Origin of the sequence: Winogradskyella sp. (assembly GCF_003712105.1) — a bacterium.
In the GTDB taxonomy this organism is placed as follows: domain Bacteria; phylum Bacteroidota; class Bacteroidia; order Flavobacteriales; family Flavobacteriaceae; genus Winogradskyella.
In genome coordinates, this window is record NZ_RHLG01000002.1 from 57672 (window position 1) to 115342 (window position 57671).

The window sequence follows — 57671 nt, forward strand, 5'->3', positions numbered from 1 at the left end:
ATTGAGTTTTCAATATATATAGCGAGTATATCTTCCTCCAAAAAGTTTTGGATAAATCTGTGAATTTGAATATTAATATATAAGTAAAAAAATCAATTAACTATTTAAATTGTGTGACTTCTCTACAATGAAGTTTTAATTTGTAATTATAATTATCTATTTATGTTATAAATATTAATAATTGTAGGGGTATTTTGGATGTGTTTTTTAAATCGTAGAGGGAAATTTGCCAAAAAACACCAATTTTTGAGGTTTTCATCTTTTAGAAGCAACAATTACTAAAACTAGATTATCAACTATTTATAAAATTTTATAATCTATAAATTAACATTTTGAAGGATGTTTTAACTGTATATTTGCAAAAAAACCCCAATGCGTATTTTAGTTTATTTATTAATTTCATTTTTTACGTTTTCAAGCTATTCTCAAGTTTTGGTTATTAATGAGATTGATGCAAACGACCCAAGTGTAGATGATGAAGAATTTATTGAGATTAAATCTCAGACAGCTAATTTTTCTACAGATGGGTACATTCTTGTTTTTTTTAATGGAAATGATACTTCTGTTGGTAATAATTTAAGTTACCTGACTCTGGATTTAGATGGTTTAGTTACAGACAGTAATGGTTTGTTAGTTTTAGGAAATAGAAATGTATCACCATTTCCTCAGATACTTTTAAATGATGGATTATTTCAGAATGGTCCTGATGGTGTGGCCATATACCAAACATCACCAAGCAATTTTCCAGGAGATACACCAGCAACTACTAGTTTTAATTTAATAGATGCGTTGGTGTATGATACAGGAAGTAATAGTGCAGTTGATCAAGATCTATTGGATGCACTTGGAGAAACCACACAGTATTTTGAAGGCTCAAATACAACCCGTTCTATACAAAGGCAAAGTGACGGTACTTATGTGTCGGCCACACCAACTCCAAGACAATTAAACGATGGTTCAGGTATAGTTTTTAATCCAATAGAAATTTCGACTACCGCTACCGAGTTTAATGAAGGTGAAGCATTTACAATTACATTTACTGCTCAGCAAAATGTTACTTCTGATGTGACTTTTAATATCTCGCTATCAAGCGGAACTTTTACAGTGGGTGATTTTACAGGATCTACAAATGTTACTATACCAAATGGTCAAAGTACTGCGAGTACAATTATTACATTAACAGACGATGTAGATGATGAAGGTGATGAAGAATTGGAAATTCAGTTTTTAGATTTGGTAGAACCTATAGTTGCGTCTAATAACTTTATTATAATAAGAGTTGTAGATAACGATTTTTCGGTTGCACCATGGAATTTACCAACAGAAGAAAATCTGGGTATTGTACAAAGTACTGAACCAGCAGGTTATTATGATAGTTTAATAGGAAAATCAGGCAATGATTTAAGGCAAGCTATCCAAGATATTATAGCGGATGAAAATGTTGTTAGGACGCATAGCTATGCCGATGTTATTGATATTTTAAAAGAGGCGGACCAAAATCCTGAAAACAGTAATCAAGTTTGGTTGGTATACACCGAAGAAGGACGCTCAAAATTAGATTTACAAACTTCAAGTTTTAGTGCTGGAAAATGGAATAGAGAACATACGTTTCCCAGATCAAGAGCCGGATATGATGATTGGGAAGATTTTGATGACTTTGCTACGGGTATAAATACGTTTATTTCTACCAATGCAGATTCTTTACGTCATGGCAATTCTGATGCTCATGCATTAAGAGCAGCAGATGCTTCAGAGAATAGTAGAAGAAGTAATAGACATTACAGTAATAACTTTGACTCGGATGAATACAATGGATCTGTGGGCACATTAGGAAGTTTTAAGGGTGATGTAGCTAGAGGTGTTTTGTATTTAGATTTACGTTATAATGGACTTCAAATTGTTGATGGTTTTCCGAGTTCTTCACCAACAGGTAATCTTGGCGATTTAGCAACACTTTTACAATGGCATGCAAATGATGCTCCGGATGATTATGAAATGAATCGTAATAACGTCATATACAACTGGCAACGTAATAGAAATCCACTAATAGACTTACCAGATTTAGTAGATTATATTTGGGGAAGTCGAGTAGGAGAAGTGTGGAATGGTGCTTTAAGTACTGAAGATAGAGAAATTAATAATTTAAGTCTTTACCCTAATCCTACTGCAGGTAAATTATATATTAACGGAGCAAATGTAGTAGACGTTGAAGCATATTCTATAGATGGTAAACTTCTAAAACGTTTTGATAGAATAGAAAATTACATTGATTTAGATTTGGCTTCAGGATTATATCTTATAAAATTGATTAGTGATAATAGCGCAATTGTTAGAAGAGTAGTCATAGAATAATTGAGTAAGAAACTATAATGATATTAAAAAAGCCAAACTGTAATACTCAGTTTGGCTTTTTCCGTTTTGATTGATTGATGAAATTTAAGTTTAGTTTTTCTTAGTCTTTATAATAACAACACCATCTTTACCTTTTTTACCATACTTTTTAATAGCACTTTCGTCTTTTAAAACGGTAACTGATTCTATATTTTTAGGGTTCATTTTAGTGAACTCTTTTTTAGAAACTTCTTTACCATCTAGTATAAATAAAGGGTCTTTACCTTCATCAGTTGATATAAAGATATTTTCGTCGTCACTATCGTTTTTTAAAACAATTACGTTGTTATCGTCGTCGTCATTTACCCAAATTTTTTCTACTACAATATCTTTGTTCTTATCATCTATTTTCACGCGTTTTCCGTTTACAATAATAATTTCCTCTTCATTTTCGCCATCATCTTCTACTATGATTTCAACCTCTGCATCATCTCCTGAGATCACTTCAACATTCTTAGAACGCTTTATTCTCTTAACTTTTCCTTTCTTTCCTTTCTTTCCTTTTTTACCTCTTATTACAATTTTTGTGTCATGCTCATGCTCACCTTCATCATCAGATATTACAAATACATTACTTTCACTACCTGATTTATGAATCTTATACTTGCCTCCTTTGTGTGTTTCGTAAACAAATGCGTTACCTACATGCTTACTATGACCATTACCAATAGATATAGAGTTATTCTCATTATCGAAGACGATTTTTACGGAATCAATACCTTCATCATCAGAATCTACACTATAACTGCTACTTGAGTTTTTTGATTTAGCTTCAATTTTTATAGCGGTGATTTCGCCATTATCATTGCGTTTTACGCCTTTAAATTTTACACTTAGGCCTTCTTTTTGTAAGTCTGCTTTAATCTTTTCTAACTCAGAGTCTGAAGTATTTTTATCAATTACTGTAATTGATACGTCTTTTTTAGTCTTAGCAACGTTGTTACTTGTTTTTATTTGAGCTTTAGAAATTGCTTTATTCGTCGTTTTAGTTTTAATCGTCTTTGGTTTTTCTTCCGGCTTGTCTTCATTTTCAGCTACAATTTCCTCATAAAATGTATTTAAGTGTATTGGAGTTTCAATCTTTGGAGTTGCATTCGAATCTTCTATGCTTTCAGCTTCAACAAATATCTTTTTTGTATTAAAGCTCATTAGAAACAACCCTAATACAGGAATAACTAATATATATTTCCAAGCGTTTAATTTTCTAGATTTCGATTTGTGTAACATAATTATTCTTTTTTTGATTTGTGAATTATAAAAATTATTTGTGATTAAAAATTTGTGTTTAGGTACGCTAGATTTAAGTAATACGAGCTGATAGCTTTTATGGCAATCGGAAAAATGTTGCGCCTTTTTATCAGCAATAAATTCAAGATTCTGTTCTAAATCTCTTTTGTACAGCCATGAAATAGGGTTAAACCAAAAAATAACACATGCAATATGGGCAATTATGATGTCTATTGAATGTAAGTCTTTAGCATGTGCTTTTTCATGATTTATAATATGATTTAATTCTTCTTCAGAATATTTTGAAGGGTTAAAAACAATCCAGTTAAAGAAAGAAAATGGAGGTATATCATCTTCGGTTTCGATAAAGTTTAAAGAATCATTTTTATAATATCTGTACTTACTAAATAGCAATTTAAGTGAACTTAACTCTAATAAAAACTTTGTAGAAAATACGATAACACCTAAACCATATATTATTGATATTAACTGTGTCCAATCAAAACTCGAAACTGAAGTTGGCGTATTAACAGTAACTGCAGAGTTTAATATTGGTACATATTCTGAACTATTGGGTGTGTATTCTACATAAATAGGAATTACAATAAACGGAACTACAACAGATAAGAATAATCCTAGGAGTAAGTATAGCCTATTCGATTGAAAAAAGGTTTCTCTTTGTAAAAAAGCTCTATAGGATATATAGAATATTAATAATACAGCCGATGATTTAATTAAGTACTCCATAATCTATTTTTTCTTTTCGATTAAATCAATGATTTCCTTAAGCTCTTCTACACTAATCTTTTCTTCTCTAGCAAAAAATGAAACTACATTTTTGTAAGAGTTATTAAAGTAATTCTCAATTGCAGTAGTCATAAAGCGTTTTTTATAATCTTCCTTTTGTATTATAGGATAGTATTGATGCGTTTTGCCATATGCATTATAACTCACATATCCTTTCTCTTCAAGATTCCTTATTATAGTAGATAAGGTATTGTAATGGGGTTTGTCTGACTTAATTTTAGCTAAGACATCTTTTACAAAGGCTTTTTCAAGGTCCCAGAGAATATGCATTATTTCCTCTTCTTTGTTAGTTAATTTTTGCATTGGTACAGATTATGGTTTTATAATTGAATTCAAATATAACGGTTTTTTTAGTTATAAAACTATTTTTGTAGTTATTTAACGATATTTTTAGTTTTAATTACTCTTAAAAGAAGTGTTATATTCGTTCTTTATATCTATTTTGAATTAAACGTATTTAAGGTTAAATGAATCTATTACTTATTATTGCAGGCTTAATTGTTCTAGTTATTGGTGGTGAGTTTTTGGTAAGAGCATCTGTGGCATTATCTTTTAAAATGAAGATATCCAAACTAGTAATAGGCATGACAGTAGTATCATTTGCTACGTCTGCGCCAGAACTTTTAGTAAGTCTTAAAGCAGCACTCGATGGTGTAAGTGATATCGCTTTAGGAAATGTTATTGGCTCTAACATAGCTAATATTGGTCTTGTACTTGGCATAACTGCAATAATATCACCCTTAACAGTAGACAAGGAATTTTACAAGCTTAATTGGCCAATGCTCATGTTTATGTCCTTTGCACTATACTTTTTTCTTAAAAATGATAAGTTACTGTCATTTAGTGAAGGCTTAATATTGTTTGCTGTATTAATTATTTTCTTGGTATTACTGATTAGAGATTCAAGAAAAAAGACAAAATTAGTCTTGGCTGACGAAGTTGATGATGCGTTATCATTAACTTCAAATTTTAAAATAATGGTCTGGCTAATTATAGGAGCAATCGGTTTGTTTTATGGTTCTGAATGGTTGGTTGATGGGGCTAAAGGGTTAGCAAAATCAATTGGAGTAAGTGATTATGCCATTTCTGTTACAGTAATAGCCATAGGTACGAGTGTGCCAGAACTTGCAGCTTCGGTCATTGCTGCTCTTAAAAGAGAGAAGGCATTATCATTGGGTAATCTCATTGGTTCCAACATCTTTAATATAGCATCTGTACTTGGTCTCACTGCTATAATTAAACCAATTGAAGTAAACGCTCCAGTAATTTTATCTACTAATATATTCTGGATGATTGGTTTTTCGGCACTATTAATACCATTAGTTTTTTTAGGTACACGATTTGAAATAGGTAGGAGAAAAGGCCTATTGTTATTTATTGCCTATCTCATATTTATTAGTCTAACCTTTGTATAATAAAAAAACGACCCACAATGGAGTCGTTTTTATTTTCTATTCGTTTATTGATGTTTATACATCTGCAGACTTTACTGTCTGAACAATAATTCCTGCAACTTTGTATGGGTCTGCATTAGAAGCAGGTCTTCTGTCTTCTAACCAACCTTTCCATCCTTTTTCTACAGTAATAATAGGGATTCTAATTGAAGCACCTCTATCAGATACACCATAGCTAAAGTCGTTGATTGACGCTGTTTCGTGTAATCCTGTTAAACGTTGATCGTTAAACTCACCATAAACAGCAATGTGATCTTTTGCTACTGGACGGAAAGCCTCACATACTTTCTCGTACACATCTTTAGAACCAGCAGTTCTTAATAGTGTATTGGAGAAGTTTGCGTGCATACCAGACCCATTCCAGTCACCTTTAATTGGTTTAGGGTGATATTCAATATAGTATCCGTAATCTTCAGTTAATCTATCGAGCATATAACGAGCTACCCAAATTTGATCTCCAGCAGCTTTTGCTCCTTTTGCAAAGATTTGAAATTCCCATTGTCCGCTAGCAACCTCCTGGTTGATGCCTTCAAAGTTTAATCCAGCATCGATACAAAGATCTGCGTGACGCTCAACTAAATCTCTACCATGAGTGTTTTTTCCTCCTACAGAACAGTAGTACATTCCTTGAGGACCAGGATATCCACCAATTGGGAAACCTAAAGGCAATTGAGTTTCAGTATCCATAATAAAGTACTCTTGCTCAAAACCAAACCAGAAGTCGTTATCGTCATCGTCAATTTTTGCTCTTGCATTAGTTGGGTGTGGTGTTCCGTCAGCATTTAATACTTCAGTCATTACTAAGTATCCATCTCTACGTGCTGGGTCTGGGTAAATTGCAACAGGTTTTAGTAAACAATCAGAAGAACCACCTTCAGCTTGTTTTGTTGATGACCCATCAAAAGACCAAATTGGACAATCTTCTAATTTTCCGCTAAAATCATCTTCAATCTTAGTTTTACTTCTCATGTTTTGAGTTGGGAAGTAACCATCGAGCCATATGTACTCTAGTTTAGACTTGCTCATTATGTGTTATGTATTAGGTTAATAATGGAAGCAAATATAAATGAATTACTCTTTTTTAGATTAAAAAATAAGGGCTGATTTTCAGTTTTTTATCAAAAGTTTTTAACTTTTATCGTATTGATAAAAAAGTATGTTTTTGAGTAAGATATTTATAAAAAAACAATCCTTTTTTGAGAATTTTTAAAGCATTAGTTTTAACAAAAAAATACTAAAACGTTTTCGTTTAAATATTGAAAATCTGCGTTTTAGACTTATTAACAAATCAGATAAACTGCTATTAATTTTAGATTAAATAATTTTCGGTTTTTAAAAGAAGGACATTTAGATTTAGTTCAAAAAAATCTAAAAGACTGATAATCAATAATATAAGGTTAGTTTTTATTTTTTTTTTGAGCTAAAAATCCTATTTTTCGATGAAACGGGTAAATACTCGTTTAAAAACATTTGGGCTAATCTATTAAAATATAAATTTGTATGGTTAGGTTTTGGAAAACTCAGAATTTAACAAAAGCTATTAACAAAACACACTAAATCAATTAAGTAAAATTCTAATCATAATTGAACAATTGAATTTCAATTCTCCCCCGAAATATTCAATGTTCTTTATTACGAATGCAAGTGTTTTTTTAGTTTAAAAAATGACTATACGTTCTTTTTAGAATGCATATATAACATAACATCGAATTCGCTAATGTGTTTTTGATGTTAACAATTAATCAATTATTAATCTATTTAAATTAATCCATTAAATTAAAAATTATGAGGAATTATTTTTTAAGTGCTATAGCACTTCTATTTTGCGGAACTATGGTGTTTGCGCAATCTAACAACAGTAGAACTGTACAGGAAGGTGAGGGTAACCTTGCACTTGTTGCTCAGTTCGGTGAGTTAAACAGATCTCGTGTTTTCCAAAATGACCAAAACAGAGCAACTACTGGTGGTGTAGATAATGAAGCTTATGTAAACCAAACAGGTTTTAGAAATAAGTCTTTAATCAAGTCTGCCGGTGATAGAAACTTAGCTGACGTTCTACAAAATGGTCGTAGAAACGATGCTGAAATCGATCAAGGTGTTGGTTGGGCTGAAGATAACACTGCTACTGTAGATCAAGATGGTAGAAGAAATACATCTTACCAAAAGCAACGTTATGATAATAACTCAGCAAACGTTATCCAAGATGGTAACGATAACGATGCAGTTCAGGATCAAAGTACTGGAAGCAATCAAGCTGTTGGTAACGAAGCTGACGCTGAGCAAATAGGTAATGATAATGTGTCTTACCAATTACAAAGAGGTCCAGGGAATGATGCTGACGTAACTCAAATGGGAGATGATAACGATGCATATCAAGACCAAGATGGTTCTGATCATTGGGCTGTATCTGAGCAAACAGGAGATGATAACACATCTACTCAAACTCAAACTGGTTTTGCTAACTGGGCATTCACATACCAAACAGGTGATGGTAATACATCTACTCAAACTCAAGGTGGTTTTATTAACGATGCTTATGTATACCAAGATGGAGATGATAATACAGCAACTCAAACTCAAGGTGGTGGAGGTTTTAACTATGCTGAAAGTGATCAAGATGGTGATGGTAACACATCTGATCAAATTCAAGATGGTGGAGGAAATACTGCTTTAGTTACTCAAGATGGTGATGATAACTATGCTGGACAAGGTCAAGATGGTGGTGGAAACTACGCTACAACTACACAAAGAGGTAACGGAAACATTGCTGCTGGTCTTCAAATTGGTACAATCAATACATCTGACGTATTACAAAGAGGAGATGATAATGGTTCTTTAATCTTCCAAGGAGGTTTTGATAACTATTCAAGAATGAGACAAAGAGGTGATGGTAATGGTGCTGCTTCTGCTCAATTAGGATCTTTCAACACTAGTATAATTAACCAATTAGGTAACGGTAACCTTGCTGCTACTTTACAAGTTGGAGGAATATAATCAATAAAATCAGTCTTATGGACTTCATTAAATTAAGTCCTTGATTTTAAATATATTATAGAAGAAAGGAGTGAAATATCTCCTTTCTTTTATATATTGTAATACAAATACAATGATCATGAAATATGTTTTGATAACTCTATTGCTTACGTTCTCTCTTTCGTTTAGTAATGCACAGCAAAAGGTTGAGGCTGATAATAGCCAGACGAATAGAGTTTCGGAAATATTTAATTACACTAAATCAACTTCAAATTATTTACTGCTCAATCAAGTTGAAGCCAATCCTTTTCGTCAAAATGGCACGAGAAACCCTTCAACAAATTTAACCACAATAGAGCAAATTGGCAACCAAAATATTGCTAACTCAAGTACATCGTCTAATACATCAATGATAGAGTTAGTTCAAGTAGGCAATAATAACACTTTCCAAAGTACCAATACGTTACTCGACGTTAATGAACGTATCATCCAAAATGGAAATAATAATTCTATTACCAATTTTTCGTTTGGTAATATAAAAAGCTCATCCCTGAATATTTTACAGAATGGCAATAACTTGTCTGTAGAAAAATTTGGGACTAATAGCTTAACAGAAAAGCTATCGTTACGTGTTGTAGGTAATAATCAAACTGTTATTATTCGCAGTTTTTAAAAAAGACGTTTTGGTTACAAAATCGAGTTATATCATTCTCTTAATATGTCTCGTAATAAATCCGTTACTTCATAGTCAGACGACCAATACTGAAGTTATTTCAAAAGTTGAAGTCGAAACTTTGGCAGATGTACTAAACATTAAAGGTACAGTTGCTAGCAGAACTGAACTTATTAAGTCTTTAAGATACCAAATGATGGTATTTAGAAAAAACCCAAAAACTTCTAATGTTATTAAAGCTGAAAATGAAGGCCGATTTGTATTACAACCAAATCAAAAGAAAACATTAGCAGAGATTAAAATAAACCAAAATACTAGAGATAAAGTTACCGTTGTTATTTTGGTATATGACTCAGATAATAATTTGGTAGCAAGAGATCGGCAAGTAATACTTAATAATGACGAACAGAAAGTATCTAAAAAAATAATCGCGCCACCAAAAGAAGATGATTATGCAGGTTTAAGAGGTATAGTTATCGAAAATACCAAAACAAAACCAGGTCGAGACTTTTATGTCGACTTTTATTCCAACTACAGATTAAAGGGAATAAATGGTAGAGAAGTTGTTAAAATTACTGAGCAATTTAGTTTTGGAAGAAGTACAATTATGGAGGTGAGTGTTGGTAGTACTATAGTACATCGATTTTTTGTGCAACCTACCAGAGATTTTATTGAAAAACAATCAGATATAGCTATAATTAATGTTACAAGATATTTTATTAACTTGGAACGCCAGAAAAACTATATCAAACAATACTAGAAATCAATTCAACATGAAAAAAATATTAATCATATTCGGCTTTATTTTTACTGCTGGAGTTATGGAATCTCACTCACAACAGTTGGTTTACAGAGCTACGAATCCATTTTTTGGAGGTGATACGTTTAATTATCAATTTTTATTGCAAAGTGCTCAAGCCCAAAATTCTTTTACCGGTGATGATACTAACTTAAGAGATGAGAGATCGGATTTAGAACGTTTTACGGAGAATTTAAATAATCAACTGCTTAATCAACTCTCAAGGTCATTATTTAACCAACAATTTGGTACCGATGGAGAGTTAAGACCAGGTACATTCGCGTTTGGTTCTTTAGTTCTAGAAATTTTTGATTCTACTGAAGGATTGGTTATTGATATCCTTGATACCACAAACGGAGATCAGACTCAAGTTATTATCCCAGGAGGTAACTAGTACTAACATTGCCTTAGATTTATTGTATGAAAAATTTTAAACTACTTATATCATTAGTATTGGTGGTATGTATGTATGTATAGTTGTGGCACCTACTTCAATCAGCCTCTTAATGAACAAACAGCTCGCTTAGGTGAAGACACAAGAGTAAGTAAGATTCTTGCAGACCTACCTGTTCCGCAACAGCCAGTTGTTGTTGGAGTTTACAACTTTAGAGACCAAACAGGTCAGTTTAAACCAACTGAAAATGGGAGTACTTTTAGTACGGCTGTTACTCAAGGAGCAACAGCGATATTACTCAAAGCATTAGAAGATTCAAATTGGTTTATTGCTACTGAAAGAGAGAATCTTAACAATTTACTTAATGAGCGTCAGATTATAAAATCTACACGTGATGAATACGCAAAACTCAACGGAACAAATCCAGAGCGATTACGTCCATTATTATTTGCAGGTATTCTTCTAGAAGGAGGAATTATATCCTATGATACTAATATTGTCACTGGAGGATTAGGTGCGAGATATTTTGGAATCGGTGGCTCTACGGAGTATAGACAAGATAGAGTGACAATTTACCTTCGTGCAGTGTCTACATCAACAGGTGAAATTCTAAAAACCGTTTATGTGTCTAAGACGATTTTATCTCAAGCTTTAGACGCTAGTTATTTTAGGTTTGTAAGTTTTCAAAGATTGTTAGAAGCTGAAACAGGCTTCACAAGAAATGAACCTATTCAATTAGCTATTACAGAGGCGATAGAAAAAGCGGTACATTCACTTGTAGTTGAAGGTATTTCAGATCAACTTTGGTCTGCAAGACAAGAAGATGAAGACGAAGTTAATGCTTTACTTAAAGGCTACTATGAAGAGAAGAGTATCTCTGCAGAAACCAAACTTTTCGATAGACTATATAGAGATCGCAGAGGAAAGTCTGTAATTAATATAGCTGCCGGAACCAGCATTATAGATGGTGACTTATCTAACTCTAGACCTGAGTTTTTTGGTCGAGTAGGTTATAAAAGATACCTTAATCCTTATTTAAATGTTAATGGATCTTTAAACCAATTTAATTTAAGAAACGAAGGCGCATTTGATGAAGCACTGACCTCATTAGATTTTAATGCAGAATTTACCATACTACCATACGACAATTTAACACCTTTTGTTTATTCTGGTTTTGGTGCAAATGCAAGAAATAGCTTCTCTAATGTAGATTTAAAATTCCAATATGGTCTTGGTCTTGAGTACCTGGTTTCAGATCAATTAGGTCTAACCTTATTTGGAGAACAAAATATACTTTTTACTGATGAGCTTGACGGTGTAATAAGTGGTAAGCGAGATGATTTCTATTATAGATTTGGTTTAGGTCTAAACTTTTATTTATCACCACCAACATATGAAGGTACTGAAAAGCGTCGTTTAAGACAGCAAAAAGAAAACGATTTAAAAGCACTTAGAGAAGCTAACATAAGAGAAAAGAAAATTAAAGAAGCAGGAGATAATACTTCTACTTCAAAGCAAGAAGCTAGGCGTAAACTTCGAATGTTAAGAAGAGCCAACCAAAAAGCCCTAAAAGAAAATAAAAATAATGATAACGAGAATTAAAAAGAATAAGATGAATCGATATATAAAAATTACGGTAATATTTATTGTGTCTTTAGTGCTCGTTAATTGTAGTGAAGATGCTGTAGATAATTTAGCGAAAGGCACACTTACAGGTATCGTTGTTACAAATGGTACTAATCTTCCTTTAGAAAATGTAAAAATATCTACAAACCCTAGCTCAAGTACAGTTTTTACAGATGCACAAGGCGAATTTATTATAGAAGATATTTCTGTAGATCAATATTCAGTACAAGCTGAATTGGATGGATTTTTATCAGGCTTTGAAGCAGCAGAAGTAACTGAAGGGTCTACGGTAAATGTTGTATTTGAATTAGATGTTGAAACAGCAAATAACAGACCACCAACAACACCTATTTTGATTACACCTGCAGACAATGCAATAGATATCCCTTTAGATACACAATTGGTATGGTCAAGTAGTGATCCTGATGGAGATGAAATTAGTTATACAATTGAAATTAGAAATAATTTCGATGAAGAAGTGCTATCATTTTCAACAGTTAATGATACAATGGTAGATATTACAGGTTTAAGATTTGGGCTTAAGTATTTTTGGCAAGTGGGTGCAAAAGATACTGTTAATGAAGATGTAATACAAAGTGAAGTTAGTGCTTTCGAAACCATAAATGCTCCTGAGAATAGACATGTATTTGTAAGGAAAATTGGTGGAAATAATGTTATTTTTTCTGTAGATACAAGCGGTAATGAACTACAGCTAACGTCGTCGTCATCAAATAGCTATAGACCTAGACAAAATACGGTAGCGAACAAAATTGCTTACCTATCAAATAGCGGTTCAGAGACACATATATTTACTATGGACTTAGATGGGTCTAATGTACAGCAGATAACATCTCAGGTTCAGGTAAACGGTTTTGATTTGGAAGAAATAGACTTTGCTTGGACGCAAAATGGAGGTCGTATTTTATACCCAAATTTTGATAAGTTATATTCCATTAACGTAGATGGCACAGGATTATTTGAAGTATATCAAACCACAGATGCTAGTTTAATCACAGAGGTTTCTATTAGTGCAGACGAAAGTATAACGGCATTAAAAACGAATGATATTTCAGGTTATAATGTTTCAATATTTACAATTGATGGCTCAGGATCTGTTGTAGATATCGTCCTCTCAGGCGTGTCTGGAGCAGCAGGAGGATTAGACATCTCCGTAAATAATCAATTTATTTTGTACTGGTATGATGTTTCAGGCTTTGAAAGTTCTAACTACAGACAGTTAGACTCAAGAATATTTTTATATACAAGGTCTGACGGAAATGTGGATGATTTATCGGATGATAAGGTTGCTGGGACAAATGATTTTGATTGTAGATTCACTCCTAATGAAGCTGAAGTAATATTTACGAATACATCAAATGATGGCGTGTCTCAACACAATGTTCTAATTACAGACACAGATCCTAATGATGCAGGATTTACAAGAATAGTCTTTGTTGAAGATGGTGAAATGCCTGATTTTGAATAAGCAAAAATAAAATCAATGAGAAAGCATTCAATAATTTTTTTGAATGCTTTTTTTGTTTTAGTTAGATATCATCATTTAATAAATTATTTTTGTCCTATTAACAGATTAATATGAGTCAAGAAGTTAGTAAACGATATTCTCAAAGAGGTGTTTCGGCATCAAAAGAAGATGTACACAATGCTATTAAGAACATAGATAAGGGGCTATTTCCAAAAGCATTCTGTAAAATTGTACCAGACTTTCTAACAAACGATGATGATTATTGTTTAATAATGCACGCTGATGGTGCAGGGACAAAATCGTCTTTGGCATATATGTATTGGAAAGAAACTGGAGATCTTTCAGTTTGGAAAGGTATTGCCCAAGATGCTCTTATTATGAATATTGACGACTTATTATGTGTTGGAGCCACTGATAATATTATGTTGTCCTCCACAATAGGACGAAATAAAAATCTTATTCCGGGTGAAGTTATTTCTGCAATAATAAACGGAACAGAAGAATTAATACAGGATTTAAAAACGTTTGGAGTTACAATACATTCCACTGGTGGTGAAACGGCCGATGTTGGCGACTTAGTAAGAACAATTATAGTAGATTCCACCGTTACGGCGCGCATGAAGCGCAAAGATGTTATAGATAATGCAAATATTTCTGAAGGCGATGTTATTGTAGGCTTAGCATCTTTTGGACAAGCATCCTACGAAAAAGAATATAATGGCGGTATGGGAAGTAATGGATTAACTTCTGCTCGCCATGACGTATTTCATAAGTATTTGGCAGATAAGTTCCCTGAAAGTTTTGATGCAGCTGTCCCTTCCGATTTGGTATATTCAGGACATGTAAAACTAACTGACGAAGTTGATAATGCTCCGATAGATGCAGGAAAGTTAGTTTTATCACCTACTAGAACTTATGCACCTATTATAAAAGAGATACTTTCAAAATACAACTCTGATTCTATACATGGCATGATTCATTGTTCTGGTGGTGCACAAACTAAGATTCTTCATTTTGTAGATGATTTGCATATTATCAAAGACAATATGTTTGTAATACCACCTTTATTTAAACTTATTCAAGAGCAATCTAAAACCGACTGGAAAGAAATGTATCAGGTGTTTAACTGTGGCCATCGGATGGAGTTATACGTTAATCCAGAAATAGCTGAAGATATTATCGCTATATCAAAATCTTTTAATGTTAATGCTCAAGTCATTGGTAGAGTAGAAGCTGCTGAAAGCAAAAAACTAACTATTAAAAGTGAATATGGTGTTTTTGAGTATTAATCTACAAAGTTCCAATATTTAAATACCCGTAATCTTCTAATTCTTTTAGGTCTTTGATATGCTTAGTAGTTCCATTTTTTAAAAGATAAATCTTGTCTGTAACTTCTAAGATATCATCATATCTATGATCAGTTAGGATTATTAATTTCTGCTTTTTTTCTTCTAAAATTAATTGTTTTACTTGCTCAATAAATAAGGGAGAAATACCATTAAAGGGTTCATCAAGTAATACAATTTTACTTTTGCTTTTAAGAGCTATATAGCATTCAATACAGCGACGTTGACCACCAGAAAGTTTACCAAATTTCATGTTTTCCAAATCCGAATAATCTTCAAAATAGCCTGTAAATGTTGGCCAATCTATTTTGAATAGCTCAAAAATAGTTTTTAGCTTAAAACCTTTTGGTATAGAATCGTATTGAGGTAAGTACTTAACAGTATGAGTTTGGTATAAAGGTTTTTTCAAGAGTTTTCCGCCTATTCTTATGGATTTATACTTTGGTATAAGATTACCAAAAATGATGTCTATAAGACTAGATTTACCACAACCGTTACTACCTAAAATTGCGGTCACTTGTCCAGTTTCTGCTTCTAGGTAAATACCATTTAGTATACGTTTGTTTTTAAAGTAAAGTTCTACATTATCTATTTCAAATTTCATTTTTAATTAAGTGAATTCCTTAAAAATAGTAAGGAATATGATGGTTAAAATACAATCGATAACAAATACAATAAAGAATAGTCTCACAGGAGATATTCCTAAGTTTTTGTAAAAGGTCAATTTTCGTTTTTGAGCGGTTTCATGAACATAGTACCATGCAAAAACCGTTAAAAACAGTTTCGTTATTAATGCTGGAGCGAGATGAGGGTTAAAAAAACCTATTATCGCATTAACAATAAATGACCAAACTACAAACGGTTTATAAAATGCAAGTATAGCTAGGAATCGATGCATATACCTTCTTAAACGGTGATTCTATTTATTTATTTTTTACTGTTAATATGTATGCTAATTTGACATTTTAAAGTTGAATAATTATCGTATTTTTACTGCCAATTTTCAGGATACATGCTAGAGAAAATTCAAATTGTAAAACAACGTTTTGACGAGGTTAATGATTTAATCATTCAACCTGATATTATATCTGACCAAAAGCGATATATTCAACTAAATAAAGAGTATAAGGACTTAAAAAAGATAGTAGATAAAGGCACTTTATATAAAGAGCTTTTAGACAATGTTGCTGAGGCGGAAGAAATTATATCAGATGGCTCAGATGACGAAATGGTTGAGATGGCAAAAATGCAACTTGACGAAGCTAAAGAGCAGTTGCCAAAATTAGAAGAAGAAATCCGATTTTTACTTATACCAAAAGATCCAGATGATGCTAAAAATGTGGTTGTTGAAGTAAGAGCAGGTACAGGTGGTGATGAGGCGAGTATTTTTGCAGGAGATTTATATAGAATGTATTCTAAATATTGCTCAGACAAAGGTTGGAGTACAAGTGTTGTTAGTATGAATGAAGGCACATCAGGAGGTTTTAAAGAAATTATTTTTGAAGTATCTGGCGAAGATGTATACGGCACAATGAAGTTTGAAGCTGGCGTACACCGTGTACAACGAGTACCACAAACCGAAACTCAAGGTCGTGTACATACAAGTGCCGCTACCGTAATGGTATTGCCTGAGGCAGAGGAGTTTGATTTTGAATTGGATATGACTGAGGTGCGTATAGAACGTACTACATCTACAGGTCCTGGAGGTCAATCTGTAAATACAACCTATTCAGCAATTAAGCTTCACCATGAGCCAACAGGTATGATTGTGAGTTGTCAAGACCAAAAATCATCACACAAAAATTTAGAAAAAGCGCTTAAAGTTTTACGTTCTCGATTATATGAAGAAGAAATGCGAAAGCGAGCTGCTGCAGATTCTGAAAAGCGAAAAAGTATGGTGAGCTCTGGAGATAGAAGTGCAAAGATTAGAACGTACAACTATCCGCAAGGCCGTGTTACAGATCACAGAATTGGTTTAACACTTTACGATTTACAGAATATTATCAATGGAGATATTCAAAAAATTATAGACGAATTAATGTTAGCTGAAAACACTGAGCTGTTGAAAGCTAATGACGAAATAATTTAAAGCTAAGCCTCAAAAAAGAGGCTTTTTTTTATACATGACAACAACACAACTTATAGAACAAATTCATACAAAGCAATCGTTTTTGTGTATAGGTCTAGATGTAGACTTAAATAAAATTCCTAAGCATTTATTAGATACTGAAGATCCAATATTTGAGTTTAATAAAGCCATTATAGATGCTACGCATCACTTGTGTGTAGCCTATAAACCTAATACAGCGTTTTATGAAGCATACGGTATTAAAGGTTGGCAAGCGTTAGAGAAGACCATTAAATACCTAAACGCTAATCATCCAGAAATATATACCATAGCTGATGCTAAACGTGGAGATATAGGCAATACAAGTAGCATGTACGCTAAAGCCTTTTTCGAGGATTTAGGTTTTGATAGTGTAACGGTTGCACCATATATGGGAAAAGATTCTGTTGAACCTTTTTTGGCATTTAAAGACAAGCATACTATTCTGTTAGCATTAACATCTAATAAAGGCGCTTTTGATTTTCAGACGTTAAATGTCGATCATCGAGAATTATATAAAAGAGTTTTAGAAACTTCTAAAACATGGACCAATTCTGAACATTTAATGTATGTAGTTGGTGCGACAAAGGCTGAATATTTAGCAGAAATTAGAGAGATAATTCCTGAAAGCTTTTTGTTAGTTCCAGGAGTTGGTGCTCAAGGAGGTAATCTTCAAGATGTATGCAAATATGGTATGACGGATAACATAGGCTTGCTTATTAACTCTTCTAGAGGAATTATTTATGCATCTCAAGCTGAAGATTTTGCCGAAGCCTCAGCAGCTAAAGCTCTTGAGTTACAGGTTCAGATGAAGGCTATATTAGCTAGTACGTAATATCCTTTTTTAATGACGTTTAAGGACCAACTCAATAGAGAGATTCATCTTCCTAAAAAACCAAAACGTATTGTTTCTTTGGTGCCTTCCCAAACAGAATTGCTTGTCGATTTGGGTTTAATAGATTCAATTGTTGGTATTACTAAGTTTTGTGTACATCCAAAAGAATTAAGAAAACAAAAAGAAGTTGTTGGCGGAACCAAACAAGTAAAAGTAGATAAAATAGCTGAACTTAAGCCAGATATTATTCTTTGTAATAAGGAGGAAAATAGTTTAGAAATTATTCAGAACCTTAGGACTATTGCTCCAATCCATATCAGTGATATTTATAATTTAGAGGACTGTTTTGAATTGATAGAAATGTATGGTGAACTATTCGAAGTACAAAATAAAGCAGAGGATATTGTCAATGATATTAGACAAGAACGCGAAAGTTATAAGACAAAATATACTGCGCAAGCCAAACATAAAGTAGCCTATTTCATTTGGAAAGAACCATGGATGGTAGCAGCTTCTAATACGTTTATAAATACAATGCTAAAAGAAGCAAACTTTGAGAATGTTTTTGAGTCGGAGAAACGTTACCCAGAACTATCGCTAAGCCATCCCAAACTAGTTGAAGCAGATGCTATTTTATTGTCCTCAGAACCTTATCCTTTTAAGGAAAAACACATAGAAGAATTGCAATCGATTTTCCCAAAAAAGACCATTATAACTGTCGATGGAGAATTATTCTCTTGGCATGGAAGTAGAATCAAATATTCGTATCAATACTTTTCTAAACTAAGTATTTAAAAAGAAAAAGCCGATATGATCATATCGACTTATCAACTAACTTACATAGTGTGAAATCTAACTCAACTCTTTATTACAAATATCTAAACTTTATTTGCAGTAAATGTTATGTTAATATTAGCAGATAATTAAATGTACTTTAATAACTTAGAACAAATAATCTAAATCATGAAGTACTATTTATCTACACTAATTTTTGCGTCATTTCTACTTGTAAGTTATGCCCAGAATTCAGCCTGTGCTTGCTGTACAGATAACCACAAAGCGTTTTCGTTTTGGGAAGGTGAATGGACTGTTTCTCAAAATGGAAAAAAAGCAGGAGATAATAAGCTTAAGTTTATACAAAACGGATGCGTCTTAGAAGAAAACTGGACAAGCGTATCTCCAGGTTATACCGGTACAAGCCATAGTTTTTATAATGCTAGTAAGCAGCAATGGGAACAATTATGGATTGATAACCAAGGTGTAAGTCTTCATCTTAAAGGCCATAGAAAAGGGAACCAAATGATTTTAAAAACAGACAAGGCCATTAATAAAAAAGGCAATTCATTTGTTAATAGAGTTACTTGGACAGATAATGACGACGGCACAGTGAGACAGCTATGGGAAATCATAACTCAAACCGATGATGGTGAGAAAATATCGGTTGCCTTTGACGGACTTTATAAAAAAGTTAATGATTAGTCTTGTAATGCAAAAACCCGTTTTAACAAATCAGTAGTTCTAGAAGATACTTTATTGCGTATGTCTTTTTCTTCTACCGCGATCATTGTATAAACCCCTTTTAAAGCCTCATTAGTAACATATTCTGTTAAATCTGGGTCTACATCGTTTGTAAAAGGAAGATTATTATACTTTGTAATTAAATTGCTCCATATTTGATCTGCACCTACCTTGGTGAAAGAGTTATTTATTACAGGTCTGAATTTGGAATATAACGCTTGCTTAGTTCTATCTTCCAAATAACTTGTAGCCGCATTGTCATTACCTAAAAGTATATTTTTTGCATCGTTAAATGTTATACCTTTAACTGCATCAACAAAAATAGGAGTAGCTTCTTTAACAGCATCCTCTGCAGCTCTATTCAGAATTTTTAAGCCTTCGTCGGCTAGATTTGAAAGCCCAATATCCCTTAACGCTTTGTCAATTTTTTGTAAGTCTTCAGGTAGCAATATTTTTACAAGTTCATTTTTAAAAAAGCCATCTTTTTGAGTGAGCTTTGTGACCTGTTTATCTACCCCAAAATCTAATGCTTGTCTTAAACCAGAAGCAATATCTGTATTGCTAATTGTACCATCAGGTTGAGGTAATTCGTTAATTACTTGCTGCAATTCAGCACAAGATGTTAATAAAAATAGTGAAACAAAAAGAGGTATAATCTTTTTCATATCCTTGATGAGTTTACTTTAACGTAATTCAAATATATACATAATGAAAACGTTATTTATTCAGAAATATTAAATTTAGCACGGTATTTGAAAATCATCATCATAAATATCAGTTAATGGCCGATACTAAAACACTTATCTTAGGAATACTTATAAGCTTCAGCTCAGTGGCTTCTTATACTCAGATTAATGTCTCTGAGGTAATACAAGAGTCGCAGATATCGCAATCTCAAGAGAATAAGCTCTATTTTATAGATTTTTGGGCAACCTGGTGTGGACCATGTGTTTACGCTAAAAAAATGCTTACCGTACTACAAAAGCAACATCCTAAAGATTTTTATGTCATTTCATTGTCTGATGAAAGTGCAAGCCTTGTAGAGCGATATTTGTCTAAACGGCCAAGTGAATTGGCTATTGCTGTTGATGATTTTGGGAATACATTCAATACTTATAATATAATATCTAGACCCCAAGGTGTATTGCTCAATGCAAAAGGTGAGAAACTTTGGCAAGGTCATCCATCGGATTTAAGCTCACAAATGGTAAATAGATTTTTGAAAAATACGACATCAAGAGTGAGTGTTAGTGACTTTATAAAAACAGTTCAGAAAATACCATTAATAGAAAATGACTACACCCTAAAAGCTGATTTTGAATTAAAAGAGTACAAAAAAGAAGTTTCTCAATTAGAGGTTTACGAGACAGATGCTTATTTACGACTTAGAGGGAAGCTAGATAAAATCCTCGGTTATCTTACAAAAACATACGAAGGTCAAATTGATGTTTCAGAAAACGCGAATAAAACTTATGAGCTATATGTTACAAAATCATACAAGTACCTTAAAGATTATGGTTTTAAGGTTATTAATAAATTAAACCTACAACTTATTGAAAAACAAATAATTGGGGAAGTTATGCTGCTTGAAGTTGATCGCCCTAATTTCTGGGATACTAAACAGATTGATTGGGGTAAAAATGGAACGAAGTATTTATTAGGCGATACAGATATTACAGCAGATAATATTAGTCTCAATGAATTATCTTATTTAATGGCTGAAGTATTAGAAACACCAATTGTGGTTTCAACTCAGACCAAAGATGACTTATACTCATTACATGATTGGCAGTTACATTATAAATACTACCAGTTTATGGAAAGTAATTTATTGGATTATGGTATTTCTGTTAGTAAAACTAAAAGTTCCTATCCAAAATATATTATCACAAAAAAAGCACCTTAAAAAGGTGCTTTTTAATTATATCAGTAGTTTGACTTAGTTAGCATTTACTACTCTAAACTCTGTTCTTCTATTTTGTTGATGTTGTGCCTCAGAACAATCCACACCGTTAGCACATCTATTTTTAAGTCTAGTCTCACCATAGCCTCTAGCTGAAAGCCGATCTCTAGAAATACCTTTGTTTACTAAGTAATTTACTACAGATTGAGCACGCTGCTGAGATAAAGATTGATTAAACGAATCATTGCCTCTAGAATCTGTATGTGACATAATTTCTACATTAGCTCTAGAATCTTGCATTAATGGTAATAAAGTTTCATCAATGGTCTTTTTAGAAGCATTAGTTAAACGTGCGCTACCTAATTCGTAATAAATAGGTAATACATTAGCCTCTAATAATCCACAATCAACTTCTTCCCATGCAGATATGTTTCCTTTTTTATCTAGCACAGTCCTTGTGATGCTTTTACTTTTAGAATCTACAGTTGTTGGAACAGTTTTAGCAGGAGTATCTACAACTAATCTTTTTATTGTTGCATATTCAGCTGGAACTTCAATTTCATTTACTCGAGCAGGAGTCTTTACAACCCTTTTAGTATAAGTTCTAGTTTGCTCAGGGACATTGTTACTAGTTGTATTTGCATCTGAAGCTAAAGTTGTAAATGATACTTCTCTAAATTGTGCTGGATACTCAACAAAGCACGCCGATACACAATCATTTTTATCAACAGATGGACAATCTTCTAGGATTTTGTATTCCCATCCAGAAGTCTTAGGATAAGTCTCATAAGTTTTAGAATCGGTTCCAAATGTAGCTGGCACAACATTTAGATCAGTACGACCTTCTTTTTTTACATAAGATACTTCAACAGTCTCATATACTGCTGGTACAAATTCGTATCGTTTTGAGGCTTCTTTGACCAATACACGCTCTTCTACAGTTTTGTAAGTAGCAGGTACGACTTCTAAAGTTGTGTAAGAAGGATAAGATTGGTAAGTGTCAGTAACTTCCTTAAAAGTGTCTTTAGTAATACATTTTACATAGCACTTTCCAGGTGTTGGGTTTGCTGGTAAATCTTGAGCATTTGTTGCTCCATAGCCAGCAATTAAGCATACTAATAATAATAGTTTTTGTTTCATAAGAAAAAATGTTAGTGGTATAATATTTATGCTTTATCTAGTTTCTTTCTAGATTTTGCTTTTATAAGACCCACTTTTTATACGTTGGTCACAAAAAATACATAAAACAGAATGGCTAAATCTTTTAAACTTAGTGATATGAAGTAGCTTCTTTTCAATTAAACATTTCTTAACAAAACCTAATATTTTTTAGAAAAAACGTAAATTTGCACCGTAAAAAGGCAACTTTATTTCGAATGGAGCAAATCACACCTTACCGACCTAAACACAAAGTGCGTATTGTTACAGCAGCATCACTTTTTGATGGACATGATGCGGCAATCAATATTATGCGTCGTATCATTCAATCTACAGGCGTTGAAGTTATCCACCTTGGACATGATAGAAGTGTTGAGGAAGTTGTAAATACGGCTATTCAAGAAGATGCTAATGCCATTGCAATGACATCTTATCAAGGTGGTCATAATGAGTATTTTAAGTATATGTACGATTTACTCAATGAGAAAGGAGCTGGTCACATAAAGATTTTTGGTGGCGGTGGCGGAGTTATACTTCCTGAAGAAATTAAAGATTTAATGGATTATGGTATAACCCGGATCTATTCTCCAGATGATGGTAGAGAGCTTGGGTTACAAGGTATGATTAATGACCTAGTTCAGAAATCAGATTTTGCCATTGGTGATAATCTTAATGGAGAAGTTAAAGTTTTAAGCGAAAAGAATCCTAAGGATATTGCAAGAGTTATTTCTGCTGCTGAAAATTTTCCTGAAGTTGCTAAGGAAGCTTTAGAGATAATTGAAGAAAAGAACAAAACTTCACTAACACCAGTATTAGGAATTACTGGCACAGGTGGCGCAGGTAAGTCGTCATTAGTAGATGAGTTAGTAAGACGTTTTTTAATTGATTTTCCAAATAAAACAATTGGACTAATTTCTGTAGATCCGTCGAAACGAAAAACTGGTGGTGCGCTTCTTGGTGATAGAATACGAATGAATGCTATCAACTCTCCTCGAGTTTATATGCGCAGTTTAGCGACACGTCAATCTAATTTGGCATTATCTAAATATGTTAGTGAAGCTATTGAAGTACTTAAGGCAGCTGAATACGATTTAATCATCCTTGAAACTTCTGGTATTGGACAGTCTGACACGGAGATAATGGAGCATAGTGATGTTGCACTCTATGTAATGACACCAGAGTTTGGTGCTGCAACTCAACTCGAAAAGATTGACATGCTTGACTTTGCTGATTTAGTAGCTATAAATAAGTTTGATAAAAGAGGTGCCTTGGATGCATTGCGAGATGTGAAAAAGCAATACATGCGCAATAACAACTTATGGGATATCCCTCAAGATCAGTTACCTGTATTTGGGACAATAGCATCGCAGTTTAATGACCCAGGTATGAATACGCTTTACAAGGCTATCATGGATAAACTTGTAGAGAAAACCGAAACTGATTTAAAATCTTCTTTTGAAATATCGGATGAGATGAGTAAGAAGATTTTTGTAATTCCACCAAATCGTACACGCTATCTTTCTGAAATTGCTGAGAATAATCGTGCCTACGACAATACAGCAAATGCTCAAGTAGAAGTTGCTCAAAAGTTATATGGAATTTATAAGACAATCGAGTCTGTTATTGGTTCTACTCCAACTATTGATAAAGCTGGGATTGACTCTGAGTCAATGCCGTTAAATTCTGAAAACAAAGATTTTGCTAAACTTTTAGTCGCTGAGTTTGATCGCGTAAAAATGAACCTTGATCCATACAATTGGGAAGTTATTACCAATTGGGATGTCAAGGTTAATCGATATAAAAATCCAGTTTATACTTTTAAAGTTAGAGATAAGGAAATAAAAATAGAAACACATACCGAGTCTTTATCACATACACAAATCCCTAAAGTAGCACTGCCAAAATATCAAGCTTGGGGTGACATCTTAAGATGGACTTTACAAGAAAATGTTCCAGGCGAGTTTCCATATACTTCAGGATTATACCCATTTAAACGTACAGGAGAAGATCCTACACGTATGTTTGCTGGTGAAGGTGGACCAGAACGTACAAATAGACGTTTTCACTACGTGAGTTTAGGTATGCCTGCTAAGCGTTTATCTACTGCTTTCGATAGTGTAACCTTATATGGTAATGACCCTGATTACAGACCAGATATATATGGCAAAATTGGTAATGCAGGTGTGTCGATATGCTGTTTAGACGATGCAAAAAAATTGTATTCGGGGTTTAATTTAGCAGACCCAATGACATCTGTTAGTATGACGATTAATGGACCCGCACCAATGCTTCTTGGGTTTTTTATGAATGCTGCTATCGATCAACAGTGTGAACTTTATATTAAAGAAAATGGTCTAGAGAAGCACGTTGAGAAAAAAATAAAAGACGTATATAAAGGTAAAGAAAGGCCTACCTATAATGGCGATTTGCCTGAAGGTAATGATGGCTTAGGTTTAATGCTTCTTGGAATTACAGGTGACCAAGTACTACCAACGGAAGTTTACGAAGAAATAAAAGCCAAAACCATCTCGCAAGTAAGAGGTACTGTTCAGGCCGACATATTAAAAGAAGACCAAGCACAAAATACGTGTATATTTTCAACTGAGTTTGCATTGAGGTTAATGGGTGATGTTCAAGAATATTTTATAGATAATGTGGTTCGTAATTTTTACTCAGTATCTATTTCTGGATATCATATAGCTGAAGCTGGAGCCAACCCTATTACACAATTAGCGCTAACATTATCAAACGGGTTTACTTATGTAGAGTATTACTTGAGTCGTGGAATGGATATCAATAAGTTTGGACCAAATTTATCATTCTTCTTTTCTAATGGTATCGACCCAGAATATGCAGTAATTGGTAGAGTTGCCAGACGTATTTGGTCAAAGGCACTGAAGCATAAATACGGAGCTAATCCTAGAGCACAAATGCTTAAATACCATATACAAACTTCCGGTAGAAGCTTACATGCTCAAGAGATAGATTTTAATGATATAAGAACGACGCTTCAAGCATTATATGCTATTTACGACAATTGTAATTCGCTTCATACCAATGCCTATGATGAGGCTATTACAACGCCAACTGAAGAATCTGTGCGTCGTGCAATGGCAATTCAACTTATTATAAATAAAGAGTTAGGTTTAGCTAAAAATGAAAACCCAATTCAAGGGGCTTTTATCATTGAAGAGTTAACGGATTTGGTTGAGGAAGCTGTTCTGCTTGAGTTCGATAGAATTACAGAACGTGGTGGTGTTTTAGGTGCTATGGAAACGATGTACCAACGTAGTAAAATACAAGAAGAAAGTTTGTATTACGAAACATTAAAGCATAATGGCCAATTCCCAATTATTGGAGTTAATACATTCTTGAGTAGTAAAGGTTCACCTACGGTACAACCTGCTGAGGTTATACGAGCGACAGAAGAGGAAAAAGAATTCCAGATACAGACATTAAAAAATCTGCATAGTACAAACGATACAGAAGAACTCCTTAAGGACTTACAGCAAAAAGCTATAAACAACCAAAATATTTTTGAAGCCTTAATGGAAGTTTGTAAAATATGCTCACTAGGGCAAATAACTTCTGCATTATTTGAGGTTGGAGGACAATATAGAAGGAATATGTAATTAATGAGAATTATAAAAAAAGCCGAACAAAACTGTTCGGCTTTTCTTTTTTATCTATTGTAAGGATATTCATTAATCCAGTTAAAGCCTCGATTTGTAAGTCTAATCTTGGTAAGATCATACTTTTTTAAATTTATTTCGATGGTATCATTTTTCCAAAGACCTTTAAAAGCCATAAGACTATCATTTCTGGTGTAAGTTAAGTCTAGTATATCCAGACTATCACGAACTGATGTCATTTTCAATGTTTTCTGAACACTATCTAACTCATATTCATACCAACTAGGTCTATCGTTCATTCCTCTAATGATCATATATTTAGAAAAATAACCTTTGTCAATTATGAGCTTTTTCCATCTGGTGTTATCAGTAAGTAATGGTGCAATAGTATCGCTATTTATTATAAAGTTTTCTGTATCGTAAACACCATATAAATGAGGTGCTGGTTGCTTATAGCGCTGTTCCCAATATTCATAATTTGAACTAGTGTATGTATAAAAAGCATAGCCGATAAATGCGAACTTCAACACAGTGGCTGCAATTCCCCATTTTTTATTTTCAAAAACTGGAGTAATTTCATTAACAAAGTTTTTTGCCTTTTTAAATACGATTAAGTTAAGGATACGCTTGTAATCCAATAATGCAATAAATAACGCTTTAATCATTAAATGAAATGAGAAAAGTTTCACAGGAATATCGTAACTCATGTTCATCATAAATACATTCAGCATTACAGCAAAAACAACTAATGCTCCAAATGTTCTTGTTCTTCTATGAAATAATAATAATCCACCTATAACTTCAGCAAATCCTGAGAACATAGTATATGCTTTTGAAGCACCCATAAAAGTCCATGCAATTCCCATCGGAGAAGATTCAGCATAGGTTCGGAATAATTCTATAAAAGAAGGTTCTGAAAATTGTAAGTAGAATATTTTTGATAACCCATACGATAACATGAATGCTGCAACGTAGTAACTCACATAAATTCTGAATAACCTGAGGAGTCTATTGTAGCTGTTTCTTTTTCTATCTATGATAGACCATATAATGCATCCAATAATTGCTAACACAAAAAACACTAAGACTTCAACATAATTATAGGTAGTATCGCCACTACCACTAGGGAAAATAGTTATCTCTATACCCAAAAATTTATCCGCAACCCAAACAGGTAATGATTGTATTTTACCAGTCAGCCATGTAATCAATGAAGACGTATATGGTATAAACGAGATATAGAATATAGAAATGTGAAGCGAAAAATAAATTAGAATAAATCTGAAACTAATTTTTTGTAAAGCATTCCACTTGGAATTGGATTGAAGCATAAGTGTTTGGTTTTAGTTTGTGGTACTAAATATAGTCTTTATTTTATTCAATAAATTGAAATACTAACGCTACTGCAGAAGAATTCCTTAAAGATTTAAGGTAAATAGCTTCAGTATTAATTGAAATTGGTGGTTTGTAGAGAAGAACTATGTAATTAAAGCGTCAACATCCAAGTACGCTGTAGCTTCTTAAACTTCTTTAATTCATTACGAAGAATAGGAAGATAATCACGCCCATTACTTTTGGTATTCTCAAGACGTCTACAGTTTTTGTATAAACGATAGGTGAGTTTGTCTAAACTCTGAATGTGCTTATACTTTTTTTCTGAAAAACGTTCGCGCTCAGCATTAATAATCTCAGGCGCTAAACATGTAGATTGCTGAATAATATCGCCAGTGAAATAGATATCATTATTTTCAGAGCCATCTCTATTCAACCCACATAAATCTTGATTTAGATATGTAGAAATACTCCTAGATAGCATTATAATGTCCAATGCTTTCTGGTATATAGGAATATTGAGAAAATTTGATGGTTTAGAATAATTCACTCTTTTATAGCAATTTTACACGAAATTAATTAGAGAATGTGTAATTTTACTTTAATAATTAAATTAAAAAACACTTTTTAATTTAAAATATACGTTAATTTGTGTAAAAATATTTAAGATGCACATAGATTCGCTTAACTGGAATATTTTAAAGTGCCTACAAGAAAACTCTCGAATGAGTAATGCAGAGATTGGTAGACGTGTTGGTGTAAGCTCTCCGGCCGTCGCAGAGCGCATAAAAAAGATGGAAGATGCAGAAGTCATACAATCTTACAACACTGTAATTTCTACATTTGCTACAGGTTATCAGCTTAAGGCAATTATTACCTTGAGAGCATTTATGGGTATGCTAAAACCTTTTTTAGAAAAGGTTAAAACTTACAATGAAGTTATTAATTGTTACCGTATTACAGGCAATGACAATTTTGTAATGGAAGTCGTTTTGAAAGATCAGATGCATCTCGAAGAATTTATCGATAAATTGATAGTTTATGGCGAAACTAGAACGCAAATTGTATTGTCTCACGTAGTAAAGCACAATGCCTTAAAACCATTACGATAATTACTCAATTACTATATGAGGTACATTAGCTAAATCCCAATCAATAACTAAACCGCCAGATAAACTTTTTGCAATATTCTTTCCGTATAAATATTCGCATAAATAAAGCGCGGCTTCGAAAGATTTAGCACCACCAGCTGAGGTTATATATTTTCCGTCATGAACAAAAAGAATATCTTCTCTTATGTCCAAATCAGGATAACGCTCTCGCATTTTTTGTATATCGCTTGGAAATGTTGTGGAGACTTTATTAGCTAGAAGACCAGCTTCGGCTAAAACAAAAGCACCATCGCAATGCGAGGTTACAAACAGCGCTTCCTTATCTACTTTTTTCACAAAATTAATCATAGCCTTATCCTCTAAATCCCTGTCTAAATGATGCTCAGCGCTGGGCACTACAAGGATATCAATCTTGGGAATTGAATCTGTTACATAATTAAAATCTGGTATAATACGCATACCTTCAAACGTGGTAATTGGCTCATCAGTATTAGCAACAGTAAACACATTCATAGCCTTTATATTTTCTCTAAAAATAGTATGCTGAAAAATATCGTACGGTGCAGTTAACTCTGTATTATATGTGCCTTCCATGATTAGAAATCCAACATTATAACGGTTAGGTTCAAGTTTCGGAAATTGCTTTTCAACAAACGTATTTTCAGCTTCAACGGTTTCAGTTGCTTTTTTGTCATTACAACTACAGCAAACCATGATAAGCACTAATATTATGAGTTGTTTCATGTCTTTAATTTTAATAAAGTTCGTTTCTCTTTTTCAAAATTCGTTTTAAATATAGCAAAAGAAGAACTCCAATAAGACCTAAACCGCACATTAAATACCAAGTAAAGTCATATCCATAAAAATGAGATATTTGAAGACCTGCATTATGTCCAAATACACCTGCTATTGAAAATGACATCACATACATGGCTAAATATTCACCTTGTTTACCTCTTTTAGAACGATGCATAGCAAAAGCATTACTCATAGGGAAACCAACCATTTCACCAACAGTCATAAATACTATCCCAATTAATAATACCCCAACCCACGGCGCAAGATTAAGAACTAAAAAACTCAAGACTGTTAGTAGTAACCCAAAAAGAGTCATCCCGATTTTAGTATAACTTTTAGTTTCTAACCACGCAATTAATGGCATTTCAGTAACTGAAATTAATAATCCATTTAAACCAAGTAGGAGCCCGATTTTTAATTCAGAAAGTGAATGTATGTCCTTATAATATAATGGCATGGTTGAAAAATACTGCATAAATATGAACGCAAAGAACACCATTGCCAAGAAAAATATCCAATAGGGTTTGTCTTTGTAAACTGACTTTGGATTCTCATTTACTTCATTATCTAAAGGCTTTGCCTTTCTTGGGTTTAAAACACCAACTAATAGAAGTGTAGCCAAAATACATGTTATACCATCAACCCAGAACAAACCACCATATCCCAGATAAGTAATGATTAAGCCACCTATAGCGGGACCAGCAGAGAAGCCAAGATTTATGGCTAACCTAATTAGCGTTACTGAGCGCGTCTTATTCTCAGGTTTACTATACACACTCATAGCTACATACATAGCAGGTCTAAATGTATCAGCCACTATCATAACTAAGAAAATGCCAATACAGAAAGTCGCAAACGTATCTAAAAATTGTAATGCAATAAACAGTATTCCTGTAGAGAACAAGCTTCTGACCATTACTTTGTAATAGCCAATATTATCTGTTAATTTTCCGCCTAACCAAACACCCACAACGGACCCAAGCCCAAAACATGTCATTACCCAACCTATATTAGCTTGGTTTATGCCTAAGTCTTCTCTAAGGTATAATGATAAAAATGGAATAATCATTGTCCCAGATCTATTGATAAATGTAATTAGAGCTAGCCACCAAACTTCAATAGACAAGCCTCTAAAGGTATCTATGTAATTGTAGAAAAGTTTTTTCATTTTAGTTTATAAATAAAAAAAGTCCGACGATATCGTCGGACTTTTCAGGTTTTAGTTGGTTAAATATATCAACACTATAACATACAAAACGTCCGATCCGTTTTAGAATCGATCTGTCTTTGCTTATATGTTACAATTGTGAATCTCATTTGTTTTATTGTTGACCCAAAGCTATAAAAAAAATGTATAAGTTGTATTTTTGACTTTAAAAAAGATTGAAAATGCGTTTTTCAAAAATTATATGTCTTTTACTATTCATTGTGTCTTGCTCAAAAAAGGAGTCGGCTAGTATAGGCGAAACACCTTATCAGATTGAGCAAAACAATATTTTTAAGGATGCTTCAAGATCACCATTAAAAGCTAAGGATTTAAAGATCTTTAAGGGTTTGGATTTCTTTCCTTTTGATTCTTCATTTGTGGTAAAGGCTAGCTTAAAAAGAACGCCAGATGCTCCATGGTTTAATATGAAGACGACAACTGAACGTTTATCACGTGAGCGCATTTTTGCGGTAGCTACTTTTGAACTTAAAGGAAAAACGTATCAATTAAATATTTATCAGGGTGAAGAAAACATGAATTCTGAAGACTTTAAAGATTACCTCTTCTTACCTTTTTTAGACAATACCAATGGAGATAGTTCTTATCCTGGCGGCAGATATATAGATTTAAGAATTCCGTCTGGAGAAACGATAGAAATTAATTTCAATGAAGCCTATAATCCTTTATGTGCTTACAATGAAAAATATTCTTGCCCAATTGTACCACGCATTAATTATTTGGATTTAAACGTTGAAGCTGGTGTAAAAGCGTTTCAGAAGTAATCTATTTTACCAAATACATTCCACCAAAAACCGCAAGGAAACCAATTACAAAACTCGCAATTGTATATAATGCGAAAGATGTAAAATCACCAGATTTTAAAAACACATGATTTTCGTATGCAAAAGTCGAAAAGGTTGTGAAACCACCACAAAATCCTGTTGCTAATAATAAAGTTTGCGACTCCGAAAGGCTGTCATTTTTTGCAGCGATCCCTAGTATAATTCCGATAAGTAAACTTCCTAAAATATTTGCAGCAAAAGTCCCATAAGGGATACCATTTTCAGAACTGTTGAGCCACTTTCCTACAAGGTATCTTAAGACACTTCCAAAGCCACCACCAATAAAGACAAGAATAGCTGATTTCATAATTACTCCTTTATGGGAATATAAACTTCAGTTACCCAATCGGCAGGATTTGGAAAATTGCCAGGGTCATTTTGATAGATTTCAAATGGCTTAGCATCTGATTGCTCTAAATTATTATCTTTTAAATATGCCATTGCAGTTTTCCATGCTACGGGTAAGTTGGTATAGTTACCTTTTAAAGTTGTTTTTAAAGTCCTTGTTTTTGGTATATAACCACAAAGCACTTCAGAGCCTAAAGTGATGTCAACTTTATTCTGAACAGGAATAGCTTGACTCATAATTATGTTGCCATTCTCGGTGTTCATTTCATTGTAGATTGTAAATGGCATTCCAGATTGCTTAATGTTATTTTTACTCATGAAGGTCATAATTTCACCGTATTGTTTACCCATTATCTGACTAATATTGGCTCCATTAGCAGATGTGGTTTTAAACATATAAAATCCACCACCATATTCGGTAATACCATCTACTTTGACATCATAAATTTGCATACTTTTTACTACAATGCTATCAAGTTTAAAAAGTCCTCTTTCAAAATCTGGAGCGGTATTATCTTCAATAGATCCTTTAAAGGTTGTATACATTTTAGTCATAAAGTCCTGCTTACCTTTCATATTCCAAGTTACTTTAGTGCCACCAGTAGTGTCTTTAAATGTCCAAGATATATCAGATTGTGATTCAAAGGGTTTAATAAACTTAATTTGTTGATTAATAGATTGGTCTTTGTTAACTGCAGTTGTCGTCATATTACCTTCACCTAAAATATCTCCTAACCAACTGTAACTACCATCAACACCAGATGTTTTTTCGCCGTAATTTAAAGCGGCATTTGGTTCTTTTTCTATCCATGGAGAAAATTGAGGCCAGTTTTTGTAGTCGTTAACTTCATTAAATAATAATTGCTTAGGTGCATTTATAATTCTACTTCTGGAAAATTCATAATTATTTGGCTGTACAGCAATATAGATTGCCAAACCTATGATGAGAATAAGTAGGAAAAATACAATGTATTTTAGGGCTTTCATAATGATAGATTTTAGTTAGTACTCAAAGATAGCAATTTTAAAAGATGTCTTTATTAATGCTATATTTTGGTCTAAAAAATCTATCAAAACTAAAAGGGTAATTATAGATAATCACCCTTTTTTATTATCAAATTATCCCCCAATAATCTGATAACTTTGTATACTATACACTAAGGCAAATGCAAAAAGGCTGCCATTACCCTTTAATTGTAATTTTTTTCGAATATTTTTTCTATGAGTTTCTATTGTGGATCTACTTAGATTAAGTCTTGAAGCAATTTCAATATTTTGTAAACCTTCTGCTATTAGTAGTACAATTTCAGATTCTCTTTCAGTTAATTTATCGGCATTTAAGAGCTCCTTATTTGCGAGTGACCTTACTGAGGAGATAATTAAATTAATAGCCGTTTTGTTTATACATAAATATTTAATGTGCTCTAAAAGTATTAATAATTGAGTGGTATTTAGTCTTTCGTTTTTGAGTTTTAATTCTTGAAGTAGACTTACGATTTGTTTTTGAGAATTGTTGGAATTCATATTTAAAAGTACCTCTTGTTAACTAAGAAAGAAATCCCCATTGATGGGGATTTATCTTTAACATATTATCCAAAAATCAATTTACAATTAGAGGTTTCACTCTCCATATATCAGAGTAAAGGAATGAGGTGGATATTAATTCTCTATTCAAACTATTGTTTTTATCAGATAGAAGACTTTCTAGTATAGACCATTTTTTCTTTGCCTTTTCTGGTCTTTTAGCTCCGGCCGTCGATGCGAAGTATATAAATCCATCTGTGCCCCAAAATGGTTGCACTTCATTTGAGTCACCACTTGTTAATTGTGTAATGCTTTGTCCATTGCGTTTCATTACAAATAGGTGACCATAATTGTCATCTTTACTCGAAATAAATGAAATGTGATTGCCATCTGGTGAATAGGTACCGTTATATGAATTGGACTCACCAGTTGTAATCTGCGTGCTTTGATACGTGTCTAGATTTAGCTCAAATAACTGATAGTAATCTCCCGATAATTTACTGTATAATATTATATCTCCATTAGGATGCCATTCTGGCTCAATACCTTCAGAAAGAACAGTAAAACTGCTACCATCTTTATTTACAATACAAATGCTTCTTGCACCTTGAAGTGAGGTTGTTAAAACAACTTTTTGTCCATCAGGTGAAACTTGTGCGTTATTATCGAAATCTCCATAAGCATTTTGACCAACATAAGTAATGCCTAACCGGTTTATATTACTGGTTGCGATTACTGGATTAGATGCATAATAGGTGAAAATAAAATCTCCGGAGTTATTTACCCATGAAGGAGCACCCGTTTTTTTACCGATTAGAGGTGTAAATCCTGGAAGCATTACATCTTTTTTAAGTCTTATGCTCCATTTGTTATTATCGCCTTGTGCATCATCTCTTATTACATATAATAGTTGTTTCCCATCTGAAGATAGTGACGGTTGAAACTCAGCAACGACATCATCAGTAATTCTTACAAGTTCCTTGGCACTTGCCGTCACTTGAGGTCCTGATAATTTTATTGAAACATCTTTAGTTGTCCCACATGCAGTGAGTAAACCTGCAAGCAATAGAAGTTTAATAGCTTTACTTTTTTTCATTTTTTTTAGTATTGGTTAATACTGCAAAGTAGCTTGAGGTAAGGCCAAAAAAAATACCCACTGCAGGGTATTTTTGATTATTAAACGCAATGCTAGTTTAATTGAGGAAATTTACAATAATCATCTGCCTTGGCAGCTAATACAATATATCTTCCATTTGAGTAACATTTATGATGATTAATGCGTTTCCCTGGATTTACCCCAATTACATATGGTCCATTTGGATTTAAGTTTCCATTTTCATCGCGCATATAAAATGCGACTCTAACCCGATAATTATATGGGTTGGTGTAATATAATCTTAGAGAGGTGCTTGAGCCACAGGCATTACCTCTTTTTCCAGTTAAAGTATTATTAAAGGTTTCTTCCCAATAACAATTAGAATCATTTTCAAATAAGTTCTTCTGTTCGTTTTGCTTTTCTGAAGAAATGAAACTCAAGAAGGTAAATACAGAAATACATAAATTTTTCATAATACGGAGTTTTAAAATTTACTCTAAGCTATTATGAATTACGGCTCATGTAAATCCCTTATAATGGGGATTTTTATTAAAACCGGTACTTTTTTTCTAAGGCATAACGCATGAGTTCACCTTTACCTTGTAAACCCAAAATACGAATCATGTTTTTTCGATGTGTATCTACAGTATGTACACCAATAAAAAGCTCGTCAGCAATTTCACGAGAAGTTTTGCCCTGTGCTATTAGACCCAATATTTCTATCTGACGTTTGGTCAAAGTACCTTTAGATTTTTTATTAGAGTTTTTTTCAGAGTCGAAATTAATGTTAGCATCGTAGTAGTTATCACCTCTATAAACAGATCTCACAGCCTTTAGTACTTCTTCTAATGGTGAATTTTTTAATAAATAGCCAGATGCACCAGCTTGCATCATTTGTTCAATAGCTTCAATTTGGTCAAACATTGTAAACCCCAACACTTTAGTATGTGGAAATTCTTTTTTAATGGTTTTAGTGGCTGTAATCCCATCCATTTTTGGCATTCTAATATCCGTAATAATGACGTTTGGCTGTTTAAGTCTTACAAGTTTTAGTAAATCTTCACCATCATTTACTGTACCTACAATCTCAATATCATCTTCGTATTTGAGGAGCAGTTGTATACCATCAATTAATGATTGATGATCTTCGGCTATGGCTAATCGTATCATAACGGAATATCAATTATTACGGTTGTACCTTTATTTTTTTCTGACTCAATTGTAAGTTTACCATCGAGATGCTCAACGCGCTTGTCTATACTACTAATACCCATACCTTTTTTAGTTTTTGTAATCTGATTTGGATTAAACCCAACACCATTATCCTCTACCATAAGATTTAAGCTGTCTTCATGATTGGTAATGTGAACAGATATATCTGAGGCATTAGCATGTTTAACCGCATTAGATATTAACTCTTGAATAATTCTAAAAATGGTAAGTTCTAAGCTATTCTCTAAACGCGTGTCAAGGCCATAATCCATAACTTCAATGTTTAGCTTATTAGCAATGGATATTTTATCTGCCAATTCTTTTACTGATTTTAATAAACCGTGCTTGGCGATAACTCCAGAATTTTTAGCATGTGCAACAGAGCGCACTTTCTGGTAGGCTTCGTCAATTAAGTTATTGGTTTTATCAAACAGCTCTGGCGACTTTTTATCTTTAAGTGCATTAAAATGAAGCTTAACTGTAGCCATAAGGCCACCTAAATCATCATGAAGGTCATTGGCAATACGCTGTCGTTCTTTTTCTTGACCTTCTATCATGGCGTCTATGGCAGTTAGCTCTTGGTCTTTAAGAACCGTTGCTAATTTTTGTGATTCTATTTCTTTTTCTTGTTCAGCTAGTTTTTGCTTTCGTTTGGTGCTTTTGAACAGCAAAAAGGCTATGACGCCACCAAGAATTAAACTACCTCCAAGACCGATGGCTACATAAAGGTTTTGTTTAGACTTTTGTTTTTCTGCAATAACTTCCTGTTCTTTTTTAGCAGTTTCATATTTAGTCTCATATTCGGATATAAGTTGTAAGTTATCTGACTGATTAATCAATAATTCCTGGGTTAAAAATTTATTATTATATCGCAGGGCTTTTAATGTATCTCCAATAGACTTGTAAACTTCACTTTTCCAAAAAAACACATAACTATTAATATTTTTAAAGATTGCATCTTCTTTACTGTTATATGCGCGATTTAAGAAACTTATAGCTGAATCCGGATGTTCTTGTTTAAAATTTATCACACCTAATGTTAAATTTATTTGAGCTTTATGAGCTAAATCGAAATAGTCGTATTTACTTTTAAAATATTCATTTGCGAGCTCAATATAATACTTGCTACTATCTAAATTCTTGGTAATTAGCGTGTGATAACTTCCGTTATTAATATAATTCTGTGCTTTAAAGGATGATATTGGCTGGTTTTTAAAAAAATTATTTGTCTTTTTATAAATTGAATCTACCTTAATCAAATCCTCATAAAAATATTTGAGTGTGATTTTAAAGTTATAATAATTAGCTTTTTCAATATTAGAATTAATATTAGGCTTATTTAGTAATTCACTAATGAGATACTGATAAGAAATGTCATTAGAGCTTACAACTGTTCTGCTATACATTTCCAATATATACTGGATACTTAAACTAGCTAGATCGTCATCTCCTAGATCTTCTGCTAAACTTAAACTTTTTTTAAAACTGTTATAAGCGTTGATAAAATTACCTGATTCTAAATAGTGTTTTAGGCCTTGGTTTAAATAGAGATAACCCTTACCTAAACTTTTATCATCAGGTAATTCATTATGATTTAATATGACATTATCGAAATTACCAGTTTTGATAATTTCATCATATTTATGGATCTGATGTGTTAAATTAATAGCTGCCGTATCTTTTTCAAAGTTTACTTTTTGTTGACAGAAACTTGAGGTAAAAGATAAAATACTAAAAAATATAACTTTCAGTAAATACTTCATCAGAACTTAAATATGAGTACATCTGCAAGACAGAAGCCTAATGGTGTACCATATGTAAGCGATGGGTCAGGGAAGTCTTCGTCAGAACCAGCAGGTCTTCTAGAAACTTCGTCATATGCATCTCCATCTCTGAAATGAGTATGTGGATTTATATATAATGAACTGTCTAAATCCTCGGGGTTAAAAAGTTCAAGTTTAGGATTCTTTAGATTAATTTGTGTGACAGCTACCTGTTTATCGGATATTTCTCTTTTCATGGCAACTTTAGTACCTAATATTTCATCATTTTTTAAAAATGGTTTTACATCAATTTTAATATGTAGTATTAGACCTTCATTTTCTAATTCTTCAACTTTTTGTTCGTAAGTATTATATTGAACTTTATCAAGGCCCATTGTAATAGAACCTCTATAGTTTTGCAGTTTAAAGTCACATGTGTAAACATAAGGAAGCTTATCACTTTCTATAAATTCATGTTTGTGTATTTTTATATAAATCATATAGAAAGTGCCATGATGTTGCCCACCAAATATTGGTTGCCATACATCACAATCCTTAGGATTAACGGGAAATTTTAATTGTTGATGTGCCATAATTTTAGTTTTAAGTTATTAATATTGGTTCTTCTGGTAATGGTTTATCTCTATCCTTTTCTATAAAAAAAGTTGCTTTAGGTAGAGAAAATAATAGATCCTTAAATTTTTTTAATTTATAGATGTTATAGTCTAATTGATAATTCTCAGGGAAAGACGTTGGTAAAACATAAATTGAATCCCCATCATCTTCTTGTAATTCATCACGACTTGCTAATGGTTTACTATCTGTTTTTAATTCAATAGTATTCAAAAGTTGGTCGTAAATTTTAAATGAGTTTTCGACTAGCATAGATTGTGTAAAGATTTGAATTTCTATAGCGTATTCTTTAAGATAACTTCTCGCATCAAATTCTTTTATTAGGTGTAAAATTTCATCTGTTGGGTTATCTAAATCATTAAATTTTAAATTAACGATATCACCACTAATATTAGATCTAATAGGGACTTCAGGTTGACAATTCCCAGCATATTTCTGTTCTCTAAAATCTTTAACAAGTTGTTCTCCTTCTTTGTTTATAATTGCAGCCCTATTTTCGGAGTTTAATAATCTATCAATAAATGCAGGATGTTTATGGCCAATATAGTTTAATGGATTACTAAGTTCAATATCAAAACCGCCATCTATTTTTGCGATAAATTCAATTGCCTTTTCGTATCGTGTTTTTATTTCTTTATCTTCAATTAAATTGAAATTATCTTTCACACTAGTTGTCCATGCTTGACTTATGTCATTTATATTATCTTCAATCACACGCATATTCTGATAGATTTCACCTGTAGTTTCACTTGGATCACTAAACAGTAGATATTTGCAACCACCAACTTCGCCAAAACCTGTAATGAGACTGGCGTGATAGCCTCTTTCTCTTATTATTTTTAATAGAATAGGTGCTTGATTTTTAATTAACGTAAACTTTACCCAGTTATAATTTAAAATAGTATTTAGGTCCTCCACCTCTTCTAAAATAAAACCTCCTTTTCCATAAATAATCTTAATATCATTAGTTTCAATTCCTATATTACATTGGTGACTTATAGAGTTACCGCCTGTGCAGCAACCATTATATACTTGATTGATAGAATACGGATTGTTCTGATATTTACGATAATAGCTTACTAAATTACATTGAGTATTACCAATAACGGATTTTGAATTTAATCCTTCAATCATGTTAGACAAACATGCTGCCCAACACCAGTTCGATTTAAATGGTTGAGGTTTATATTTTATACTCTTCAAATAATAAAATTCGAATTTGCTCATATTGTAATTCTAATTTTTCAAAAATTGCAATTTCATTCGAGTTATCACATACCCAGTAATGGGTATATTTCAACATTTAAGTTATAGGATATTTTATTAGTGAAAAGATAATATCGTTAAACTGTAAGAAAATAAGGACTAAACCTGTTCTCTAATTCAAAATTGAAAAACAAAAACGGATAATGTATTGCACTATCCGTTAGTTATTCAATGACTGATTTATTTACTATTGCTTAATAAAGCGTTTGGTTGTAGATTGATTATCATCAGTTGTTAATTTCAAAATATAAATGCCTATGTCAAGGTGCTCTATATTCAAACTATTGGTATTTGACACTAATGTTTTATTTTTAATTTTCTTTCCATTAATATCATAGATTTCTATAATAGCGTTTTGTAATCCATTTCCTGATATGGTAATCCAATTAGACGTTGGGTTTGGATACAACTTAAAATCTAAAATATCTGAATCAGATATACTCAATGCAGCTTCTACATTAAGCGTAATATCTGCTCTTCGTACCGTTAGTCCATCGACATCTGTATTTGTGATTTCGCAATAATACACACCACTATCACTTGGCTGTGGATTGTTTATAGTATAAGTAGATTCAGTTGCACCAATTATAGCTTCGCCATCCTTAAACCATTGGTATTGATCTGTACTTAATAATCTAAAAAATCGAGTAGTGGTTGTCATACCATTGACATCTAGTGTTATGGATTCTCCTGGTGGAATAGTGACCATTTCGGGTTCACTCGTGTTCCGTTGAGGTGAGTAAAAGTAATTTGTGATTAAAAGATTATTAGCTTGGTTAGTTGCTAAATCTGCAAAAGAATATAAGTTCTCTGTAATGTTTAGTGTATTTAGATTAGGAAGTACACTCAAATCTGGAAGCTCACCAGAAAAATCATTGCCTTGTGCATTAATACTAAATAGGTTTAATGCGTTAGAAAAATCGGGCAAAGTACCAGTAAACAGGTTGGCATTTCCGGCAAATTCAAAGGTGCTACCTATAACATAAAAATCTCTTAGGTCAGTTAAATTACTTATGCCACTTGGCATATCACCAGTAAAGGCATTTCCAATAAGTCTCAGCTCTTGCAGGTTTGTAAGATTACCAATTGATGCTGGTAGATTGCCAGAGTTTGCTGTAGCTTGTAAACGTAATCGCTTTAAATTTGATAAATTACCTATACTCGAAGGTAATGGACCTGTCACACCACTTTCAAGCGCTATACTTAGATGTTCTAAGTTGACCAAGTCTTCAATCTCAGTTGGTATTTGTCCTGACCAGCCACCTGTACCAAAATTTTCAATTCCAATAACTTTATTTCCAGCTGTGGTGATATGTGCCCAATCTCTAACGGGTTGTGCTGTGCCCCAATTGGTATTTTCTACCCAATTAGGCCCATCTAGTGCATTATAAAAAACCATTAGAGCATCGCGTTCTGCCTGACTTACTGGTCCGTATAAATCTACAGATGGTCTTCTATATTCTAAACCAGGAACTAAAGGACTAGTTGCGATGCATATGTAGGTGTTTAAGTCTTGAGTTTGAAGATCGGTGAAATTTAATGTGTTAGTATTGGCGCCTGTAACCGGATCACTTTCAACATCTAGGTCAAATCGATTACTTATATACCATTGGTAATCTACATCGGTACCTGTAATTGGTGTCATTGTAAGCATATAATCATTTCCAATAATACCTTCAATTTGCTCTTCTAAGTCGACAACTTTTTGGTTACTAAATAAGAAAGTTGAAATACCACTATTGGCTGTAAAGTTTGGCTCGAAATCAGCAAAAGAAAATGTATTAGACCTGATGTCAAGAGTTTCGAGATTAGATAACACACTGAAATCAGGAATTGTTCCGCCTATAGAATTATTAAAAAAGCCGATATATTCAAGGTTTGGTAGGTTTAATAGTTCACTAAGGTCGGTACCCACAATATTTGCTGCAGGGAGATCTAATCTGGTTACACCTCCATTTTCGACTGTTACACCAAACCAAGCACCCACTGGTTGTATTGTATTCCAATTGCTATTATTTGTCCAGCTTGTACCTCCATTAGCATTAAAAAATGCTACCAAAGCATCGCGCTCGGCTTGAGAGCTGTCTTCTGCAATATTAAAATTAACATTAGAGAGTTGACCACTATCCAAATTTCTACATACTTGAATGTAATAGCTTTGGCCTGGCGTAGTTGTAAAAGTTGTAGATGTACTAAATGTGCAATAACCTGGTAGAACTTGCAATTGCGTTTCATCAGTCTGGTTTAAATCTGGAGCCGTATATGGGATTAAGAACGAATTACCATTAATTGGTTGAAAATTTGGGTCTGTTAAACTGGCCGTTATAGAAATAAAGGATGTGGCAGTAAACTTGTAGTATACTCTTTCAAAAGAATCTACACCACAATCAGACCCGCCAATTCCATTAGCTGTGGCCAAATCTAAACGTAAGTTTTCATCTACAAAATCGGATTCTGGAATGATTACCGCATTCTCAATTAAGTCATTAGCAGGAATCAATAGTGAAGGGTCAATACAGTCGGGGTTGCCATCATTATCCGCATCTTCATATGTTGGGTCATAACCTTGTGATGTTTCAAAAAATTCAATTCTATCAACAACAATATCAGTTTGTGATAAACCAAACTCCAATCTAAACCTGAATTTATCACTTGTAAAGTTTGTAAAGTCAATAAACAGATTGTTAATGGATATTACAATCCAATTTTCAGTGATATTATAATAATTATTGAGATTTCTATACACGCCATTTTCGTCAACTAACGCCCATCTGATGGCATCGCCATCAATAGCTCCAATTCTTTTCACATAAATATTAAAGCTATATCCTACGCCATCCTGAAGTGTAAACTCTTCAGAATCAATGGAGTGTGTTTCAAATTGCCCACTATTTGGAGCGGTTATATACAGTGATTTATTGCCATGGAATACATTAGCAGCATTTTGATTAATAGAGAAATTGCCAGGATTTTGAGGTATGGTCCAACCAACAAAGTCAGACTCAAAACTTACATTACCTATTATAGAGTTTGCCAATGCATTGCATGGGTCTATACAATCTAAGACGCCATCGCCGTCAGAATCCATATTAGTTTCTGGAGGACATTGACTTATTCCTAGATATGGTATACCTAGCAAAAACAGAAATAAGAGTAAAAATTGTTTCATAGTTAAAAGGATAAATTATTGATGGCATAAATTTATCCTCCATGACTATTAAAAAAAATCCCCATTAATGGGTATTTTTAGTACTAGAGTAGACTTAAGAATGCTATTTATTACATGTAAATAAACTTAACTGCGGCGATAAGTCCAATAAACCCAATAAAGGCTAAAAGAATCCAAATGGTGCCTTTATAGTACTTTTTATGAAGCTTTAAGTCTTTACGATACTGAAACACAATCACGGTAGCAAATGCTATAAAAAATAATATTCCAAAAACTAATTGACCAGTCGTAAACATCTTCTTATTTTTATACAAATTTAAGGAATACTCAAATAATACTAAGATAATATGCAAGATAAAATAGAGGCAGTAAAAGCTTTTCATACCGCTTTTAAAATTGGACATAGAGAAACACCTAAAGCACATTTAGGAATGGAAAAAAATCAGTTGCGATACAAGCTTATGAGAGAAGAAAATGAAGAGTATCTTGAAGCTGCTAATAATAATGATTTAGTTGAAGTAGCGGATGCCCTTGGCGATATGTTATATATACTTTGTGGTACAATTATAGAACATGGTTTGCAACATAAAATTGAAGAGGTTTTTACAGAAATTCAACGCAGTAATATGAGTAAATTAGGTGAAGATGGAGAACCAATTTACAGAGAAGATGGCAAAGTAATGAAAGGTCCAAATTACTTTAAACCTAATATTGAAGACATCTTAAATAACTAAACCTATCGTATAGTGTTGTTAGTTTAGACTTTTACTCTCCAGCCAAATTTATCTTCAGATTTATTAGTCTGTATATCAGTAATGTGCTTTTTTAATAACTCACCAAAAGTGTTTTCTATTTCTGGCAATTGGTAGTCTTTACCTTTATATCCAAAACCAGAAATTGGGGACACCACTGCAGCAGTTCCTGCACCAAAAATTTCTTTTAAACTTCCGTTTTCGGAAGCTTCAATAAGTTCGCTAACTTTTATTTTACGTACGTCTACATCAATACCTAGATCTTCGGCTATGCTGATAATACTTTTTCTGGTAATACCATCTAATATTCTATCGCTAGTTGGTACAGTCATTAGTGTGTCATTTATTCTCACAAAAATATTCATGGCTCCAGCTTCCTCTATATATTCGTGACTATTGTCATCTGTCCAAATCACTTGTTGGTATCCTTTATCTTTTGCTAATTGGGTTGGGTAAAATTGTCCAGCATAGTTACCACCAGCTTTTGCAAACCCGACACCACCATTGGCAGATCGCGAATATTTTTCTTCGATAAGTACTTTTACTTTTCCAGAAAAATAAGCTCCAGAAGGTGCAAATGCAATCACAAATTTGTATGCATCAGCAGGTGATGCATGAAAACCAGAGCCAGAAGCAAACATAAAAGGGCGAATATACAGGGCACTACCATCAGATTTTGGAATCCAATCTTTTTCTAATTTGAGAAGTTCTTTTAGACCATCCATAAAAAAGGCTTCAGGTAACTCTGGCATAGCTAATCGCTTTGCAGAGATGTTTAACCTTTTGAAATTATCTATTGGTCTAAATAAAAAGATATCGTCATTAGCATCCTTATAAGCTTTCATACCTTCAAAAATAGATTGTCCATAATGAAAAATCTTTGCTGAAGGATCTAGTGTAATAGGTTGGTAAGGAACTATTTTAGGATTTTGCCATTTACCATCTTTATAGTCGCACTCGAGCATATGGTCCGTAAAAACGCGACCAAAATCAAGATTATTAAAATCTACACTACTTATCTTAGAATGTTTAGCTTTTTCTATTTCAATGGTTAGAGACGTCATTGTATTCATTTCAGATACTTAATTAGTACGATACAAAAGTAAGCAATCATTATCTTTGGATGCCTTTTAATACTTTAAAATTTTAGTAATTTTGTTAAACCATTTATCAACATAAATCAATAAAAAAATGAAAAGAATATTTAGCTTATTACTAATTACACTTATGGTTGTTTCATGTAAAAATGAACCAAAAACTAACTATGAGAGCGAAGTAGAGCAAACCAAAGACGATGTTACCGAAATCGCTTATGCTAGTTTTGGTAAGGAAATTATAGATGATGACGCACTTTCTACAGACCGAATGCTAGCACATTATAGTACAATGAAAGTTGGAGATACTTTAAATGCTAAAATGAAAGGTAAAATCACTGATGTATGCTCAAAAAAGGGATGTTGGATGAAACTCGATATGGGTAACGATAAAACGGTTAGAGTAACATTTAAGGATTATGGCTTTTTTGTGCCTACTGATGCTTCAGGAGAAGTGGTGATTAACGGAAAGGCCTTTGTAAAAGAAATTTCTGTGGATGAATTAAAACACTATGCTGAAGATGCTGGTGAATCTCCAGAAGACATAGCAAAAATTACTGAGCCAGAAATGGCAATGTCTTTTGAGGCAGATGGCGTTTTGTTAAAAAAGTAGTGAAACGAAAAGTCATAACTACTGGTGATGGTTCTAAAACCATTCAGATAGAAGACTGGAATGAGCAGTACCATTCTGTTCACGGAGCAATAAACGAAGCAAATCATGTATTTATTAAACATGGTTTGCTTTTTTATTCTGAAATTAATCCTGAGACTAAGCCAATTCATATTCTTGAAATAGGTTTTGGTACAGGCTTAAATGCTTTTTTAACGCTTATCAATGCAGAAAAACTGCACAAAAATATTAGATACACTGGAGTAGAAGCTTATCCTGTAAGCCAAGAGGAAATCAATGCTTTGAATTATGTGGATTTAATTTCAAAGCATCACAAAAACGAGTTTGAGTTATTGCACTCCACAGAATGGGAAAAAGATATAGATATTTTCCCAAATTTCAGTTTAATTAAGCGGCAAATGCTTATTCAAGATATAAGCACAATTTCGGAGTTTGATGTCATTTATTTTGATGCTTTTGGTGCACGTGTACAGCCAGATTTGTGGACTGAAGATATTTTTCAGAACATGTATAATGCGCTAAATACTAATGGTGTTTTAGTTACTTATTCTGCTAAAGGTAGTGTTAGACGTGCGATGAAATCTGTGGGGTTTAAAGTTGAACGTCTTGATGGACCACCAAATAAAAGGCACATGCTTAGAGCTGTTAAAAGTTAACTAAATATACAGGTACGGCCTTATTACTAGAGTATCTTTGTATAAAATAGTTTGATGTGAAAGTCTTAATTACAGGAGCAACGGGATTAGTCGGAAGAGAAATAGTTAAGCTATGTCATGAACAAGACATAGCAGTAAACTATTTAACTACTTCTAAGTCAAAGTTATCGAATAGTTCTAATTATAGAGGATTTTATTGGAATCCAAGTAATAAAGAAATTGACACAGCCTGTTTTGATGGTGTTGATACAGTGATTAATCTCGTTGGTGCATCTATATCTAAACGATGGACTACAAGCTATAAAAAAGAAGTTCTTGAGAGTAGAACCGAAACGGCCAAGCTTCTAAAAAAAACTATTACTGAACATAAATTTCCTGTTAAACATATTGTCTCAGCAAGTGCAATTGGCATTTACCCATCATCTTTTATTGACTATTATGAAGAGGATTTTTCTATAGTGTCTGATACATTTTTAGGAGAAGTTGTAGAGCAATGGGAAAGTGCAGTTGATGACTTTAACTCTTTGGGTCTTAAAGTGTGTAAGTTAAGAATAGGCCTTGTGCTTGCCAAAGATGGTGGTGCATTACCCGAAATTGTAAAACCAATAAAGCTATCTGCAGGCGCTGCTTTTGGTAATGGAGAACAATGGCAAAGTTGGATTCACTTATCTGATTTAGCTGAACTTTTTATGTATGCTGTTAATGAGGAATTGACAGGGGTTTACAATGCTGTTGCACCAAACCCAGTTACCAACAGTGAATTGACTAAAATGACTGCTAAAGTCCTGAACAAATCATTAATTCTACCAAATATTCCAAAATTTGCAATGAAATTAGCTTTAGGGGAAATGCACATACTTTTATTTGAAAGTCAACGTGTCAGTAGTGAAAAGATACAACGAGAAGGGTTTGAGTTTAAATTTTCGAATTTACAACCTGCTTTAAGAGACTTACTTAAAAATTAAAAAACGCAACTTGAATAAAGTTGCGTTTTTTTAGCTATTAATAATTTTTTTGAATAATGGGAGAATTATTCTTTCTTAAATGCAAAAATATTGCAAAATCGATATTGAGAAATTGATGTATGATAATTAATTTAATTTGAAGCGATTTCTTTACGTATACGACTTAGACTTTCTGTAGTGATACCCAAATATGAAGCTATGTGATAATTTTTAACTTCTTTTTCAATCTCTGGGTAAGAGTTTCTAAAATTGATATAGCGTTCAGTAGCAGTTTGTGAAATATTAGACAATATTCTTTTCTGAAAAGCAGCGAACGCTCGCTCTAGCTTTTTGCGAAAGAAGGATTCAATCCTAGGGATTTTTGCATATAAGGTTTCTTTATCTTTTTTGCAGATTCTATATAATATTACATCCTGAATTACTTCAATGTTCATTATAGATTTTGAATCAGAAAAAAATGCAGTATAATCACTCATCCACCAATCTTTGATTGCAAATTGTACTGTATACTCTTTGCCTGACAAATCGGTATGATAAGACCTTAAGCAACCTTCATAAGTATAGTATTGATAATCAGTAGTTTCTCCTGTTTTTAATAAAATATCACCTTTTTTATAAGTTACTTTATGAAAAACAGAAGCTATAATTTCTATCTCATCTTCAGTAAATTCTAATCCTTTAAAAATCTCGTTTATTTTCGATTTATCGCTTCGCATAGATTGTAATTCTCGAAGAAATTACATAAAAACGATTGAAGATTTATTCTAAATAGACAAATGCATAGAAAAAGCAGTTTATTAGAAGAATTTAGCCATTATTTTGAGCTATTGCTATTAATTGCCCAGCTACAGTTGATATTTCTCTTCCAGCTCCAGATGTGTTTGAAACTGCTATAATTACGGCATTTAAACTTGGTACAATAAACAATTGTGTTGAAGATCCTGTTTGTGCACCATTATGTCCATAAATGCTACCAACATTTGGTGATTTTCCGTAAAGAAAGAATCCAAAGCCATAACTATTATTTACCTTTTCTAAGCTATGATGTTGACACATTAATTTTAAAGTCTCTTCGCTAACCAGTTTATTAGAAAGTAAAGCATTTCCAAATTTTGTTAAGTCGCCAATTGTACTATAAAAACCTCCAGCAGGAATACGATTGCTTAAATTGTTGGCCTTAGCTTTTTTAATTTTTCCTTTTCTGTTTTTATGATATAGTGCAGCCGAATTTGGTCTTTTTATTCCTGGCTTTTCAATACCCGTATGCGTCATACCTGCTTTATCCCAAATGTGCTTTTGCATATAGTTTTCGTAAGATTCGTTAGTTACTTTTTCGATTAAAATACCTAGAACTACATACCCGTAACTGGTATAATGATAGTTGCTGCCAGGCTCAAATAACAATTCTCTGTCTTTAAAAACAGCATAGGCATCCAAAAGTGTTTTGTAGTTAACTTTATTTTCAATTTCTTTTTCGTTTTTGTAAGCATCAATCCCAGACGTATGAGTTAGAATATGTCTTGTTGTAATTTTCGTTGTATTACTCTGAATAAATTCGGGAATGTATGTGTCTATTGGTGTATCAATATCTATCAAGCCTTGTTCTACAAGTTGCATAACAGCTACAGCTGTCATTGATTTTGCAATAGACGCTGTTCTTATTTCTGTATCAATCTTAAATTCTATTTTCGCTTCTTTATTTGCATAACCCACTGCGGCTTCCCATGCAACTTCGCCATTAATCGATAGACTAGCTGAAGTGCCAACAACTTGTTGTTCTTTAATTACGGCTTCAAGTAATTTATTAGATTGTTCAGTTATTGATTGAGAGGAACAAACTAAGCTTTGTACAGTTAGGACAATACATAATACTAATGTTTTTTTCATGATGATTTATTTTAATGATTTATCACAAAAATATATGCTTAGCGACTGCAAACTCTTATTTTTATTGAGATTGGGATAAATGATCTTGTTTTTGGGACGATTGAATTGCCGTTATTAATTTGGACTTATAGTTTTTTGATACTGGTACTTCTGTCTCCGTTAGTTTTACACTAGAAGAATCATTCCATTCTATAAAATGAGATAGATTTATCAAATGCGAACGATGAACTTTGAATAAATTTGGCACATCGTTTTGAATGTTTTTTAAAGTATTACGAAGCAACTTTTTATTAAGCTTGCCATTACGTAGATAATTGACTTCAACATAATTATCTGCACTAGAAATGCATACGATATCATCTGGCAATATTTTTAAGATATCTAACTTATTATCTCCTTTAAGCGTTAATAAACTTTCCTTTTTTTGAGGTGCTTTTTTATTAAAAAACCATCTCAAAAAAATAATAACCGATAGTAATACTAAACTTATTGGGATATAGATATAGGCAGACCAAGTCCAGAAATCATATTCTCCATTAACCCATTCTGTTCTATAATATGCATAGCATGCTTTAATTTGTATACTATTGAAAACAACAATAAAAAGTACTTCAAAAACAATGGTCCATTTTTTAAGTGTTTTAAAAACAAAATTCTGTATTGGAACTAAAAGCATATAATTTAAAAAACAGATAATCCCATATGGCGGAAGTATTTGCAGTCGTTCTTCAAAATCAAGATCAGATATATCAAATGGTGCAATAAGAACAAGAAATAATACTAGCCATAAACTAATGGCTATTGCAATAAAAAAGTGATGTTTTAAAGAAGTATTTAACTGTAATCTCAAAACTAGCTTGATAATAAAAACAAGTTAAGATTTTTAGTGATAATTAGCATAAAAAAACCATCTCTAAATTGAGATGGTTATTAGTATTGGTTTGAAATTAAAATTATTCAATCTTCTTTGCTTCGGTTTCTTGACCGCCTTGATAAAGTGTGAAACTTTCTACAACTCCAGTTTCATTTTTATTAAATACGACTTTGAGCGCAGTAACTTTTGCAAAAAATGTAGTTTCGTTTTCTGCAAATATTTCAAATTTTCCTTGGCCTGTAGCTTGACCAAAAATTTTGTTACCTTCAACTGTAACCTCTACGATAAAATTTGGTGCTAATTCGTATTTGCCAGCGTACTTGCTCAATATTTCATTGGATAGTGTAACTTCTTTTCTTGCCTCAGGCATTGATTTATCTACTTCTTTACCTACATTTTCAGAGTCAGTAATAAAAATAGCTTGTCTTTTGCCGTCAGCAGTTTTAGAAAATTTGTATTCAATATTTCCTTCCTCGAACATAAATCGGTCTTCTGCTAAAGGGAAAATATCAAAAACAGTGTTTGTTTCAGATTCTCGCATACTCTTCAGCTTTCCGTCTTTTATAAAAATATGTCTTATTGCTCCATCTTCGAACTCATAAGCGCCAACCCATTGTTTTAGTTGCTCTTGAGATAATTCAACAACATCTTTCATGGTAGGATAAGGCTTTCCAATAGCAGCAGCGGCTAGGTTTTGTGTTAAAGCACCAATATCGTTGCAACTACAATTACTAAGACCAATAACATAAACGTCTTCCTCAATCATGTAGATGCCATTTGTAGATGTACCAAAAATACCACCACTATGCGTATAACCTTTAGAGCCTTTTAATGTCATTTCTCCCAATCCATAACCATAAGTAATATGTTCTCCATTATTGAGTTCAGACCCATTAATTGCTTTTTGTAACGAAGATGCTTTTATTAAGGTATTGTCTCTAAGGGCATTTTGCCATTTTAGCATATCGTCAATTGTAGAAGTTAAAGAACCAGCAGCATGTGGTAGAGTCATGCTAAGGTAATTTGCATTTACATATCCATTTGCATCCTGCTCATAAGGCATAGCTCTATTTTTAATTAATTCACGATTACTTCCATATTGAGATGCAGTCATTCCTAAGCGATCAAAAATGTTCTTCTCGACAAAGTTTTCATAGGTATCGCCTGAAATAACTTCTATTATTTTACCTAAAAGCACATAGCCAGAATTATTATATTTAAATGCTTCTCCTGGATCAAAATCCATTGGTTCATTTTTGAAGTAGTCAATGAGCTCATCCAAAGTTTTATCCACACGAGCTACTTTTACTAAATCTCCAATACCAGTATAACTCTTTATCCCTGAAGTATGATTTAACAGTTGATGAACAGTAATGGTTTTTCCATTAGTTGGATAATCTGGTACAAATTTGGTAATTGGGTCATCCAAGCTAAGCTTACCTTGTTCTTCAAGCATTAAAATTGATACTGCGGTAAATTGTTTTGTTATTGATGCCAGCATAAAAACATTTTCTGGAATCATGTCAATATCATGTTCCAAATCAGATTTACCAACAGCTTTTCTATAGATAGGTTTGCCATTTTTGGCTACTAGAATAGTAGCGCCAGGCATATCAGTTTGGTAATATTTCTCAACAATATCATCAAATTGTTGATTTAAGTCTTGCGCTTGAATGTTAGTGATAAAAAGAAGACATAGACCAAGAGCTAAATAGGAAGGTTTTATTTTCATATTGATTAGTGAATGATTAATGTAAATAAGACGATTGTATGAAAATAAAGTTACAAAAAAACCACTTTGAATTTTCAAAGTAAACAATCACGGCTATCATAATTAATGATGACCGTCGTACGAATCCGCTTTTATATATTCTTGAAGACTAAACTTTCTATCAGTGAATTTATCAGGTAGAATTTTAAAATGCTGAATTCTATCTATCCTAAAAGCACGATACGCATCTCTTAAGTAACACCATGCAATTAAAATCCATTTTTGATTTGTAGAAATGAGCGTGTAGGGTTCAATTTTTCTGAAGGTAATATTTGGGTCATCTGCTTTACGATAATTAATTTCTATATAATTAAAATTTGTAATCGCTAGCTGAATTTCTGAAAGCGCTGCACTTGAGATATCTTCTTGATGTGGCTCAAAAACAAAGATTTTACTTTCTAAAAATTCACTCTTTTCTTGGATCGAAGTTCTAAAGACAGATTTAATTTTCACCAAAGCATTATTAAAATCATTAGCGAAAGAAGAATCTTGCGTTTTATTCACCAAATGCTGCGCAGTTACAATGGCATTAGCTTCTTTTTCAGTAAACTGAACAGGTGCCACCATATAACCTTCCATTAATGAATAGCCCTTACCTTCAATAGTCGTCACGGGAATACCAGCTTCTTCTAACTTTCTAATATCCCTGTAGATGGTTCTAATACTTACATTGTATCTATCGGAAAGTTCTGCAGCCGTTAATAGGCGTTTAGACTTGAGAAGCGTTAATATGGAAATAAGCCTAGCTAGTTGAGACATAATAACAAATATAGCGAACCGGAAACCAATTCGCTATGTGTTGTTTTTTGATTGAAAATCGTGTTATTCATTTTTTATTGATAAAAGGAATGAACTTAAAATGGCATTAATTCCAAGAGTGTAAAGCAATTCTGTTACCTTCAGTGTCTATGAACTGAGCCATATATCCGTTTTCACCAATATCAGTTTTTGGCATTATCACTTTTCCGCCAGAGTTTTCCACTTTAGCTAATGCAACTCCTAGGTCATTGCCACCATTAATGTAAAGTGTTGGTCCATCGGCTGTCGGTTTTTGTTCTTCACTTTCAATTAAACCACCGCCAACACCATTGTTGTCGTTGTCGTAAGGAAACATTCCATACTTTATGTTATGGTCTGGCATGTGATTGTCAACGATTTCAATGTTTAAAACTGTTCCGTAAAATTGCTTTGCACGTTCGTAATTTTCTACTGGAATTTCAAACCAGCTAATTGCATTTTTCATTTTTTAAATTGATTTTTAATTAAACTTAATGCAAAGATATTTGCACTTGTGTCAGATTGCGTCAGAGGTAATATTTGATAATAAAAAAACCACTTTGAATTTTCAAAGTGGTTTATATCTTATTAGAGACTGAAACACGTTCAGCACTGCAGTAGTTATTTTATCATCTCATAGCTACGCTTAATGAAGTTTGTTAACTCTTCGCCAGTTAAAAGGCCCTGAGATAAACGCGCCAAGTCTAAACTTTGATTAATTAAGCGTTCTTGCTTTTTGCGAGTTTTGGTGTTTAGGATTTCACCAACCAATTCATGATTAGTATTAACTACCAAGTTGTATATTTCTGGCATATTGCCCATACCAAACATTCCACCGCCACCGGTTTGCTGCATCTCTTTCATACGACGCATAAACTCAGGTTGTGTAATCATAAAAGGAGATGCACTACTATCCATAGCTTCTAATTGTACCATAAACTTTTCTGATGGTACAACTTCTTTTAGTAACTCATCTAGTTTGCTTTTTTCGTCTTCTGATAATTTAGAGATAGTTGTATCGTCTTTCTTGATTAAATTATCAATATGGTCAGCATCAACACGGGCAAAAGAAATATTCTCTTTAGTGGACTCCAATTTTTGCATTAAATGACTAACGATAGGTGAGTCTAACAATAACACCTCATAGTCTTTATCCTTAGCTGCTTGGATATAACTGTGCTGTTCATCTTTATTCGAAGTATAAAGAATAACCATCTTGTCATCCTTATCCGTTTGCTTCGCTTTAATAGCATTGGTTAATTCTTCGAATGTGAAGTATTTACCATCTACTGTTGGGTATAAGGCAAACGCATCCGCTTTTTCGAAGAATTTTTCTTCTGAAAGCATTCCGTATTCAATAACAATTTTGATATCATCCCATTTCTTTTCAAAATCTTCACGGTTAGTATTGAAAAGTGATTTTAACTTATCAGCAACTTTACGTGTAATGTAAGACGAAATTTTCTTTACGTTACCATCTGCTTGTAAGTAGCTACGAGATACATTTAAAGGAATATCAGGAGAATCGATAACACCTCTTAACATGGTTAAGAATTCTGGTACGATACCTTCAACATTATCAGTAACAAATACCTGATTTTGGTAGAGTTGAATTTTATCTTTTTGAATTTGCAAATCCGCGGTCATTTTTGGGAAATACAATATACCTGTTAAGTTAAACGGGTAATCTACATTTAAGTGAATATTGAAGAGTGGTTCTTCAAATTGCATTGGGTACAATTCTCTGTAGAATCCACTGTAATCCTCATCTTTTAAATCTGCTGGTTGTTTAGTCCAAGCCGGATTAGGATTATTTATGATGTCATCAACCGTGATTTTGCGTTGAGGTTCAGTCGTTTCCTTGCCGTCTTCATCAGTGATAGTTTCAGGTTGATGCTCAGGGTCATTTACTTCCTTAGTTCCGAATTTAATAGGAACTGGCATAAACTTGTTATACTTATTTAATAACTCACGAATTCTACTGTCTTCTAAAAACTCTGTAGAGTCTTCTGCAATATGAAGTATAATTTCTGTACCTCTTTCTGCTTTATCAGATTCATCAAGAGTGAACTCAGGAGAACCATCACATGTCCAATGAGCAGCTGGAGCATCTGTATGCGATTTGGTTATAATTTCTACTTTATCCGCAACCATAAACGCTGAGTAAAACCCTAAACCAAAGTGACCAATAATACCAGCATCTTTAGCTGAGTCTTTGTATTTATCTAAAAACTCTTCAGCACCCGAGAATGCCACTTGGTTAATATATTTTTCTACTTCTTCCGAAGTCATACCTAACCCTTGATCTATAATGCGAAGTGTTTTAGCATCTTTGTTAACTTTAACTTCGATTTGTGGATTTCCATACTCAACTTTAGATTCACCGATATTGGTTAAGTGCTTTAATTTTAAGGTTGCATCAGTAGCATTACTGATAAGCTCACGTAGAAATATTTCGTGATCACTGTATAGGAATTTTTTAATTAATGGAAAGATATTTTCTACCGATACATTAATACTGCCTTTTGCCATTTTATTAAAAGTTTTAAGTCAGTTCGAGTTGAGACGAAGTCGAAGTATCGAGAACTTCTCGATACATTTCGAAATACATTCGAAACACTCGAAGTGACGTAATTAGTTAAAATTGTTTCTGCGAAATGGTATTCAAATAAAATACCAATAGTAATTTTATGACAAGATGACATAAAAAAAGCCACTCGAAAAGAGTGGCTTTTTTATACTATTATATAGTTGTTTAGTTTTTTAAAGTTTCCTTATTTTCAATTTTTCCTTCTTCTCTTTTTTTATTTTTTACGTGTTTGTCTAGCCACTGGTCTTGTTCCCACAGCATGTGCATAATAGATTCTTTGGCTCTATAACCATGACTTTCTTTTGGCAACATTACCAATCTAACAGGTGCACCCAGACCTTTTAATGCATTAAAATAACGTTCACTTTGCAATGGATATGTACCGGAATTATTATCTGCAACACCATGAATAAGAAGCAAAGGTGTTTTCATTTTGTCGGCGTGCATAAATGGTGACATATTGTAATATATTTCTGGAGCTTCCCAGTAACTGCGTTCTTCACTTTGAAAACCAAAAGGTGTTAATGTCCTGTTATAAGCACCACTTCTTGCAATACCAGCTGCAAATAAGTTAGAATGCGATAATAAATTTGCGGTCATAAATGCACCATAACTATGGCCGCCAACAGCAACTTTTTCTCTATCGATATAACCCAAGTCATCTACAGCATCTATAGCGGCTTTACCATTAGCTACCAATTGTGTTCTAAAAGAATCATTTGGTTCTTCATCGCCTTCTCCTACTATTGGAAATGCAGCATCGTCTAAAACCACGTAGCCTTTTGTAACCCAATATATTGGCGAGCCCCAATACGGATATACAAATTCATTAGGATTTGCCGTACTTTGAGATGCGCTAGATTTGTCCTTATATTCTCTAGGATAAGCCCATAATATCATAGGGTATTTTTTCCCTTCTTTATAATCTAATGGTAGGTAAAGTGTACCTTCTAAGTCTAAACCGTCATCACGTTTATAACTAATCACTCGCTTGTCTACGTCTTCTAAACTTTTAAATGGGTTTTCAAAAGCTGTAATTGGTGTTAAGTTATTTTCTTTAATGTTCCGGATATAATAGTTAGGATATTCTTTTTTAGACTCTATACGCACAAGAATATTTCCTTTTTCCATATCTATTGCATAATTAAGACTTTCTAGTTTATCCGTATATTCAGATTGATAGAGCCTTGTGGTTTCTCCAGTTTTTATATTATACTCATCAATAAAAGGAAATTGGCCTTTTTTTGAATACCCTTCACCCATAAGATATAACCTATCATTGTTAATAGTTAGTGTACTTCGACCTAGTTTGTTTCTAGAGCTTACAAAATTTCCTGGGTCACTGTAAACATCTTGGTAATTTCTATCGGATATAACCTTGGATTTTCCGTTTGAAGGATTAAATAAATAGGTTTTTAAGTTTCTTGTGTTCCACCAATAGTCTATCGCAATTGCAGTATTTTCATTTCCCCATTCTATGCCAGCAAAACGCTGTTGGGTTTTTAAGATCTCCTTAGGTTTACCATTAAATGGTGCGTTAAGTTCATAGACAGCATCTCTAAAATCAACCTCAACTGCTGGATCTCCGTTATCTAGGGCTTCTGCCCAAACTAATGTCGCAGGTTGGTCACCTCTCCATTGCATACTGCGTTTCCCCATTCTTGTAGACATAAAACCTTTAGGTCTTACCTCGTCTAAGGGAACTTCATTTACTGTTTTTATTTTTTTTCCATCAACATTGTACATGATACTTTCACTAGGGAACCTTGTGTAGGTGACAATGTATGAAAATGGACGTTTTATCTTGGTCACCATTATGTAGTTCCCATCGGGTGAAAAACTAATACCTCTATACATATCCGCGCCAAGGAAGTCCTTAGAACTACCGTCTAGAGATATTTTTTTAATTGTTGAGCGCGCAAGTTGCTCAAAATTGAATTCGTCATTCGGTGTTTTTAATAAGTCTTGATAGGTTCTGTTTTGGGCCTTAGCTCCATCACTAACAGAAACCGTTGGTCCGGTCGGAACCGCAGTAGCAGTATTTATTAATTCTTTGCGATCTGCAGGTAACATTTTTACCAAAAGATGCTTGTTGTCGTTAAACCAATTAATAGTGCTTCCCATGTTAGCATTTACACTAGCATCGGTTAATTTAGATACTGAAGCATTTGCTATATTAAGAACCCAAACTTCAACACCTTTAGAAGTTGTATTTAGGCAAGCTACCATAGACTCGTCAGGAGACCATCTAAAACCTGAAAGACGCGCATTTTCTGGTAAGCCAGATATTTGAGTTGCATTTTCGTCTTTTATTTTTTTGACTTTAATGTTGGTGATGTAATTGGTTCTACTACCAATATTGGTTTTTGGGTTTATTCGTAATCCTGCAAGTCGTAATTCAGTTTCAGATAATTCTTCAATAGATTTATACTGGTTACGATAGAGTAGAAGCATGTGGTCACCTTTGCTATCTATTTGCACTCCAGGTGCTAATTCTACATCCGCCAATTCTAAAATTTCATCTGATGGTTGTTGGTAGGTAAGGCTTTGCTGAGCATAACTAGTAATTAAGAATAGTAATGCAAATAACTTGATTAATGATTTCATGGTTGTAAAATTGATTAGAAGCTTGAAGATACTCAAAATTAAAGGTCATAATGTAATATTATTGTTAAAGTTATAGTGCTAATAAGCACTAGTATATTTACTATGCATGCATAACGAATTGGTAATAGGATTCATCGAAAATGGGTTAAATTTGCAGTTACACTAAATTTATATTTATGTACAATTCTAAAATAACTGGACTTGGAAAATATGTGCCAGAAAATGTAGTATCTAACACTGATTTGACGCAATGGATGGATACAAGTGATGAGTGGATTCAAGAACGAACTGGTATAAAAGAACGACGATGGATAGATCCAGAAACTAGTGATGATACCACATCTATTATGGGTGCAAAAGCAGCTAAAATTGCTATTGAACGTGCTGGTTTAACTAAGGATGACATTGATTTTATTGTATTTGCTACACTTAGCCC

The 57671-nt window shown here is 33.0% G+C and carries 53 protein-coding genes (1 of these 53 only partly in view); 22 read left to right on the top strand and 31 right to left on the bottom strand.

The genetic code is table 11. The annotated features are described in order from the left end of the window. Nucleotides 1–372: 372 nt before the first annotated feature. Nucleotides 373–2352, top strand: a complete 1980-nt coding sequence (locus ED556_RS04695; RefSeq protein WP_296319960.1) for an endonuclease — start codon at nt 373–375, stop codon at nt 2350–2352. Between the two features lie 90 nt (nt 2353–2442). Here the strand turns inward: ED556_RS04695 and ED556_RS04700 are convergent, their stop codons facing one another. Together ED556_RS04700 and ED556_RS04705 are read right to left on the bottom strand one after the other, a co-directional pair. After that, complete coding sequence (locus ED556_RS04700) at nt 2443–4365, bottom strand: M56 family metallopeptidase (protein ID WP_296319963.1); 1923 nt, start codon at nt 4363–4365, stop codon at nt 2443–2445. Between the two features lie 3 nt (nt 4366–4368). Then, a complete protein-coding gene (locus ED556_RS04705) occupies nt 4369–4728 on the bottom strand; it encodes a BlaI/MecI/CopY family transcriptional regulator (RefSeq protein WP_296319966.1) in 360 nt (119 codons plus the stop codon). A 164-nt stretch (nt 4729–4892) separates the two neighbouring features. Between ED556_RS04705 and ED556_RS04710 the strand changes: the two genes are divergently transcribed. After that, a complete protein-coding gene (locus tag ED556_RS04710; RefSeq protein WP_296319970.1) occupies nt 4893–5840 on the top strand; it encodes a calcium/sodium antiporter in 948 nt (315 codons plus the stop codon). A gap of 54 nt (nt 5841–5894) precedes the next feature. Here ED556_RS04710 and ED556_RS04715 read toward each other — a convergent pair whose 3' ends face one another. Further along, nucleotides 5895–6905 (bottom strand): glutamine synthetase beta-grasp domain-containing protein, encoded by a 1011-nt coding sequence (locus ED556_RS04715; RefSeq protein ID WP_296319973.1) that lies wholly within the window; start codon nt 6903–6905, stop codon nt 5895–5897. 759 nt (nt 6906–7664) lie between these two features. On the opposite strand from ED556_RS04715, the gene ED556_RS04720 reads away from it, so the two are divergent. The 7 genes from ED556_RS04720 (at nt 7665) to ED556_RS04750 (ending at nt 15119) form a co-directional block, all read left to right on the top strand. Further along, entirely contained in the window at nt 7665–8873 is a 1209-nt protein-coding gene (locus tag ED556_RS04720; protein WP_296319976.1) for a hypothetical protein, read from the top strand. Nucleotides 8874–8991: 118 nt separating this feature from the next. Next, nucleotides 8992–9525, top strand: a complete 534-nt coding sequence (locus tag ED556_RS04725) for a hypothetical protein (RefSeq protein WP_296319980.1) — start codon at nt 8992–8994, stop codon at nt 9523–9525. Between the two features lie 10 nt (nt 9526–9535). Then, entirely contained in the window at nt 9536–10285 is a 750-nt protein-coding gene (locus ED556_RS04730) for a CsgE family curli-type amyloid fiber assembly protein (RefSeq protein WP_296319982.1), read from the top strand. Between the two features lie 13 nt (nt 10286–10298). Next, nucleotides 10299–10718, top strand: a complete 420-nt coding sequence (locus ED556_RS04735) for a curli assembly protein CsgF (RefSeq protein WP_296319986.1) — start codon at nt 10299–10301, stop codon at nt 10716–10718. A gap of 75 nt (nt 10719–10793) precedes the next feature. Beyond that, nucleotides 10794–12320 carry a CsgG/HfaB family protein gene (locus ED556_RS04740; protein WP_366663739.1) on the top strand — a complete coding sequence of 509 codons (1527 nt, stop codon included), beginning with the start codon at nt 10794–10796 and terminating at the stop codon, nt 12318–12320. 10 nt (nt 12321–12330) lie between these two features. Next, nucleotides 12331–13830, top strand: coding sequence for a carboxypeptidase-like regulatory domain-containing protein (locus ED556_RS04745; protein WP_296319989.1), 1500 nt, complete (start codon nt 12331–12333; stop codon nt 13828–13830). A gap of 110 nt (nt 13831–13940) precedes the next feature. After that, nucleotides 13941–15119 carry an AIR synthase related protein gene (locus ED556_RS04750; protein WP_296319991.1) on the top strand — a complete coding sequence of 393 codons (1179 nt, stop codon included), beginning with the start codon at nt 13941–13943 and terminating at the stop codon, nt 15117–15119. A 1-nt stretch (nt 15120) separates the two neighbouring features. Here ED556_RS04750 and ED556_RS04755 read toward each other — a convergent pair whose 3' ends face one another. Beyond that, entirely contained in the window at nt 15121–15780 is a 660-nt protein-coding gene (locus ED556_RS04755) for an ATP-binding cassette domain-containing protein (protein WP_296319994.1), read from the bottom strand. A gap of 6 nt (nt 15781–15786) precedes the next feature. Next, entirely contained in the window at nt 15787–16074 is a 288-nt protein-coding gene (locus ED556_RS04760; protein ID WP_296319996.1) for a hypothetical protein, read from the bottom strand. Between the two features lie 114 nt (nt 16075–16188). Here ED556_RS04760 and prfA point away from each other — a divergent pair, with 114 nt between their 5' ends. The 4 genes from prfA (at nt 16189) to ED556_RS04780 (ending at nt 19597) form a co-directional block, all read left to right on the top strand. Beyond that, nucleotides 16189–17265, top strand: coding sequence for a peptide chain release factor 1 (prfA, locus tag ED556_RS04765; protein WP_296319998.1), 1077 nt, complete (start codon nt 16189–16191; stop codon nt 17263–17265). 34 nt (nt 17266–17299) lie between these two features. Beyond that, complete coding sequence (pyrF, locus tag ED556_RS04770) at nt 17300–18118, top strand: orotidine-5'-phosphate decarboxylase (RefSeq protein WP_296320000.1); 819 nt, start codon at nt 17300–17302, stop codon at nt 18116–18118. 12 nt (nt 18119–18130) lie between these two features. After that, entirely contained in the window at nt 18131–18913 is a 783-nt protein-coding gene (locus ED556_RS04775) for an ABC transporter substrate-binding protein (RefSeq protein ID WP_296320003.1), read from the top strand. A gap of 168 nt (nt 18914–19081) precedes the next feature. Further along, entirely contained in the window at nt 19082–19597 is a 516-nt protein-coding gene (locus ED556_RS04780) for a hypothetical protein (RefSeq protein ID WP_296320005.1), read from the top strand. Here ED556_RS04780 and ED556_RS04785 read toward each other — a convergent pair. Then, entirely contained in the window at nt 19594–20301 is a 708-nt protein-coding gene (locus tag ED556_RS04785) for a DUF4197 domain-containing protein (protein WP_296320009.1), read from the bottom strand. The genes ED556_RS04780 and ED556_RS04785 overlap by 4 nt on opposite strands. A gap of 116 nt (nt 20302–20417) precedes the next feature. Here ED556_RS04785 and ED556_RS04790 point away from each other — a divergent pair, with 116 nt between their 5' ends. Beyond that, nucleotides 20418–21542: a TlpA disulfide reductase family protein gene (locus ED556_RS04790; protein WP_296320012.1), complete on the top strand. Its 1125-nt coding sequence runs from the start codon at nt 20418–20420 to the stop codon at nt 21540–21542. Nucleotides 21543–21575: 33 nt separating this feature from the next. On the opposite strand, the gene ED556_RS04795 is transcribed toward ED556_RS04790, so the two are convergent. Then, the gene (locus tag ED556_RS04795; RefSeq protein ID WP_296320015.1) at nt 21576–22679 is read right to left on the bottom strand and encodes an OmpA family protein; all 1104 of its coding nucleotides are present in this window, start codon (nt 22677–22679) and stop codon (nt 21576–21578) included. A 236-nt stretch (nt 22680–22915) separates the two neighbouring features. Between ED556_RS04795 and ED556_RS04800 the strand changes: the two genes are divergently transcribed. Continuing rightward, nucleotides 22916–26329, top strand: a complete 3414-nt coding sequence (locus ED556_RS04800) for a methylmalonyl-CoA mutase family protein (RefSeq protein WP_296320018.1) — start codon at nt 22916–22918, stop codon at nt 26327–26329. A 50-nt stretch (nt 26330–26379) separates the two neighbouring features. On the opposite strand, the gene ED556_RS04805 is transcribed toward ED556_RS04800, so the two are convergent. Together ED556_RS04805 and ED556_RS04810 are read right to left on the bottom strand one after the other, a co-directional pair. Next, on the bottom strand, nt 26380–27660 hold the full coding sequence (locus ED556_RS04805) for a hypothetical protein (protein ID WP_296320024.1): 1281 nt from the start codon (nt 27658–27660) through the stop codon (nt 26380–26382). 155 nt (nt 27661–27815) lie between these two features. Then, nucleotides 27816–28211 carry a hypothetical protein gene (locus ED556_RS04810; RefSeq protein ID WP_296320027.1) on the bottom strand — a complete coding sequence of 132 codons (396 nt, stop codon included), beginning with the start codon at nt 28209–28211 and terminating at the stop codon, nt 27816–27818. A gap of 118 nt (nt 28212–28329) precedes the next feature. On the opposite strand from ED556_RS04810, the gene ED556_RS04815 reads away from it, so the two are divergent. Beyond that, entirely contained in the window at nt 28330–28773 is a 444-nt protein-coding gene (locus ED556_RS04815; protein ID WP_296320029.1) for an Lrp/AsnC family transcriptional regulator, read from the top strand. Here ED556_RS04815 and ED556_RS04820 read toward each other — a convergent pair whose 3' ends face one another. After that, nucleotides 28774–29517, bottom strand: coding sequence for a DJ-1/PfpI family protein (locus ED556_RS04820; protein WP_296320031.1), 744 nt, complete (start codon nt 29515–29517; stop codon nt 28774–28776). Between the two features lie 10 nt (nt 29518–29527). Continuing rightward, nucleotides 29528–30739: an MFS transporter gene (locus ED556_RS04825; RefSeq protein WP_296320034.1), complete on the bottom strand. Its 1212-nt coding sequence runs from the start codon at nt 30737–30739 to the stop codon at nt 29528–29530. 221 nt (nt 30740–30960) lie between these two features. Between ED556_RS04825 and ED556_RS04830 the strand changes: the two genes are divergently transcribed. Then, on the top strand, nt 30961–31560 hold the full coding sequence (locus tag ED556_RS04830; protein WP_296320035.1) for a DUF1684 domain-containing protein: 600 nt from the start codon (nt 30961–30963) through the stop codon (nt 31558–31560). 1 nt (nt 31561) lies between these two features. On the opposite strand, the gene crcB is transcribed toward ED556_RS04830, so the two are convergent. The 11 genes from crcB to ED556_RS04885 form a co-directional block, all read right to left on the bottom strand. Beyond that, nucleotides 31562–31927 (bottom strand): fluoride efflux transporter CrcB, encoded by a 366-nt coding sequence (gene crcB / locus ED556_RS04835; RefSeq protein WP_296320037.1) that lies wholly within the window; start codon nt 31925–31927, stop codon nt 31562–31564. A 2-nt stretch (nt 31928–31929) separates the two neighbouring features. Beyond that, nucleotides 31930–32955: a GyrI-like domain-containing protein gene (locus ED556_RS04840; protein WP_296320040.1), complete on the bottom strand. Its 1026-nt coding sequence runs from the start codon at nt 32953–32955 to the stop codon at nt 31930–31932. Between the two features lie 132 nt (nt 32956–33087). Further along, nucleotides 33088–33492, bottom strand: coding sequence for a LuxR C-terminal-related transcriptional regulator (locus tag ED556_RS04845; RefSeq protein ID WP_296320043.1), 405 nt, complete (start codon nt 33490–33492; stop codon nt 33088–33090). A gap of 76 nt (nt 33493–33568) precedes the next feature. Beyond that, nucleotides 33569–34588, bottom strand: coding sequence for a hypothetical protein (locus tag ED556_RS04850; RefSeq protein WP_296320046.1), 1020 nt, complete (start codon nt 34586–34588; stop codon nt 33569–33571). Nucleotides 34589–34680: 92 nt separating this feature from the next. Then, complete coding sequence (locus tag ED556_RS04855) at nt 34681–35061, bottom strand: hypothetical protein (RefSeq protein WP_296320051.1); 381 nt, start codon at nt 35059–35061, stop codon at nt 34681–34683. A gap of 76 nt (nt 35062–35137) precedes the next feature. After that, on the bottom strand, nt 35138–35758 hold the full coding sequence (locus ED556_RS04860) for a response regulator transcription factor (RefSeq protein WP_296320054.1): 621 nt from the start codon (nt 35756–35758) through the stop codon (nt 35138–35140). Then, nucleotides 35755–37563, bottom strand: coding sequence for a sensor histidine kinase (locus tag ED556_RS04865; protein WP_296320058.1), 1809 nt, complete (start codon nt 37561–37563; stop codon nt 35755–35757). Before ED556_RS04865 ends, ED556_RS04860 begins: the two co-directional genes overlap by 4 nt. Continuing rightward, nucleotides 37563–38156, bottom strand: a complete 594-nt coding sequence (locus ED556_RS04870) for a hypothetical protein (RefSeq protein WP_296320061.1) — start codon at nt 38154–38156, stop codon at nt 37563–37565. Before ED556_RS04870 ends, ED556_RS04865 begins: the two co-directional genes overlap by 1 nt. A gap of 10 nt (nt 38157–38166) precedes the next feature. Then, nucleotides 38167–39423, bottom strand: a complete 1257-nt coding sequence (locus tag ED556_RS04875) for a papain-like cysteine protease family protein (RefSeq protein WP_296320062.1) — start codon at nt 39421–39423, stop codon at nt 38167–38169. 226 nt (nt 39424–39649) lie between these two features. Beyond that, nucleotides 39650–42631, bottom strand: a complete 2982-nt coding sequence (locus ED556_RS04880; RefSeq protein ID WP_296320064.1) for a T9SS type A sorting domain-containing protein — start codon at nt 42629–42631, stop codon at nt 39650–39652. A gap of 110 nt (nt 42632–42741) precedes the next feature. Beyond that, nucleotides 42742–42927, bottom strand: coding sequence for a hypothetical protein (locus tag ED556_RS04885; protein WP_296320067.1), 186 nt, complete (start codon nt 42925–42927; stop codon nt 42742–42744). A 51-nt stretch (nt 42928–42978) separates the two neighbouring features. Here ED556_RS04885 and ED556_RS04890 point away from each other — a divergent pair, with 51 nt between their 5' ends. Further along, nucleotides 42979–43365 (top strand): nucleoside triphosphate pyrophosphohydrolase family protein, encoded by a 387-nt coding sequence (locus tag ED556_RS04890; protein WP_296320070.1) that lies wholly within the window; start codon nt 42979–42981, stop codon nt 43363–43365. A gap of 23 nt (nt 43366–43388) precedes the next feature. Here ED556_RS04890 and ED556_RS04895 read toward each other — a convergent pair whose 3' ends face one another. Next, nucleotides 43389–44456 carry a branched-chain amino acid aminotransferase gene (locus ED556_RS04895; protein ID WP_296320075.1) on the bottom strand — a complete coding sequence of 356 codons (1068 nt, stop codon included), beginning with the start codon at nt 44454–44456 and terminating at the stop codon, nt 43389–43391. A gap of 118 nt (nt 44457–44574) precedes the next feature. On the opposite strand from ED556_RS04895, the gene ED556_RS04900 reads away from it, so the two are divergent. Genes ED556_RS04900 through ED556_RS04910 form a run of 3 tightly spaced genes read left to right on the top strand, consistent with a single transcriptional unit; the run spans nt 44575 to nt 46729 of the window. After that, a complete protein-coding gene (locus tag ED556_RS04900; RefSeq protein WP_296320078.1) occupies nt 44575–45090 on the top strand; it encodes a DUF4920 domain-containing protein in 516 nt (171 codons plus the stop codon). After that, nucleotides 45090–45764: a tRNA (5-methylaminomethyl-2-thiouridine)(34)-methyltransferase MnmD gene (gene mnmD / locus ED556_RS04905; protein WP_296320081.1), complete on the top strand. Its 675-nt coding sequence runs from the start codon at nt 45090–45092 to the stop codon at nt 45762–45764. Before ED556_RS04900 ends, mnmD begins: the two co-directional genes overlap by 1 nt. A 56-nt stretch (nt 45765–45820) precedes the next feature. Then, the gene (locus ED556_RS04910) at nt 45821–46729 is read left to right on the top strand and encodes a TIGR01777 family oxidoreductase (RefSeq protein ID WP_296320084.1); all 909 of its coding nucleotides are present in this window, start codon (nt 45821–45823) and stop codon (nt 46727–46729) included. A 131-nt stretch (nt 46730–46860) separates the two neighbouring features. On the opposite strand, the gene ED556_RS04915 is transcribed toward ED556_RS04910, so the two are convergent. The 8 genes from ED556_RS04915 to ED556_RS04950 all read right to left on the bottom strand — a co-directional run bounded on the left by ED556_RS04915 (nt 46861) and on the right by ED556_RS04950 (nt 57235). After that, nucleotides 46861–47445, bottom strand: coding sequence for a Crp/Fnr family transcriptional regulator (locus ED556_RS04915; protein WP_296320087.1), 585 nt, complete (start codon nt 47443–47445; stop codon nt 46861–46863). A 91-nt stretch (nt 47446–47536) separates the two neighbouring features. Then, nucleotides 47537–48616 (bottom strand): serine hydrolase domain-containing protein, encoded by a 1080-nt coding sequence (locus ED556_RS04920; RefSeq protein WP_296320089.1) that lies wholly within the window; start codon nt 48614–48616, stop codon nt 47537–47539. A 61-nt stretch (nt 48617–48677) separates the two neighbouring features. Continuing rightward, nucleotides 48678–49466 (bottom strand): LytTR family DNA-binding domain-containing protein, encoded by a 789-nt coding sequence (locus tag ED556_RS04925; RefSeq protein ID WP_296320093.1) that lies wholly within the window; start codon nt 49464–49466, stop codon nt 48678–48680. Nucleotides 49467–49569: 103 nt separating this feature from the next. Then, complete coding sequence (locus ED556_RS04930) at nt 49570–51222, bottom strand: serine hydrolase (protein ID WP_296320096.1); 1653 nt, start codon at nt 51220–51222, stop codon at nt 49570–49572. Between the two features lie 102 nt (nt 51223–51324). Next, on the bottom strand, nt 51325–52020 hold the full coding sequence (locus tag ED556_RS04935; RefSeq protein WP_296320100.1) for a YafY family protein: 696 nt from the start codon (nt 52018–52020) through the stop codon (nt 51325–51327). A gap of 106 nt (nt 52021–52126) precedes the next feature. Beyond that, on the bottom strand, nt 52127–52504 hold the full coding sequence (locus tag ED556_RS04940; RefSeq protein WP_296320103.1) for a VOC family protein: 378 nt from the start codon (nt 52502–52504) through the stop codon (nt 52127–52129). A 155-nt stretch (nt 52505–52659) separates the two neighbouring features. Beyond that, entirely contained in the window at nt 52660–54570 is a 1911-nt protein-coding gene (gene htpG / locus ED556_RS04945) for a molecular chaperone HtpG (RefSeq protein WP_296320105.1), read from the bottom strand. 223 nt (nt 54571–54793) lie between these two features. Next, nucleotides 54794–57235, bottom strand: a complete 2442-nt coding sequence (locus ED556_RS04950; protein ID WP_296320106.1) for a prolyl oligopeptidase family serine peptidase — start codon at nt 57233–57235, stop codon at nt 54794–54796. Between the two features lie 176 nt (nt 57236–57411). On the opposite strand from ED556_RS04950, the gene ED556_RS04955 reads away from it, so the two are divergent. Beyond that, nucleotides 57412–57671, top strand: partial view of a beta-ketoacyl-ACP synthase III gene (locus ED556_RS04955; RefSeq protein WP_296320108.1) — the 5' portion only. The gene runs 751 nt beyond the window's last position; only the first 260 of its 1011 coding nucleotides appear in the window; it begins with the start codon at nt 57412–57414; its stop codon lies beyond the right edge, outside the window.

Bases quoted from the DNA above. Each gene is read 5' to 3' on its own strand.
- ED556_RS04695 (WP_296319960.1), top strand. From the start codon at position 373: ATGCGTATTTTAGTTTATTTATTAATTTCATTTTTTACGTTTTCAAGC.
- ED556_RS04700 (WP_296319963.1), bottom strand. From the start codon at position 4,365: ATGGAGTACTTAATTAAATCATCGGCTGTATTATTAATATTCTATATA.
- ED556_RS04705 (WP_296319966.1), bottom strand. From the start codon at position 4,728: ATGCAAAAATTAACTAACAAAGAAGAGGAAATAATGCATATTCTCTGG.
- ED556_RS04710 (WP_296319970.1), top strand. From the start codon at position 4,893: ATGAATCTATTACTTATTATTGCAGGCTTAATTGTTCTAGTTATTGGT.
- ED556_RS04715 (WP_296319973.1), bottom strand. From the start codon at position 6,905: ATGAGCAAGTCTAAACTAGAGTACATATGGCTCGATGGTTACTTCCCA.
- ED556_RS04720 (WP_296319976.1), top strand. From the start codon at position 7,665: ATGAGGAATTATTTTTTAAGTGCTATAGCACTTCTATTTTGCGGAACT.
- ED556_RS04725 (WP_296319980.1), top strand. From the start codon at position 8,992: ATGAAATATGTTTTGATAACTCTATTGCTTACGTTCTCTCTTTCGTTT.
- ED556_RS04735 (WP_296319986.1), top strand. From the start codon at position 10,299: ATGAAAAAAATATTAATCATATTCGGCTTTATTTTTACTGCTGGAGTT.
- ED556_RS04740 (WP_366663739.1), top strand. From the start codon at position 10,794: ATGTATAGTTGTGGCACCTACTTCAATCAGCCTCTTAATGAACAAACA.
- ED556_RS04745 (WP_296319989.1), top strand. From the start codon at position 12,331: ATGAATCGATATATAAAAATTACGGTAATATTTATTGTGTCTTTAGTG.
- ED556_RS04750 (WP_296319991.1), top strand. From the start codon at position 13,941: ATGAGTCAAGAAGTTAGTAAACGATATTCTCAAAGAGGTGTTTCGGCA.
- ED556_RS04755 (WP_296319994.1), bottom strand. From the start codon at position 15,780: ATGAAATTTGAAATAGATAATGTAGAACTTTACTTTAAAAACAAACGT.
- ED556_RS04760 (WP_296319996.1), bottom strand. From the start codon at position 16,074: ATGCATCGATTCCTAGCTATACTTGCATTTTATAAACCGTTTGTAGTT.
- prfA (WP_296319998.1), top strand. From the start codon at position 16,189: ATGCTAGAGAAAATTCAAATTGTAAAACAACGTTTTGACGAGGTTAAT.
- pyrF (WP_296320000.1), top strand. From the start codon at position 17,300: ATGACAACAACACAACTTATAGAACAAATTCATACAAAGCAATCGTTT.
- ED556_RS04775 (WP_296320003.1), top strand. From the start codon at position 18,131: ATGACGTTTAAGGACCAACTCAATAGAGAGATTCATCTTCCTAAAAAA.
- ED556_RS04780 (WP_296320005.1), top strand. From the start codon at position 19,082: ATGAAGTACTATTTATCTACACTAATTTTTGCGTCATTTCTACTTGTA.
- ED556_RS04785 (WP_296320009.1), bottom strand. From the start codon at position 20,301: ATGAAAAAGATTATACCTCTTTTTGTTTCACTATTTTTATTAACATCT.
- ED556_RS04790 (WP_296320012.1), top strand. From the start codon at position 20,418: ATGGCCGATACTAAAACACTTATCTTAGGAATACTTATAAGCTTCAGC.
- ED556_RS04795 (WP_296320015.1), bottom strand. From the start codon at position 22,679: ATGAAACAAAAACTATTATTATTAGTATGCTTAATTGCTGGCTATGGA.
- ED556_RS04800 (WP_296320018.1), top strand. From the start codon at position 22,916: ATGGAGCAAATCACACCTTACCGACCTAAACACAAAGTGCGTATTGTT.
- ED556_RS04805 (WP_296320024.1), bottom strand. From the start codon at position 27,660: ATGCTTCAATCCAATTCCAAGTGGAATGCTTTACAAAAAATTAGTTTC.
- ED556_RS04815 (WP_296320029.1), top strand. From the start codon at position 28,330: ATGCACATAGATTCGCTTAACTGGAATATTTTAAAGTGCCTACAAGAA.
- ED556_RS04820 (WP_296320031.1), bottom strand. From the start codon at position 29,517: ATGAAACAACTCATAATATTAGTGCTTATCATGGTTTGCTGTAGTTGT.
- ED556_RS04825 (WP_296320034.1), bottom strand. From the start codon at position 30,739: ATGAAAAAACTTTTCTACAATTACATAGATACCTTTAGAGGCTTGTCT.
- ED556_RS04830 (WP_296320035.1), top strand. From the start codon at position 30,961: ATGCGTTTTTCAAAAATTATATGTCTTTTACTATTCATTGTGTCTTGC.
- crcB (WP_296320037.1), bottom strand. From the start codon at position 31,927: ATGAAATCAGCTATTCTTGTCTTTATTGGTGGTGGCTTTGGAAGTGTC.
- ED556_RS04840 (WP_296320040.1), bottom strand. From the start codon at position 32,955: ATGAAAGCCCTAAAATACATTGTATTTTTCCTACTTATTCTCATCATA.
- ED556_RS04845 (WP_296320043.1), bottom strand. From the start codon at position 33,492: ATGAATTCCAACAATTCTCAAAAACAAATCGTAAGTCTACTTCAAGAA.
- ED556_RS04850 (WP_296320046.1), bottom strand. From the start codon at position 34,588: ATGAAAAAAAGTAAAGCTATTAAACTTCTATTGCTTGCAGGTTTACTC.
- ED556_RS04855 (WP_296320051.1), bottom strand. From the start codon at position 35,061: ATGAAAAATTTATGTATTTCTGTATTTACCTTCTTGAGTTTCATTTCT.
- ED556_RS04860 (WP_296320054.1), bottom strand. From the start codon at position 35,758: ATGATACGATTAGCCATAGCCGAAGATCATCAATCATTAATTGATGGT.
- ED556_RS04865 (WP_296320058.1), bottom strand. From the start codon at position 37,563: ATGAAGTATTTACTGAAAGTTATATTTTTTAGTATTTTATCTTTTACC.
- ED556_RS04870 (WP_296320061.1), bottom strand. From the start codon at position 38,156: ATGGCACATCAACAATTAAAATTTCCCGTTAATCCTAAGGATTGTGAT.
- ED556_RS04875 (WP_296320062.1), bottom strand. From the start codon at position 39,423: ATGAGCAAATTCGAATTTTATTATTTGAAGAGTATAAAATATAAACCT.
- ED556_RS04880 (WP_296320064.1), bottom strand. From the start codon at position 42,631: ATGAAACAATTTTTACTCTTATTTCTGTTTTTGCTAGGTATACCATAT.
- ED556_RS04885 (WP_296320067.1), bottom strand. From the start codon at position 42,927: ATGTTTACGACTGGTCAATTAGTTTTTGGAATATTATTTTTTATAGCA.
- ED556_RS04890 (WP_296320070.1), top strand. From the start codon at position 42,979: ATGCAAGATAAAATAGAGGCAGTAAAAGCTTTTCATACCGCTTTTAAA.
- ED556_RS04895 (WP_296320075.1), bottom strand. From the start codon at position 44,456: ATGAATACAATGACGTCTCTAACCATTGAAATAGAAAAAGCTAAACAT.
- ED556_RS04900 (WP_296320078.1), top strand. From the start codon at position 44,575: ATGAAAAGAATATTTAGCTTATTACTAATTACACTTATGGTTGTTTCA.
- ED556_RS04915 (WP_296320087.1), bottom strand. From the start codon at position 47,445: ATGCGAAGCGATAAATCGAAAATAAACGAGATTTTTAAAGGATTAGAA.
- ED556_RS04920 (WP_296320089.1), bottom strand. From the start codon at position 48,616: ATGAAAAAAACATTAGTATTATGTATTGTCCTAACTGTACAAAGCTTA.
- ED556_RS04930 (WP_296320096.1), bottom strand. From the start codon at position 51,222: ATGAAAATAAAACCTTCCTATTTAGCTCTTGGTCTATGTCTTCTTTTT.
- ED556_RS04935 (WP_296320100.1), bottom strand. From the start codon at position 52,020: ATGTCTCAACTAGCTAGGCTTATTTCCATATTAACGCTTCTCAAGTCT.
- ED556_RS04940 (WP_296320103.1), bottom strand. From the start codon at position 52,504: ATGAAAAATGCAATTAGCTGGTTTGAAATTCCAGTAGAAAATTACGAA.
- htpG (WP_296320105.1), bottom strand. From the start codon at position 54,570: ATGGCAAAAGGCAGTATTAATGTATCGGTAGAAAATATCTTTCCATTA.
- ED556_RS04950 (WP_296320106.1), bottom strand. From the start codon at position 57,235: ATGAAATCATTAATCAAGTTATTTGCATTACTATTCTTAATTACTAGT.